Raw genomic sequence first — 57671 nt, 5'->3', positions numbered from 1 at the left:
GGCTGCGCCAGCGGACTGCTCGGCACGCCAAACAGGAGTACCGCCGAGGCGCCCATGGGGGCAATAAACCACAGGTTAACTTCGCCCAGCAGCCAGTGGCTGAACATGCTGGTCACCGCCAGGCCGGTGCCGGCGCCGATGGATCCCAGCACAATATGCCGTCGAGCCACCGGCAGCGCATGCGGCTTCAACCGCCCAAGGAAAATCCGCAGCCGTGAAAACAGGCCCGCGGGAATGACACTCAACATCGCTTTATCGCTCAGATCATAGGAATAACTTATATTTTATTTTCTTTTTTTAACCTTTCATTAACAACCCTGTATTTCGCAGGGGATTGCACGGGCGGCGATTTCCAGGCGGCACAGGGCTGTGAATTCTCGCCCGGACTGATAGAATCCCTTTTCTGTCAGGGGGATACCCCTTTGCGAACTGAAGGTCATAACCCAGTGAATAATAAAATCTCTTTAGCGAAAGAAGTGGCATGGGCCAGCCAGAATATGCCGCGTACCCTGCGCCAGGTCGCCGCCCTGCCCGACCTCAGCGGCGTCCGCCTGGCCTGCTGTATGCACCTCGACATGAAAATGATCCCGCTGGTGCAGGGGATCCTCGACAAGGGCGCTCAGGTCTTTTTAACTACCTGTAACCCCACCACCGTGCAGGACGACGTGGTGGCCTGGCTGGTGGAGCGTGGCGCCGAGGCCTGCGCCTGGCGCAATATGAGCGATGCCGACTGGCAACAGTCATGGGAAAAAGCGATCGCCTGGCAGCCGACTCACCTGTGCGAAATGGGAGCCGATATCACCACCCTCCTCCACCAGCGCGGCGAGTTCGGCAACATCGTGGCGGGTCTGGAAGCCACCGGCTCCGGCGTCAATCGGCTGGGGGATATTCAGCCCGGCTATCCGATCTTTAACTGGGACGATCTGCCGGTCAAAGAGGGGCTGCATAACCGCCATATGGTCGGACTCACCGCCTGGCATACCTTCTTCCAGACCACTCATCTCACCCTGCATGAGAAAAAAGTGCTGGTCATCGGCTACGGCCTGGTTGGCCAGGGCGTGGCGGCGGCGGCAAAAGCTTTTGGCGGCCAGGTGATGGTGGCGGAGATCGATCCTGCCCGTCGACTGCAGGCGGCCTATGACGGCTGGCACGTGGTCGATCTCCAGGAGGCTATCGCCTCGGCGGACGTGGTCGCCACGGCGACAGGCGGTAAAAACGTGGTTAATCGCCAGGCGCTGGACCGGGCGAAAGCGGGAGTGTTTATCCTTAACGTCGGCCACGTGGCGGAAGAGATCGACGGCGAATACCTGCGCCAGTATCCTCAGGAAGAGGTGATGCCGTATATCAACGCCTACCGCATGGCTGACAAAACCGTCTACCTGATGGCCAATGGCTCGATGCTCAACCTGACCGCCGGCTTCGGCGACAGCCTGAACGCCTTTGACGTCACCCTGGCGGTGATGGCCAGCGGTATCGGTCATATTGTCAGCGACGGTATGCGCGCCCCGGCGCAGGTTTACCTGCTACCGCAGGCGGTCTGGCAGCAGGCGCTGTAAACCCGGCGCATCGTCGAAACGATGCGCTTTATCATCAGGACGCTGGCGCGCTATCGGGCAGCACAATGTTGCTCTGCGCCAGGGTCCCCATCTGATGGTACATTGCACTGGCGGCATCCAGCAGGTGCATGGCCAGCGCGGCGCCGCTGCCCTCCCCCAGGCGCATGTCCATATCGAGATACGGGCGCAGACCCAGCGCGTCGAGGGCGATCCGCGCCCCTTTCTCCGCCGACAGGTGCGAAGGGATAAGATACGGGTGCGCCGCCGGGGCCATGCGGCAGGCCGCCAGAGCCGAAGCGTAGGAGAGGAAACCATCCAGCACCACCGGCAGACCGCAGGAAGCCGCCCCGAGGATCACCCCGGTCATGCCCACCAGATCAAAACCGCCCACCTTCGCCAGCACGTCCAGCCCGTCCGCCGGGTTCGGCTGGTTATAAGCGATCGCCTGGCGCACCACCGCCACCTTATGGCCCCGCTGCGCCAGCGGCAGATTGGCCCCGCAGCCCACCACCGCGTCGGGGTCGCTGCCGGTCAGGACGCTGATCGTCGCTGCCGCCGGGGTGGTATTGGCCATCCCCAGCTCTCCCACGCCAAAGACTTTCACTCCGTCGGCGGCGAGCTGGCGGGTGAAATGCATGCTGGCCAGCAGCACCGTCTCCGCCTGCTGACGGCTCATCGCCGCCGTCCGGGCGATATTCCCGCTACCGCGGGCCACCTTGAGGTTGATCAGGCCCGGCAGCGGCTCGGCGTCGATGCCGACATCCACCACCTCCACTCTCACCCCGGCCTGCGCCGCCAGCACGCAGACCCCGGTGTTGCCCCGTACCATATTGCCGGCATGAATGGCCGTCACCGCCTGCGGCGAAGGGGTCACGCCTTCATGCCAGACGCCATGGTCGGCGCACATGACCACGATGGCTTTATCGCTCAGCGCCAGCTGCCCCTGCAGCCCCGGCAGACCGGCCAGCTGCACCGCCAGGCTCTCCAGACGACCAAGGCTGCCGGGCGGCTTTAACAGGCCATCAATATGCTGCTGCGCGCGCGCCATGCCCGCCACATCGGGCTGCGGAATGGCAGCCAGTAACGCCGAAAGTGTTTCCATTCTGTTCCTCACCGTGGATGCCAGGCCTTACAGTAGCGCCAGTAAAAAGAATACTTCGCCCAGCTCGATCGCCGCTCCGAGGGTATCCCCGGTCTGCCCGCCGAGGGTGCGCTTCAGCGCCCACCCCAGGCCCCCGATCAGCACCAGGGCGATCAGCGCGGCGCGCAGCCCCTGCAGCCCCAGCAGGGCGGTGGCCAGCGCGATCGCTATCGCCAACGTCGTTAGCGTCTGCTGCAGGCTAATCTTGCCAATAAACAGATTGCCCAACCCTTTTTCCCGCGCATAGCGATGGCGATACATCAGCAGTACCGCCATCCCGCGACCGACGGCGCAGGCCGCCGCCAGCGCCGCGATGGGGTTGACATCGCGTAGCAGCAGTTCGCCGACCACCAGCACCTTGGCCACCAGCACAAAAATCAGCGCCAGACCGCCGTGGGTCCCCAGCCGGCTGTCGCGCATGATCTCCAGCATCCGATCGCGAGTGCGGGCGGAGAAGATGCCGTCGCAGGTATCGGCCAGCCCGTCAAGATGAAATCCGCCGGTGAGCAGCGCCAGCGCCAGCGCGCCGAACAGCGCCGCCAGCGGGACGCCGCACCATGGCTGCAGGAGGTACACCACCGCGCCGGCGATAGCGCCGAGCAGTAAACCGACCAGCGGGAAGGTGACGATACTGCGCTGGTACTGTTCGATCTCCAGGCCCTGGGATAACCGCGCCGGGACCGGCAGACGGCTGATAAACGAGAGTGCAGCAAAGAATGACTTAATCACGTGGGGTTGACTCCTGTCGGCGAAAGCAGCGGAAGAGTTCTGTCGCGCCCGGTCAGCACCTGAGTTTGTCTTCTGGCGAATCGATCGTCGGAGAGGTGAGAGGTGTTGAGATATCGCCCTGACGCCGCTGCGTCAGATGCCCGGCCAGGATGAGAGAAACCTTTCCGATATCAATACGTTTTCGCGGGGCAGTATAGCAAAGAGTCGGCGAGGAGAGGCAGTTGCCGGGACAAAGTTTTCGCAGAAATATGCGTTGAGGAGCTGGTAGTGCAGAACAGCCCGGCGACGCTGACCGCCGCCGGACAGCAGGGATTAGCCTTCGACTTTGGCTTCGCCCATCACTTTCAGTTTTTTGGAGATGTCGCGACGCTCTTTGGACAGCTCGGCATTCTTGATGATGTAGTCATCAACGCGGTCTTCGTAATCGCTCTTCATGCTGGCGATGATGCCCTGGATAGCTTCCACGCTCATGCCCGGCTTGATGTAGTCGCTGAGATTGTCCAGCAGCAGAACGCGCTTCTGGTTATCACGGATCTTTTTCTCAACGTCCTGAATTTCACGCTGCAGTTTGTTCTTACGACGGTACAGACGAACAAACTCCAGTACGTCCTGGAAAGAAGGCTTAGTTGTTTCCATTTTTACACCCCTAATAATTGAGATTCGGATTCGTAAAGCGACTGCGTTATAGGGCTAACATAACTGCTAGCAGTCGCTGATGACAATGTTTTTTCCTTTGCGTTTATCATAACCCTAAACGCTGCTGAATCGAAACAACCCATGCAGTTACCCGGCGCATCTGGTGCTTATTTGCGCAATGCGCGGCAGATCAGATGCGACAGCAGCTCCAGCTGGCGTGCCAGTTCAATAGAGAGCCAAACATAGCCATGGATCGGGGTTTCCGCCAGGCTGTCGTCCCCCTGCTCTTTCATCAGCTGGCGCAGTTCGAGGACAATCTCATTCAGCTTTTCATTGTTGGCGCGCACAGGCTGAGGGTTTCCTTCGTACAGCGCGTGGGCGATGGCCAACAACGTCTGCTGGGTCATCTGCTGCGTCTCGCGTAGGGTGTGCGCATTGAGCATCACGAAGTGACCCGGACGGGTTGCCCACCAGGCGTTGATCTGCAGCTCCAGCATGCACACGAGGTTGCGGCTGACGGTCTGGATAGCCTCGAAGATCGCCTTCTGAATATGCGTCTCTTTGCTGGCGGGAGTGATCAGCCCGCGCATTTTGACGACGTCGTTGAGCGCCTGCTGAAGATGTTTTTCCAGCCGCGGCCGATCCACCAGATTTGGCGAGAAGCCGGCCTGGTAGAGGCGGTTGAAGTTGGTGACGTAGCTGGCCATCTGGATACGCCAGTGGATAAACGCCCGCTGCGGCCAGATACCGGTAAACAACATTGCCAGCAGCGAGCCGAAGATCACGTCGCCGCTTCGCCACAGCGCGGTATGCATATCGCCGGGCGGCGCCCCGACCACCACCGACAGGGTAATGCCGATCAGCAGCGCCTGATAGGGTTTCTTGCCCAGCGCCAGCCAGCCGCAGAGGAACATTGCCGCTGCGCACCAGAGGACCATCAGCGGCAGGGAGATAAGCTCAAGCTTCAGCGCCACCAGCCCCAGCGCCGAGCCGAGGATCGTGCCGCCGATGCGCTGAAACGCCCGCGGCACGACGTTGCCCCAGAAGGAGATCGGCCCCATCACCACCACCAGGGTAATAAGAGGCCAGGTCCCCTCGGGCACGTTCAGCAGCCGCACCAGCAAAAAGGTGAGCACAAAGGCCAGCGCAATCCGCACACCATGCACCACCCGATAATGGCGATACAAGCGGATCTCAAATGGCTTGAGTGATTTATCAGCGCGCACAACCCTCTCCGGCAAAACGAAAAGGCCAATTGTAACTGCTTTTTCGCCCGGAGCATGCCGGGAATGTAAAAATCCTTGTCCGGAACAGGGGTAAACCGCTACGACGCGACACGCTCAACGGGGACATACATGTCGATATCCCAGTAGCCGTCGTGGTTGCCATCGTTGAGATAGATCTCAAAACAGGGCCTGGGGGCCACGCGATGCGTTGTGCTCTGCAGCAGACTGTCGAAAAACTGCATCCACGGGGTAGCAAAATCGTAATCCACCACTCGCGCGCGGGCGCAGGCGTAATCCCCGCCGGCAATCGCCGCCAGTATCACCCCTTCGCTGTTGGCGGGAATGACGTAATCCTCGTCAACGGCGACCACGGTGGCGCAGCGTAGTTTTTCCGCTGGCACGTCCTCCGGGTTATCGTAGTAGACGGCAAGCCACTCGCGGGCGGGCACCTGATGGTTCTCAACCCACATCATCAGTTGCTCAAACCCCTGCTTGACGGTTTGATCCCAGGGCCCGACCAGATGGAAACCGGCAATGGTTTTCTTGCCGAGGGTGGTGACGCTGTAGTTCATCTTGCCTCCTTTGTGAACAAATTACTGTATAAATGTACAGTCAATCTAGCAGGAGATCCCCCCTCAGTATGTGCGCGAATTCACAGAGTCGCCATTGCGGCTGATGAAAAAAACGGCGATTTTGTCGCCGCGACTGCCGGGCGGCAGGCGAAAAAAAACCGCCTGCAAAGAGGCGGTTATCATGGTTACAGCTCGTGGTGCAGGTAATCGCTCATTCGCGAGAACACCCCGCCTTTATTAATGCTTTCGAGGGTGACCAGCGGATAGTGGCCCACGACCTTGTCGCCGTCATACAGCGAAATCTCGCCGACCCGCTGGTTGGCGGCGATCGGCGCCTCCAGATCCTTTTTATCCAGCACATATTTCGCCTTAATCCGCGATACTTCCGCCTTCGGCAGCGCTAACCAGAAATCTTGATCGGTGCCGAGCTTAATCTGCTCTTTATCGCCGTACCAGATGCGCTCGGTGCCGACCTTCTGCCCCTTCTGTAGCACCTGCACGGTGTCGAAGTTCTGCTGCCCCCAGTGTAACAGTTTCGCGGCCTGCTGCTCGCGGCCTTTCGGGCTGTCGGCCCCCATCACCACGGCGATCAGCCGGCGCTGGCCATCCACCGCCGAGGCGATCAGGTTGAACCCGGCGCCCGATGTGTGGCCGGTTTTCAGACCATCAACGTTCATGGTTTTATCCCACAGCAGACCGTTCCGGTTTTGCTGGGTAATGCCGTTCCACGTCAGGCTTTTCTGGCTGTACATGTGGTAGACGTCAGGCTCGCCATGGATAATCGCCCGCGACAGCACCGCCAGGTCATAGGCCGAACTGTGCTGGCCCGGGGCATCGAGGCCGTGGACGGTTTCGAAATGGGTGTCCTGCAGATGCAGTTTTTCGACATACTGATTCATCAGGGCGACAAACTGCGGCTGACCGCCGGCGACATAGTCGGCCAGCGCGACGCAGGCGTCGTTGCCGGAGTCGACAATCAGCCCACGGCTGAGGTCGCGGACGCTGACGCGGTCCCCTGGCTTTAAGAACATCAGGGATGACCCGTCGAACACCGGGTTGCCCTTCGCCCAGGCGTCTTTACCTACGGTGACGATATCGTCAAAGGTGATACGATGGCTGTCGATGGCGCGATCGACCACGTAGCCGGTCATCAGTTTGGTCAGGCTGGCAGGATTACGCTGCTGATGTTCGTTACCCGCGGTCAGCACCTGACCGGTGGTGTAATCCATCAGCACCCAGGAGCCAGCCTGAATGGAAGGCGGCGCGACCGTAGCAGGTAAGTCGACGGCAAATGCGCAGGAAACGCTCGAAGCGAGCAAAGATACAGCAATAAACAAACGGCCTTTCAACGGCATATCCTCTAGATTTACAGATCCGCCGTCCTTTTTACGGAACTTCGCGTTTCATATCAGGGTTTAATTGCAAGAAAATATGACACAGCAGAGGAAGTTGCTTGCCGTTACCCTTCTGATGACCGGGCAAATCGTTTACCATACCGGTCGCACGCCACCACGGATAATGAACAGACTATGCAAGATAGCGTCAACCAGCCCGGATTTTTATTCCACGATTATGAAACCTTCGGCACCAGCCCTTCCCTCGACCGGCCGGCGCAGTTCGCCGCCATCCGCACCGACGCGGAGTTAAACGTGCTCGGCGAGCCCGAGGTGTTTTACTGCAAGCCCGCTGACGATTATCTGCCGCAGCCGCAGGCGGTGATGATCACCGGGATCACCCCGCAGGAAGCGCTGGCCAAAGGGGATAACGAGGCCGCGTTTGCCCGCCGCATCCACGATCTGTTCACGGTGCCGCAGACCTGCATCGTCGGCTATAACAACGTGCGCTTTGACGACGAAGTGACGCGGAATATCTTCTATCGCAACTTCTATGACCCTTATGCCTGGAGCTGGCAGCACGATAACTCGCGCTGGGATCTGCTCGACGTGATGCGCGCCTGCTATGCCCTGCGTCCGGAAGGGATCGTCTGGCCGGAGAATGACGAGGGTCTGCCGAGCTTCCGGCTTGAACATCTGACCGTCGCCAACGGTATTGAACACCAGAACGCCCATGACGCGATGGCCGACGTTTACGCCACCATCGCCATGGCGAAGCTGGTGAAAAACCGGCAGCCGCGGCTGTTTGACTATCTCTACAGCCACCGCAATAAGCGCAAGCTGGCGACGCTCATCGACGTGCCGCAGATGAAGCCGCTGGTGCATGTCTCCGGCATGTTCGGCGCCGCGCGCGGCAACACCAGCCTGGTGGCGCCCCTGGCCTGGCATCCGGAAAACCGCAATGCGGTGATCATGGTCGATCTGGCGGGCGATATGGCGCCGCTGCTGGAGCTGGATGCCGACGCCCTGCGCGAGCGGCTTTACACCCCGCGCGCCGAGCTTGGCGATCTGCCGGCGGCGCCGATTAAGCTGGTGCATTTGAACAAATGTCCGGTGCTGGCCCAGGCCAATACCCTGCGCCCGCAGGATGCCGACCGGCTGGGGATCTCCATTCAACGCTGTCTGGAGAATGCCCAGCTGCTGCGGGCGAATCCGCAGGTGCGGGAGAAAGTGGTGGCGGTGTATGCCGAGGCCGAGCCGTTCGTGCCGTCCGAAAACGTCGACGCCCAGCTTTACAATGGGTTCTTTAGCGATGCCGACCGCGCGGCGATGAAAATCGTGCTGGAAACCGAACCGCGCAATCTGCCGGCGCTGGATATCACCTTCGCCGACAAGCGCATCGAACGCCTGCTGTTTAACTACCGGGCGCGCAACTTCCCCGGCACGCTCGATGAACATGAGCAGCAGCGCTGGTTAGAGCACCGTCGTCAGGTATTTACGCCTGAGTTTTTGCAGGCCTATGCCGATGAGCTGCAGATGCTGTATCAGCAGTATGCGGATGATAAAGAGAAGCTGGCGCAGCTGAAGGCGTTGTGGCAGTACGCGCAGGATATTGTCTGATTGGCGGACATGCCCGGGTAGCGGCTAACGCCTTACCCGGGCTACAAACGATGACCGGGGAGGACGCCTGACCGCAGGCCCGCGCAAGCGCAGCGCCGCCGGGCATTGCCTCCCCAGTTCGTGCTTACCTTTTTGCCCGGTGGCGGCTTCGCCTTACCGGGCCTGGACGCTGGTACCAGAGTAGCCCGGGTAAGGCGCTAGCCGCTACCCGGGATGACTGGCTTAACTTTTCGCGCGGCTGGCGATGATTTCATCCGCTACGTTGCGCGGCGCTTCCGCGTAGTGGTGGAACTCCATGCTGTAGGTTGCTCGTCCCTGAGACATCGAGCGCAGCGTGGTGGAATAACCAAACATCTCCGCCAGCGGCACATCGGCGCGGATGATCTGGCTGCCGAAGCGCTCTTCCATCCCCTGCACCATCCCGCGACGGGAAGAGAGATCGCCCATGATATTCCCGGCGTACTCTTCCGGCGTCTCCACCTCCACGTGCATCACCGGCTCAAGGATCACCGGGTCCGCTTTGCGCGCCCCTTCCCGGAAGCCGAAGATCGCCGCCATGCGGAACGCCATTTCCGAGGAGTCCACGTCGTGGTACGACCCGAAGGTCAGGGTCGCTTTCACATCAACCACCGGATAGCCCGCCAGCACGCCGGTGCCCATCGCTTCGCGCAGCCCTTTCTCCACGGAAGGGATGTACTCGCGCGGCACTACCCCGCCTTTGGTGGCGTCCTCGAAGACGAAACCGCTGCCCGGCTCCAGCGGCTCCAGGGTCAGCACGACGTGCCCGTACTGTCCTTTACCGCCGGACTGGCGCACAAATTTGCCTTCCACGTCCGTCACTTTCTTGCGCAGGGTTTCGCGGTAGGTGACCTGCGGACGACCAATGTTGGCCTCAACGCCAAACTCGCGCTTCATCCGGTCGACAATGATCTCCAGATGCAGCTCGCCCATGCCGGAGATAATCGTCTGGCCGGACTCTTCATCGGTATGCAGACGGAACGACGGATCTTCCGCCGCCAGCCGCTGCAGCGCGATGCCCATTTTCTCCTGGTCCGCTTTGGTCTTCGGCTCAATCGCCAGCGAAATCACCGGCTCCGGAAACTCCATGCGCTCAAGGGTAATAATCGCATCCGGATCGCATAGCGTATCACCGGTGGTCACATCCTTCAGCCCAACGCAGGCCGCGATATCCCCGGCGTGCAGTTCGTCAACTTCATGGCGATCGTTGGCCTGCATCAGCACGATACGCCCGATGCGCTCTTTCTTGCCCTTCACCGGGTTCCACACCGCATCGCCTTTCTTCAGCGTCCCGGAGTAGACGCGGATAAAGGTCAGCTGGCCGACGTAGGGGTCGGTCATCAGTTTGAACGCCAGCGCCGACAGCGGCTCATCGTCGCTCGGATGGCGTTCCGCCGGCTGGCCTTTCTCATCCACGCCCTGTATCGCCGGAATATCCAGCGGCGACGGCATCAGCTCCACCACCGCATCGAGCATGCGCTGCACGCCTTTGTTTTTAAAGGCGCTCCCGCAGAGCACCGCCTGGATTTCCCCCTTCACCGTGCGCTGGCGCAGACCGGCGACGATCTCCGCCTCGTCCAGCTCGCCGGTTTCGAGGTATTTGTCCATCAGCGCGTCGCTGGCCTCCGCCGCCGCCGAGACCATTTTCTCCCGCCACTCGCGGGCAGTCGCCAGCAGATCGTCAGGGACCGGCCCGTAGCTGAAGGTCATGCCCTGAGTGGCGTCATCCCACAGGATGGCACGCATTTTCACCAGGTCGACGACGCCGGTGAAATGCTCTTCGGCGCCAATGGGGATGACAATCGGCACCGGGTTGGCCTTCAGGCGGTCGATCATCATCTGCACCACGCGGAAGAAATCCGCCCCGGGGCGGTCCATCTTGTTGACGAAGGCCAGCCGCGGGACATGGTATTTATTCGCCTGGCGCCAGACGGTCTCCGACTGGGGCTGCACTCCGCCGACGGAGTCATACACCATCACTGCGCCGTCGAGCACGCGCATGGAACGTTCCACCTCAATGGTGAAATCCACGTGCCCCGGGGTGTCGATGATATTGATCCGGTGCGGCTCGAAGCTGCGGTCCATACCCGGCCAGAAGCAGCTCACCGCCGCCGAGGTAATAGTGATCCCGCGCTCCTGCTCCTGGGCCATCCAGTCGGTGGTTGCCGCGCCATCGTGTACTTCACCCAGCTTATGGCTCATCCCGGTGTAAAACAGGATGCGCTCGGTGGTGGTGGTTTTACCGGCATCGATATGCGCGGAGATACCGATGTTGCGATAACGTTCGAGGGGGATGGGTCGGGGCATGATGCGTCCTTAGTCGTTTTGACTGTCAGTCTGCGGTCGGAATGATCCGCAGTTCATTTCACTGCCGCTTATGATAGTACAATTGTACGAGTATATTCGAACTATTTTGACTATTATTATGATTGGTCAGGTTGCGGCGGCGCGCGTGGCATCAGACCTGGAGTTTGGGTATAGTAGCCGCCAGCCGCCGATACGGGCTGCGACCGCCATGCGCCGCGCCACCGCCGACACAGGATTATTATGATCGCCAATCACCCCGAACGAGAACAAATTCGCCTGGAAAATGTCCTTTCCGCGCTCGGCAACCCGCTGCGACTGGAGATCATCCGCACGCTGGCCGACGGCAGCGAGCAGAGCTGCAACGCGCTGCGTCAGGAAGAGGTGGCCAAGTCCACCATGACCCACCACTGGCGCGTCCTGCGCGACAGCGGTGTGATCTGGCAGCGGCCTCAGGGACGGGAGAATATGATTTCGCTGCGCCGGGAAGATCTGGACGCCCGTTTTCCCGGCCTGCTGGATACGCTGCTGAACGTGATGCAGCAGCCGTGAATCGCTAACCGACAGCCTACTCCTCCCCCGCCAGCCGCTGATACTGTCTGAAACGGGCCCGGGCATCGTCCTCCGTTTGCCGGAACAGGGCGTCCGCCAGATCCGGTGTGGTTTTGTGCAGCGCGGCATAGCGCACCTCGCCGAGCAAAAAGTCGCGGAAGCTCTCTTCCGGCTCTTCGGAGTCCAGTATAAACGGCGTTTTGCCCTCGGCTTCGCGCTGCGGATGATAGCGCCACAGGTGCCAGTATCCCGCCTCCACCGCCCGCTTCGCCTCGCGCTGACTGCAGCGCATCCCGGCTTTCAGACCGTGGTTGATACAGGCGGCGTAGGCGATCACCAGCGACGGCCCCGGCCAGGCTTCGGCCTCGGCGATGGCCCGCAGGGTCTGATCTTTATCGGCGCCCATGGCGATCTGGGCGACGTAAACATTGCCGTAGCTCATCGCCATCATGCCGAGATCTTTTTTCCGCGTGCGTTTCCCCTGCGCGGCAAATTTGGCGATCGCCGCCACCGGGGTCGACTTGGACGACTGGCCGCCGGTGTTGGAGTAGACCTCGGTATCAAACACCAGAATATTGACGTCTTCCCCGCTGGCCAGCACATGATCGAGGCCGCCGAAGCCGATATCGTAGGCCCAGCCATCGCCGCCGAAGATCCACTGCGAACGCCGGACGAAATAGTCACGGTTCTGCCAGAGCTGCTCCAGCAGCGGAACCCCCTCTTTTTCCGCCGCCAGCAACGCACTGAGGCGGTCCGCGCGTTCGCGGGTCCCCTCCCCCTCATCCTGCTGCGCCAGCCACTGCCGCATCGCGGCGTGAAGCGCGTCGCTGACCGGCAGGGCCAGGGCGCGGGTCATCTCCTCGGCGATCTGTTGGCGGATCGCCTGGCCGCCAAGCATCATGCCAAGCCCGAACTCGGCGTTATCCTCGAACAGCGAGTTTGCCCAGGCCGGCCCGTGGCCGCGGTGGTTGGTGGTATAGGGCATTGAAGGCGCGCTGGCGCCCCAAATCGAAGAACAGCCCGTGGCGTTGGCGATCAGCATCCGGTCGCCAAACAGCTGGGTGATCAGCCGGGCATAGGGTGTTTCGCCGCAGCCCGCACAGGCGCCGGAAAACTCCAGCAGCGGCGTTTCGAACTGGCTGCCTTTGACCGTCGTTTTGCGAAACGGGTTGTCTTTTGGCGCCAGCCCCAGGGCGTAATCCCAGACCGGGGCCATCGCGCGCTGGCTGTCGAGGGAGACCATCTGCAGCGCCTTGCCGCGCGACGGGCAGCTCTCCACACAGTTGCCGCAGCCGGAGCAGTCCAGCGGCGAGATAGCCAGATGATAGTGGTAGTCTTTGGCCCCCTGGGCCGGTTTGCTCAGCAGCCCGGCGGGAGCCGTGTCCTGCTCTTCAGCGCTCAGTAACGCCGGGCGGATCGCCGCATGCGGGCAGACAAAGGCGCACTGGTTACACTGGGTACAGCCGTCAGGCTGCCAGACCGGCACCTCCAGGGCGATGCCGCGCTTCTCCCAGGCGGCGGTGCCGGAGGGAAAGGTGCCGTCTTCCATCCCGGCGAAGGCGCTCACCGGCAACAGGTCGCCACGCTGGCGGTTCATGGGCTGCAGGATATCGCGGATGAAGTCCGGCATCAGGGCGCTCGCCTGCGGTGCCGGCGCCTCGAGGGTCGCCCAGTGGGCGGGTACCGTCACCCGGTGCAGCGCCGCCATCCCCAGCTCGATAGCCCGCTGGTTCTTCTCAATGACGCTCGCTCCTTTGCTGCCATAGCTTTTTTCCACCGCCTGCTTGAGATAGTCCGCCGCGGTTTGCGGATCGATAATGGCCGTCAGCTTAAAGAACGCCGCCTGCATCAGCATGTTAAAGCGCCCGCCGAGGCCCAGCTCGCGGGCGATGTCCACCGCGTTGAGGGTATAAAAGTCGATCTTTTCCTGCGCCAGATAGCGCCGGACGCTGACCGGCAGGTGCTGCTCCAGCTCCGCCTCGGACCAGCTGCAGTTGAGCAGAAAAGTGCCCCCCGGCTTCAGCCCCTCCAGCAGGTCGTAGCGGTCGACATAGGATTGCTGAGAGCAGGCGATAAAATCGGCCCGGTGGATCAGGTAGGGCGAGGTGATCGGCCGATCGCCAAAGCGCAGGTGTGAGACGGTGATCCCCCCGGACTTTTTCGAGTCGTAGGAAAAGTAGGCCTGAGCGTAGAGCGGCGTGTTATCGCCGATGATCTTGATGGCGCTTTTGTTCGCCCCGACGGTACCATCCGAGCCCATGCCCCAGAATTTGCAGGCGGTGATCCCGGCATGGGAGACCGCCAGCGGTTCCTGCCGGGCGGGCAGCGAGGTAAAAGTGACATCATCGACAATGCCCAGGGTAAAGCCGTCCTTCGGCAGCGGCTGCCTGAGGTTGTCAAACACTGCGGCGATATCGTTGGGCAGCACGTCCTTACCGCCGAGCGCGTAGCGGCCGCCGACGATCAGCGGCGCATCGTCGCGCTGATAGAAGGCGTTCTTGACGTCGAGGCACAGCGGTTCCGCCTGCGCCCCCGGCTCTTTGGTGCGGTCAAGGACGGCAATACGCTGCACGCTGGCGGGCAGTTGCGCGAAGAAGTGCGCCAGCGAGAACGGCCGATAGAGATGAACGCTGAGCAGCCCCACCTTCTCCCCCGCCGCATTGAGCGTCTCCACCACCTCCTGGACGGTGTCGCACACTGAGCCCATGGCGATAATCACCCGCTCGGCGTCCGGCGCGCCGTGGTAATTAAACAGGTGATATTCCCGCCCGGTCAGCGCGGTGATCTTCGCCATATAGCTTTCCACCAGATCGGGCAGCGCGAGGTAGAAGCGGTTACCGGCCTCCCGCTCCTGGAAGTAGATATCCGGGTTTTGCGCGGTGCCGCGGATCACCGGGTGATCCGGGTGCAGCGCCTGACGACGAAAGCGCTCCAGCGCCGGGCGGTCCAGCAGCGTCGCCAGTTGCTCATACTCCAGCACCTCGATCTTCTGTATTTCGTGCGAAGTACGAAAGCCGTCGAAGAAGTTGATAAACGGTATCCGCCCGGCGATCGCCGCCAGGTGAGCCACCGCCGACAGGTCCATCACCTGCTGAACGTTATTCTCCACCAGCATGGCGCAGCCGGTCTGGCGCACCGCCATCACGTCCTGATGGTCGCCAAAAATATTCAGCGAATTGGTCGCCAGCGCCCGGGCGCTGACGTGAAAGACGCCCGGCAGCAGCTCCCCGGCGATTTTGTATAAATTGGGGATCATCAGCAGCAGCCCCTGCGACGCGGTGTAGGTGGTGGTGAGCGCCCCCGCCTGCAGCGCGCCGTGCACCGCCCCGGCGGCACCGGCTTCAGACTGCATCTCCATCAGGCGCACCGGTCGACCAAAGAGGTTCTTTTTCCCCTTAGCGGCCCATTCATCGACATTTTCCGCCATCGGCGTGGAGGGGGTGATGGGATAGATGGCCGCCACGTCGGTAAAGGCGTAGGAGATCCAGGCCGCCGCCGCGTTGCCATCCATTGTTTTCATGTTTCCGGACATCGTTCAATCCTCGAAGGTGAGCGTTCTCTTTACCGCGACAGCCCGCGGCAAACCCTGTTTCCTCTTCAAGCACAGCCTGTGCCAGCTCGCGAATTGCCGCCTGTCGCTTATTAATTCAACAGGTTAAGGGAAGAAAGGCGCAGATCCGTCCGGCGGAATTGCGGGGAATAAGACACAGGGCGCGACAAGCTGTTGAACAGGCGACAAAGCGCCGCGCCGGGCCGGTGGCGGGAAATTGTTCTGTTTCGCACATTTGGTGGCGTTATTGTGCCGTTTGCGCAGGCCCCCTGCGCGGTCGGTTTACAAAAAACACTTATTTATCAAACATCTAAATAAAAAATCACAGCTGGTATGTTCCCTGCACTTCTCTGCTGGCAAACACTCAACAACAGGAGAAGTCACCATGACCATGCGTCAATGCGCTATCTACGGTAAAGGCGGTATCGGTAAATCCACCACCACCCAGAATCTCGTCGCGGCTCTCGCCGAGATGGGTAAGAAAGTGATGATCGTCGGCTGCGATCCGAAGGCGGACTCCACCCGTCTGATCCTCCATGCGAAAGCCCAGAACACCATCATGGAGATGGCGGCGGAAGTGGGCTCGGTCGAGGATCTGGAGCTCGAAGACGTGCTGCAAATCGGCTATGGCGATGTCCGTTGCGCCGAATCCGGCGGCCCGGAGCCAGGCGTCGGCTGTGCCGGACGCGGGGTGATCACCGCCATCAACTTCCTCGAAGAAGAAGGCGCCTATGAAGAAGATCTGGATTTCGTCTTCTATGACGTCCTCGGCGACGTGGTCTGCGGCGGCTTCGCTATGCCGATCCGCGAAAACAAAGCCCAGGAGATCTACATCGTCTGCTCCGGCGAGATGATGGCGATGTATGCCGCCAACAATATCTCCAAAGGGATCGTGAAGTACGCCAAATCCGGCAAGGTACGCCTCGGCGGCCTGATCTGTAACTCGCGTAAAACCGACCGCGAAGATGAGCTGATCATCGCTCTGGCGGAGAAGCTTGGCACCCAGATGATCCACTTCGTTCCCCGCGACAACATTGTACAGCGCGCGGAGATCCGCCGGATGACGGTGATCGAGTACGACCCGACCTGTCAGCAGGCCAACGAATATCGTCAACTGGCGCAGAAGATCGTCAATAACACCAAAAAAGTAGTGCCGACCCCCTGCACCATGGACGAGCTGGAGTCGCTGCTGATGGAGTTCGGCATCATGGAAGAAGAAGACACCAGCATCATTGGTAAAACCGCCGCTGAAGAAAACGCGGCCTGAGTACAGGATCCTCACCATGACCAACGCAACAGGCGAACGTAACCTTGCGCTCATCCAGGAAGTCCTGGAGGTGTTTCCCGAAACCGCGCGCAAAGAGCGCAGAAAGCACATGATGATCAGCGATCCGCAGATGGAGAGCGTCGGCAAGTGCATTATCTCGAACCGTAAATCGCAGCCCGGGGTGATGACCGTGCGCGGCTGCGCCTATGCGGGCTCGAAAGGGGTGGTGTTTGGGCCAATCAAAGACATGGCCCATATCTCGCACGGCCCCATCGGCTGCGGCCAGTACTCGCGCGCCGGACGGCGCAACTACTATACCGGCGTCAGCGGTGTCGACAGCTTCGGCACCCTGAACTTCACCTCTGATTTTCAGGAGCGCGATATTGTCTTCGGCGGCGATAAAAAGCTGAGCAAACTGATTGAAGAGATGGAGCTGCTGTTCCCGCTGACCAAAGGGATCACCATCCAGTCGGAGTGCCCGGTGGGCCTCATCGGCGATGACATCAGCGCCGTGGCCAACGCCAGCAGCAAGGCGCTGGATAAACCGGTGATCCCGGTGCGCTGCGAAGGCTTTCGCGGCGTATCGCAGTCGCTGGGCCACCATATCGCCAACGACGTGGTGCGCGACTGGGTGCTGAACAATCGCGAAGGGCAGCCGTTTGCCAGCACCCCGTACGATGTCGCCATCATTGGCGATTACAACATCGGCGGCGACGCCTGGGCCTCGCGCATTCTGCTGGAAGAGATGGGGCTGCGCGTAGTGGCGCAGTGGTCCGGCGACGGCACCCTGGTGGAGATGGAGAACACCCCGTTCGTTAAGCTCAACCTCGTCCACTGCTACCGCTCGATGAACTATATCGCCCGCCATATGGAGGAGAAACATCAGATCCCGTGGATGGAATATAACTTCTTCGGCCCGACCAAAATCGCCGAATCACTGCGCAAAATCGCCGATCAATTTGATGACACCATTCGCGCCAATGCAGAAGCGGTGATCGCCAAATATGAGGGGCAGATGGCGGCCATCATCGCCAAATATCGCCCGCGGCTGGAGGGGCGCAAAGTGCTGCTGTACATGGGGGGGCTGCGGCCGCGCCACGTCATCGGCGCCTATGAGGATCTCGGGATGGAGATCATCGCCGCCGGCTACGAGTTTGCCCATAACGATGATTACGACCGCACCCTGCCGGACCTGAAAGAGGGCACTCTGCTGTTTGACGATGCCAGCAGCTATGAGCTGGAGACCTTCGTCAAAGCGCTGAAGCCCGACCTCATCGGCTCCGGGATCAAAGAGAAATATATCTTCCAGAAAATGGGGGTGCCGTTCCGCCAGATGCACTCCTGGGACTATTCCGGCCCCTATCACGGCTATGACGGCTTCGCCATCTTTGCCCGCGATATGGATATGACCCTGAACAATCCGGCGTGGAACGAACTGACTGCCCCGTGGCTGAAGTCTGCGTGATTGCCCCTTCACTATCCCGTCAGTCCACCGATTTGTGGCGCGGGAGGAGAACACCATGAGCCAAACGATCGATAAAATTCACAGCTGTTATCCGCTGTTTGAACAGGATGAATACCAGACCCTGTTCCAGAACAAAAAGAGCCTTGAAGAGGCGCACGACGCACAGCGCGTCCAGGAGGTGTTTGCCTGGACCACCACCGCCGAGTATGAAGCGCTGAACTTCCAGCGCGAGGCGCTGACCGTCGACCCGGCCAAAGCCTGCCAGCCGCTCGGCGCCGTACTCTGCGCGCTGGGGTTCGCCGGTACCCTGCCCTACGTGCACGGCTCCCAGGGCTGCGTCGCCTATTTTCGCACCTACTTTAACCGCCATTTTAAAGAGCCGGTGGCCTGCGTCTCCGACTCCATGACCGAGGACGCGGCGGTGTTCGGCGGCAACAACAACATGAATCTGGGCCTGCAGAATGCCAGCGCGTTGTATAAACCCGAGATTATCGCCGTCTCCACCACCTGCATGGCCGAGGTGATCGGCGACGATCTGCAGGCGTTTATCGCCAACGCCAAAAAAGAGGGATTTGTTGACGACAGCATCGCCATTCCTTACGCCCATACCCCCAGCTTTATCGGCAGCCATGTCACCGGCTGGGACAATATGTTCGAAGGGTTCGCGAAGACCTTTACCGCTGACTACGCCGGGCAGCCGGGCAAACAGCAAAAGCTCAATCTGGTGACCGGATTTGAGACCTATCTCGGCAACTTCCGCGTGCTGAAGCGGATGATGGCGCAGATGGATGTCCCGTGCAGCCTGCTCTCCGACCCATCCGAGGTGCTCGACACCCCCGCCGACGGCCATTACCGGATGTACGCCGGCGGCACCAGCCAGCAGGAGATCAAAACCGCGCCGGACGCCATTGACACCCTGCTGCTGCAGCCGTGGCAGCTGGTGAAAAGCAAAAAGGTGGTTCAGGAGATGTGGAATCAGCCCGCGACGGAGGTGGCCGTTCCGTTGGGTCTGGCCGCTACCGACGCGCTGCTCATGACCGTTAGTCAGCTAACCGGCAAACCGATCGCCGACGCCCTGACCCTGGAGCGCGGCCGGCTGGTGGACATGATGCTGGACTCCCACACCTGGCTGCACGGCAAAAAATTCGGCCTCTATGGCGATCCGGATTTCGTGATGGGCCTGACGCGCTTCCTGCTGGAGCTGGGCTGCGAGCCGACGGTGATCCTCAGCCATAACGCCAATAAACGCTGGCAAAAAGCGATGAAGAAAATGCTCGATGCCTCGCCGTACGGCCAGGACAGCGAAGTGTTCATCAACTGCGACCTGTGGCACTTCCGGTCGCTGATGTTCACCCGCCAGCCGGACTTTATGATCGGTAACTCCTACGGCAAGTTTATCCAGCGCGATACCCTGGCGAAGGGCAAAGCCTTCGAAGTGCCGCTGATCCGTCTCGGCTTTCCGCTGTTCGACCGCCATCATCTGCACCGCCAGACCACCTGGGGCTATGAAGGCGCGATGAACATCGTCACGACGCTGGTGAACGCCGTGCTGGAAAAACTGGACCACGACACCAGCCAGCTGGGCAAAACCGATTACAGCTTCGACCTCGTTCGTTAACCATCAGGCGCCCCGCCGCAGGCGGGGCCAGGAGGGAGTATGCCCATCGTGATTTTCCGTGAGCGCGGCGAGGCGCTGTATGCCTATATCGCCAAACAGGATCTGGAGGCTCGGGTGCTCCAGGTCGAACATGACGAGACCGACCGCTGGGGCGGCGCGATTGCCCTTGAAGGGGGGCGTCGCTACTACGTCAATCCGCAGCCGGGGCGGCCGGTCTTCCCGATAAGCCTGCGCGCCACCCGCAGCACGCTGCTATAAGGAGCTGGAAATGTCCGATAACGATACCCTTTTCTGGCGTCTGCTGGCGCTGTTCCAGACGCTGCCGGAGCTGCAGCCGGTGCAAGTCGTCGACTGGCTGGCGCAGGAGTGCGGCGAGACCTTGACCCCGGCACGCTTAACCACCCTGACGCAGCCTCAGCTGGCCGCCAGCTTTCCTTCGGCGACGGCGGTGATGTCCCCGGCCCGCTGGGCGCGGGTCATCGCCTGCCTTCAGGGGGCGCTGCCCGGCCATTTACGCATCGCCCGCCACCCTCAGCGAACGCCGCAGCTGCGGGTCGCTTTTTGCTCGCAGGATGGCCTGACCATCAATGGTCATTTTGGCCAGAACCGGCTGTTTTTTATCTATGCCTTCGATGACCAGGGCGGCTGGCTGGCAGATCTGCGCCGCTATGCCTCCCCTTCGGCGGCGTCTGACGCCAGCGAGATGCGCGCCAGGCTACTGGAGGATTGCCATCTGCTGTTTTGTCAGGAGATTGGCGGGCCTGCCGCCGCGAGGTTGATCCGCCATCAGATCCATCCGATGAAAGCGCCACCGGGCACGACGATTCAGGCGCAGTGCGCCGCGGTGAGCGCGATGCTGGCCGGTCGGCTGCCGCCGTGGCTGGCGAAGCGCCTCAACCGGGATAACCCTCTGGAGGAACGTGTTTTTTAATCGTTGTGTTGTGCTTGTTGCCCGCCGACCCCGCGGGCCTTTTTTTACCCCTGCAGGGACATCCTTTCTTTCAGCAAGGCAAGCGCCGCAGGACAGGGACAAAAGTGACAGCGGGGGGTTGGGCGCATCAGGAAAATTGGCGAGAACGCAGGCGCGCATCCAGGACTGGCCGCCAGGACGGCGGCCAGAGGGCGGTCGAGACAGGGATGTCGAGTCCGCCCGTTCCGCCAGATGAAGCCGGAGTGGAGCGGACCGCGCAGCGGCAATTTTCAGCGCCATGCGGGGGGTCATGGGGGGCGGGCGAAACGCCCCCCATGCCGTTCACCCGCAGAGGGCGCGATGAAATAGAGAGGAAGGTCGGTGAACGGAATAGTCCACCTTATCGACCTTTCCCGCCATTCACCAGTCTGCAGCAATACTGTCGCGGTAAATCCAGTTATCAGCGCGATAAATCATGCCCCCCTTGTCCGATTGTTGCCTTTGTCGCAAAACCCACAACCCTTTTTCCTTAAAAATCAATCCCCCTCTCCCTGGAGCGCGAATTGCATCACCTCTCCGGTCTCCCACCGTCAACGAGGTCACTATGAAGGGAAAGGAAATTCTGGCGCTGCTGGACGAACCCGCCTGCGAGCACAACCAGAAGCAAAAATCCGGCTGCAGCGCCCCTAAGCCCGGCGCCACCGCCGGCGGCTGCGCCTTCGACGGCGCGCAGATAACGCTCCTGCCCATCGCCGACGTCGCGCACCTGGTGCACGGCCCCATCGGCTGCGCGGGCAGCTCGTGGGATAACCGTGGCAGCGTCAGCGCCGGCCCGGCCCTCAGCCGGCTCGGCTTTACCACCGATCTCAACGAACAGGATGTGATTATGGGCCGCGGCGAACGCCGTCTGTTCCACGCCGTGCGTCACATCGTCGACCGCTATCGCCCGGCGGCGGTCTTTATCTACAACACCTGCGTACCGGCGATGGAGGGCGATGACATCGAAGCGGTATGCCAGGCCGCGCAGACCGCCACCGGCGTCCCGGTCATCGCCATTGACGCCGCCGGCTTCTACGGCAGCAAAAATCTTGGCAACCGGATGGCGGGCGACGTGATGCTCAGGCAGGTGATTGGCCAGCGCGAACCCGCCCCGTGGCCGGACAACACGCCCTTTGCCCCGGCCCAGCGCCACGATATCGGCCTGATTGGCGAATTCAATATCGCCGGCGAGTTCTGGCAGGTCCAGCCGCTGCTCGACGAGCTGGGGATCCGCGTCCTCGGCAGCCTCTCCGGCGACGGCCGCTTTGCCGAGATCCAGACCCTGCACCGGGCGCAGGCCAATATGCTGGTCTGCTCGCGGGCGCTGATCAACGTCGCCCGGGGGCTGGAGCTGCGCTACGGCACGCCGTGGTTTGAAGGCAGCTTCTACGGGATCCGCGCCACCTCCGACGCCCTGCGCCAGCTGGCGGCGCTGCTGGGGGATGACGACCTGTGCCGCCGCACCGAGGCGCTGATCGCCCGCGAGGAGCGAGCGGCGGAGCAGGCGCTGGCGCCGTGGCGCGAGCAGCTCCGCGGGCGCAAGGTGCTGCTCTACACCGGCGGCGTGAAATCCTGGTCGGTGGTCTCGGCCCTGCAGGATCTCGGCATGACCGTGGTGGCCACCGGCACGCGGAAATCCACCGAGGAGGATAAACAGCGGATCCGGGAGCTGATGGGCGACGAGGCGGTGATGCTTGAGGAGGGCAACGCCCGCACCCTGCTCGACGTGGTGTACCGCTATCAGGCGGATCTGATGATCGCCGGCGGACGCAATATGTACACCGCCTGGAAAGCCCGGCTGCCGTTTCTCGATATCAATCAGGAGCGGGAGCACGCCTACGCTGGCTACCAGGGCATCATCACCCTCGCCCGCCAGCTTTGTCTGACCCTCGCCAGCCCCGTCTGGCCGCAAACGCATGCCCGCGCCCCGTGGCGCTAGGAGAACACCATGGCAGACCTTATCCGTAGCGAAAAACCGCTGGCGGTGAGCCCGATTAAAACCGGGCAACCGCTCGGGGCGATCCTCGCCAGCCTCGGGCTGGCCCAGGCCATCCCGCTGGTCCACGGCGCCCAGGGCTGCAGCGCCTTCGCCAAAGTTTTCTTTATTCAGCATTTCCATGACCCGGTGCCGCTGCAGTCGACGGCCATGGATCCGACCGCCACGATCATGGGGGCCGACGGCAATATCTTCACCGCGCTCGACACCCTCTGCCAGCGCCACAGTCCGCAGGCCATCGTGCTGCTCAGCACCGGTCTGGCGGAAGCGCAGGGCAGCGATATCGCCCGGGTGGTGCGCCAGTTTCGCGAGGCGCATCCCCGCCATAACGGGGTGGCGATCCTCACCGTCAACACCCCGGATTTTTTTGGCTCTATGGAAAACGGCTACAGCGCGGTGATCGAGAGCATCATCGAGCAGTGGGTGGCGCCGACGCCGCGGCCGGGGCAGCGCCCCCGGCGGGTCAACCTGCTGGTCAGCCACCTCTGTTCGCCAGGGGATATCGAATGGCTGAGCCGCTGCGTGGAGGCCTTTGGCCTGCAGCCGGTGGTCCTGCCGGACCTCTCGCTGTCGATGGATGGCCACCTCGGTCAGGGGGATTTTACGCCCCTGACCCAGGGCGGCGCCTCGCTGCGCCAGATTGCGCAGATGGGCCAGAGTCTGGGCAGCTTCGCCATCGGCGTGTCAATGCAGCGGGCGGCATCCCTCCTGAGCCAGCGCAGCCGGGGGGACGTGATCGCCCTGCCGCACCTGATGACTCTCGACCACTGCGATACCTTTATCCATCAGCTGGCGAAGCTGTCCGGACGCCGCGTACCGGCCTGGATTGAGCGCCAGCGCGGCCAGCTGCAGGATGCGATGATCGACTGCCATATGTGGCTGCAGGGCCAGCGCATGGCGATGGCCGCGGAGGGCGACCTGCTGGCGGCATGGTGTGATTTCGCCCGCAGCCAGGGGATCCAGCCCGGCCCGCTGGTCGCCCCCACCAGCCACCCCAGCCTGCGCCAGCTGCCGGTCGAGCAGGTGGTGCCGGGGGATCTTGAGGATCTCCAGCAGTTGCTGAGCCACCAACCCGCCGATCTGCTGGTGGCTAACTCGCACGCCCGCGATCTGGCGGAGCAGTTTGCCCTGCCGCTGATCCGCGTCGGCTTTCCCATCTTCGACCGGCTCGGCGAGTTTCGCCGGGTCCGCCAGGGGTACCCCGGCATGCGCGACACGCTGTTTGAGCTGGCCAATCTGCTGCGCGACCGCCATCACCACACCGCCCTCTACCGCTCGCCGCTTCGCCAGGGCGCCGACCCCCAGCCGGCTTCAGGAGACGCTTATGCCGCCCATTAACCGACAGTTTGAGATGGTCCACGCCGACGAGTGGTCGATGAAAGTCGCCTTCGCCAGCTCCGATTACCGCCACGTCGATCAGCATTTTGGCGCCACGCCGCGGCTGGTGGTCTACGGCGTCAAGGCGGATCGAGTCACCCTGCTGCGGGTGGTGGAGTTCCCGGTCGTCAGCGGCCATCAGACCGAGAAGATAGCCGAGCGTGTCCACGCCCTGGAGGATTGCGTCACCCTGTTCTGCGTGGCGATTGGCGAGGCGGTTTTTCGCCAGCTGCTGCAGGTGGGCGTCCGCGCCGAACGGGTTCCCGACCAGACCACCATCCTCGGCTTACTGCAGGAGATCCAGCTCTCCTGGTATGAAAAAGCGCAGCGCCGCAGCACGCGGCAACGCGACCCGCAGCGCTTTAACCGCCTGCTGGAGGAGCAGACATGGCGGGAGGAGCCCGACCCGCAGCCCTGAGCCTGTCGTTTATGTGACAAAGCCCACAAAACGCCACAACAGTGTCGGCTCTGTCGGGGGAGCTGATTCAGCCAGATAATTAATAAATAAGGTTTTTATGCGTTGGTACTGCAATTGCTTGGGGAACAGTACCACCGCCAGTCTGCGGTGCACCGCGCCCCGGCGTTTTCGTCATCATCCCTGGAGCTGACAGCATGTGGAACTACTCCGAGAAAGTGAAAGACCATTTTTTTCATCCCCGCAACGCGCGCGTGGTCGACAACGCCAACGCGGTGGGCGATGTGGGTTCATTAAGCTGCGGCGATGCGCTGCGCCTGATGCTGCGGGTTGATCCGCACACCGAGATCATCGAGGAGGCCGGCTTCCAGACCTTCGGCTGCGGCAGCGCCATCGCCTCCTCTTCCGCGCTGACGGAGCTGATTATCGGCCACACCCTGACCGAAGCCGGGCAGATCACCAACCAGCAGATCGCCGACTACCTCGACGGTCTGCCGCCGGAGAAAATGCACTGCTCGGTGATGGGCCAGGAGGCGCTGCGTGCGGCCATCGCCCATTTTCGCGGCGAAAGCCTTGAGGAGGAGCATGAGGAGGGCAAGCTGATCTGTAAATGCTTCGGCGTCGACGAAGGGCATATTCGCCGGGCCGTGGTGAACAACGGCCTGACCACCCTCGAGGAAGTGATCAACTACACCAAGGCCGGCGGGGGCTGTACCGCCTGCCATGAAAAAATTGAGCTGGCGCTGGCGGCGATCCTCGCCCAACAGCCGCCCGCCCCCCTGCCGGCGGAGACGACCCAGGATGCGCACTGGCAAAGCGTGGTCGATACCATCAACGAGCTGCGCCCGCACATTCAGGCCGACGGCGGCGACATGACGCTGGTGAGCGTCACCCCGCGCCAGGTGACCGTCAGCCTCTCCGGCAGCTGCAGCGGCTGCATGATGACCGACATGACCCTCGCCTGGCTGCAGCAGAAGCTGATGGAGCGTACCGGAAGTTACATGGACGTGGTGGCGGCCCCGGCCGCGGTTAACTAACCCAAGGGGGATACGATGAAACCTGTTTATCTCGATAACAACGCCACCACCCGTCTCGACCCGATGGTTCTCGACGCGATGATGCCCTTTTTGACCGACATTTACGGCAACCCTTCGTCGATACACGATTTTGGTCTGCCGGCGCAGGCCGCCCTTGAACGGGCGCACCAACAGGTGGCCGCCCTGCTCGGAGCCGACTACCCCAGCGAGATCATCTTTACCTCCTGCGCCACCGAGGCCACCACCACCGCCATCGCCTCGGCGGTGGCCCTGATGCCGGAGCGGCGCGAGATCATCACCAGCGTGGTCGAACATCCCGCCACCCTGGCGGTGTGCGAACAGCTGGAGCGCCAGGGATACCTGATCCACCGTATCGCCGTGGATCGGCAGGGGGCCCTCGATATGGCGCAGTTTCGGGCGGCGCTTAGCCCGCGCGTGGCGCTGGTCAGCATTATGTGGGCCAATAACGAAACCGGCGTCATGTTCCCGGTGCCCGAGCTGGCGGAGCTGGCCCATGAGCAGGGCGCGCTGTTTCACTGCGACGCCGTGCAGGTGGTGGGCAAAATCCCGATGGCGCTCAGCCAGACGCGGATCGATATGCTCTCCTGCTCGGCGCATAAATTCCACGGCCCCAAAGGGGTGGGCTGCCTCTGGCTGCGGCGGGGAACGCGGTTTCGCCCGCTGCTGCGCGGCGGCCACCAGGCGCATGGCCGGCGGGCCGGTACGGAAAATATCAGCGGCATTGTCGGGATGGGTGCCGCCAGCGAGCTGGCGCAGGTCCATCTCCCGGGCATGGCGCAGATTAGCCAGCTGCGCGATCGCCTTGCACACCATCTCCAGGCCACTATCCCGGCGGTAACGGTGATGGGCGGCAGCCAGCCGCGGGTGCCCGGCACGCTTAATCTGGCCTTCGAGTGCATTGAAGGCGAGGCGATCCTGCTGCTGATGAATCAGGCCGGGATCGCCGCCTCCAGCGGCAGCGCCTGCACCTCCGGCTCGCTGGAGCCGTCGCACGTCATGCGGGCGATGAATATCCCCTACACCGCGGCCCACGGCACCGTTCGCTTCTCCCTCTCGCGCTACACCCGGGAAAAAGAGATCGACTACGTCATCGCCGCCCTGCCGCCCATTATCGACCGGCTGCGCGCCCTGTCGCCCTACTGGCGGAACGGCCAGCCGCACCTGCAGGATGGCGCCTTCACGCCGGTCTACGGTTAAGACGGAGAGACGAAAATGGGACGCGTACTGATCAATGACACCACCCTGCGCGATGGCGAACAGAGTCCCGGCGTGGCCTTCCAGGCCAGCGAAAAAATCGCCATCGCCGAGGCGCTGTACGCGGCGGGGATCGAGGCGCTGGAGGTCGGCACCCCGGCGATGGGCGAGGAGGAGTGCGCCCGTATCCGGCTGGTGCGCCGTCAGCTCCCGGGCGCCACGCTGATGACCTGGTGCCGAATGCAGGCCGGCGAAATTCGCCAGAGCGCCGAGCTGGGCATGGACTGGGTGGATATCTCCATTCCCGCCTCCGACAAGCTGCGGCAGTACAAACTGCGCGAGAGCTTACCGCTGCTGCTGGAGCGGCTGGCGGCCCTGATCCACCTCGCCCACACCCTTGGCCTGAAGGTCTGCATTGGCTGTGAGGACGCCTCGCGAGCCAGCGACGCGACGCTGCAGGACATTGCCCGGCAGGCCGGCGAGGCGGGAGCCACCCGTCTGCGCTATGCCGATACCCTCGGCATCCTCGACCCGTTCACTACCGCGGCGCAGATCGCCGCCCTGCGCCGCGTCTGGCCCGGCGAACTCGAGATGCACGCCCATAACGATCTGGGCCTGGCTACCGCCAACACCCTGGCGGCGGTCCGCGCCGGGGCCACCAGCGTGAACACCACCGTGCTGGGCCTGGGCGAACGCGCGGGCAACGCGGCGCTGGAGACCGTGGCGCTCGGGCTGGAGCGCTGCCTGGGCGTCGAGACCGGGGTGCGTTTCACCGCCCTGCCGGCACTGTGCGAACACGTGGCCCTCGCCACCCGCCGCCCGGTGGATCCCCAGCAGCCGCTGGTGGGTGAGCTGGTCTTTACCCACGAATCCGGCGTGCACGTCGCGGCGCTGCTGCGCGACAGCGAGAGCTATCAGGCGATCGACCCCGCCCTGCTGGGCCGCGGCTATCGGCTGGTGCTGGGCAAACACTCTGGTCGCCAGGCGGTTAACGGCGTCTTCGACCGGATGGGCTATCACCTGACGTCAGCGCAAATTGACCAGCTGCTGCCCGCGCTCCGCCACTTTGCGGAAACCGGTAAACGCAGCCCGCGGGATGATGAGCTGGCGGCAATCTTTCACGCGCTCTGCGGCGCCGAAACGCTGCAGGCCAGGGGGTAAGCATGGAGTGGTTTTATCAGATCCCCGGCGTAGACGACCTGCGCTCCGCCGACGCCTTCTTTCAGTTTTTCGCCGTTCCCTACCAGCCCGAGCGTCTGGCCCACTGCAGCCTGCCGGTGCTGGCCGCCTTTCACCGTAAGCTGAAGGCGGAAGTGCCTCTGCTCAACCAGCTGGAGGAGAACCCGCGCGCGCACTGGCTGCTGGCGCGCCGGCTGCTGGCGGAGAGTTATCAGCAACAGTTCGAGGAGAACAGGCCATGAGACCCACATTCACCTTTAGCGAAGCGGTCCGCGTCGTGCGCGCCATCCGCAACGATGGCACCTATGCGGGCCTGCCATCCGGCGCCCTGCTGGTGCGCCGGGGCAGCATCGGCTATGTCCGCGACTGGGGGGTGTTCTTGCAGGACCAGATCATCTACCAGATCCACTTCCCGGACTGTGACCGGGTTGTCGGCTGCCGCGAACAGGAGCTGATTGCCGGCGATCGGCCCTGGCTGGCGGGGAATCTGCAGTATGGCGATAACGTCACCTGCCAGACGGCGCTGACGTTGCAGGGCGAAGTGGTGGTCAACGTCGGTCAGCAGGGGCGCATTGAAGCCACCGATCGGGGCGAGCGCGGCGACGGCTATATCGTCGACTTCGGCGGCCGCTGGTTCCAGGTGCCGGTGACCGCGCTGGCCCTGGCAGAGGAGGAAGAATAATGCAGCCATGGCAACGATTTGGCCGGCGGCGGCTGGCGCAGAGCCGCTGGAACTGCGAACCGGCGGCCATCGCCGCGGCGGACCGGGAGGCCTTCGAGGCGGCCTGGCAGCGTCAGGCCAGCGTGGAGCAGGCGCTGGTCGCCCAGGTCGCGGCGGAGGCGATCCCCGCCGCGCTACGGGAAGGCCTCGCCGCTTCGCTGGGCGCCTGGCTGGATGAGGGCGGGTTTACCCCGCCGGAGCGGGCGGCGATCGTCCTGCACCATGCCCGGCTGGAAACCGCCTTCGCCGGGATTGCCAGCCAGGCGCCGCAGCCGGATCCCGCCACGGTGCAGGCCTGGTATCTGCGGCATCAGGCGCAGTTTATCCGCCCGGAACAGCGGTTGACCCGCCATCTGCTGCTCACCGTCGATGGCGATGAGCAGGCGGTTTACTCGCGCATCCAGGCGCTTCATGGGCAAATCGCGGCCTCCCGCGAGGCGTTTGCGCCGCTGGCCCAGCGACACTCCCACTGTCCGAGCGCGCTGGACGGCGGACTGCTGGGGTGGATCGGCCGGGGATTGCTTTATCCGCAGCTGGAGGAGGCCCTGTTTGCGCTGACGGAAAACGCGCTGAGCGCGCCGGTGGCCAGCGAGCTGGGCTGGCACCTGGTATGGTGCGAAGCCATCCGCCCCGCCGCGCCGATGACGCCTGAGCAGGCGCTGGAAAGCGCCCGCGATTACCTCAGTCAACAGAGCCAGCGCCGCCACCAGCGCCAGTGGCTGGCTGAGATGTTAGCGCGCCAGCCGGGGCTTTGCGGGTAGCCGACAGGCCACCCGCCAGCGTTTACAGCAGGTGCGGTTTAATCTCCTCAAGCCAGGTCGCCAGGCGCGTTTCGGTTTCGTCGAACTGGTTATCCTGGTCCAGCACCAGCCCGACAAACCGCTCCCCCTCCAGCGCCGATGAGGCGCTGAACTCATACCCCTCGTTCGGCCAGCTGCCGATCATCGTCGCCCCGCGGGCGCGCAGGGCGTCGTACAGCGGCCGCAGCCCGCTGGCGAAGTTATCGGGATAGCCGCGCTGATCGCCGAGGCCAAACAGCGCCACCGTTTTCCCCTGCAGGCTGACGTCGCCGAGGGTCTGAAGAAATTCCGCCCACGACTCGCTCTCGCCCCCGGCCTCAAGGCCCGGCAGCTGGCCGTCGCCAAGCGTCGGCGTGCCCAGCAGCAGCGCCGGGTAGGCCAGCAGGTCCGCCAGCGTGGCGCGGTTAATATTGACCGGGGCGGCGGCGGCCTCCCCCAGCTGCTTGTGGATCATTTTCGCGATTTTGCGGGTTTTACCGGTATCGGTGCCAAAGAAAATGCCAATGTTCGCCATAGTACGCTCCTGTCGGAATGGTGTCGGAAATAGGGATAACCGCAGGGGTATTGCGAAGGCTGTGCCAGGTTGCCCTGCACCGTGACGGCCCATCCCTGCCCCATCAGGATCGCTTCCCGCCGCAGCAGCGCCCGCGAAAGGCGCCCCCGGCGGGCCTAAAGGTAAAAATCAGCGGATTTTCCCCCTGTCGGATCAATGTTTCGTTCGGTCGTTTCGATAAGGGCGCACAGTTTGCATGGTTATCCGGGTTCGGCTCAGCCCGCCGCGATCCGCGCAGGGTGTCGGACAATTTGTCATAACTGCGACACAGGAGTTTACGATGACCCTGAATATGATGCTCGATAACGCCGCGCCGGAAGCCATCGCCGGCGCGCTGACTCAACAACATCCGGGGCTGTTTTTTACCATGGTGGAACAGGCCTCGGTGGCGATCTCACTCACCGACGCCAGCGCCAGGATCATCTACGCCAACCCGGCGTTTTGCCGCCAGACCGGCTATTCGCTGGCGCAATTGTTAAATCAGAACCCGCGCCTGCTGGCCAGCAGCCAGACGCCGCGCGAGATCTATCAGGAGATGTGGCACACCCTGCTCCAGCGTCAGCCGTGGCGCGGCCAGTTGATTAACCAGCGGCGTGACGGCGGCCTGTACCTGGTGGAGATTGACATCACTCCGGTGCTCAGTCCGCAGGGGGAACTGGAGCACTATCTGGCGATGCAGCGGGATATCAGCGTCAGCTATACCCTGGAGCAGCGGCTGCGCAACCATATGACCCTGATGGAGGCGGTGCTGAATAATATTCCCGCCGCCGTGGTGGTGGTGGACGAGCAGGATCGGGTGGTGATGGACAACCTCGCCTATAAAACCTTCTGCGCCGACTGCGGCGGCCGGGAGCTGCTCACCGAGCTGCAGGTCTCCCCTGGCCGAATGACGCCCGGCGTGGAACAGATCCTGCCGGTGGCGATCCGCGGGGCCGCGCGCTGGCTGTCGGTGACCTGCTGGCCGCTGCCCGGCGTCAGCGAAGAGGCCAGCCGCTACTTTATCGACAGCGCCCTGGCGCGAAGCCTGGTGGTGATCGCCGACTGTACCCAGCAGCGCCAGCAGCAGGAGCAGGGCCGCCTCGACCGGCTGAAGCAGCAAATGACCGCCGGCAAGCTGCTGGCGGCGATCCGCGAATCGCTGGACGCCGCGCTGATCCAGCTGAACTGCCCGATTAACATGCTGGCGGCGGCCCGTCGGCTGAACGGCGAGAGCAGCGGCAACGTGGCGCTGGAGGCCGCCTGGCGAGAAGGGGAAGAGGCGATGGCCCGGCTCCAGCGCTGTCGCCCGTCGCTGGAACTCGAAAGCCCCGCCGTCTGGCCGCTGCAGCCCTTTTTCGACGACCTGTGCGCCCTCTACCGCACCCGCTTCGATCCCGAGGGGCTACAGCTGGAAATGGCCTCACCGCATCTGATCGGTTTTGGCCAGCGCACTCAGCTGCTGGCGTGCTTAAGCCTGTGGCTCGACCGCACCCTGGCCCTCGCCGCCGAGCTGCCTTCCGTCCCGCTGGCGATGCAGCTCTATGCCGAGGAAAACGACGGCTGGCTGGCGCTGTACCTGACCGACAACGTGCCGCTGCTGCAGGTGCGCTACGCCCACTCCCCCGACGCGCTGAATTCGCCGGGCAAAGGCATGGAGCTGCGGCTGATCCAGACCCTGGTGGCGCACCATCGCGGGGCCATCGAGCTGGCTTCCCGGCCGCAGGGCGGCACCTGCCTGACCCTGCGTTTCCCGTTGTTTAACACCCTGAACGGAGGTGAAGCATGATCCCCGAATCCGACCCGGACACCACCGTCAGACGCTTCGACCTCTCTCAGCAGTTCACCGCCATGCAGCGGATAAGCGTGGTGCTGAGCCGCGCCACCGAGGCCAGCAAAACGCTGCAGGAGGTGCTCAGCGTATTGCACAACGATGCCTTTATGCAGCACGGGATGATCTGTCTTTACGACAGCGAGCAGGAGATCCTCAGTATCGAAGCGCTGCAGCAAACCGAGCAGCAGACCCTCCCCGGCAGCGCGCAGATCCGCTATCGTCCCGGCGAGGGGCTGGTGGGGACGGTGCTGGCCCAGGGGCAGTCGCTGGTGCTGCCGCGGGTCGCCGACGATCAGCGTTTTCTCGACCGTCTGAGCCTCTACGATTATGACCTGCCGTTTATCGCCGTGCCGCTAATGGGGCCTAACGCCCGGCCCATGGGAGTGCTGGCGGCCCAGCCGATGGCGCGCCAGGAAGAGCGGCTGCCGGCCTGCACCCGCTTTCTCGAAACCGTCGCCAACCTCATGGCCCAGACCATCCGGTTGATGATCCTCCCGGCCTCCGCCACCCTGCCGGGCCGCCAGCCGCCGAAGGTGGAACGGCCGCCGGCCTGCTCGTCGTCGCGCGGGGTGGGCCTTGACAATATGGTCGGCAAGAGCCCGGCGATGCGCCAGATCGTGGAGGTGATCCGCCAGGTTTCGCGCTGGGACACCACCGTGCTGGTGCGCGGCGAAAGCGGCACCGGGAAGGAGCTGATCGCCAATGCCATCCACCACCATTCGCCGCGGGCTGGCGCCGCCTTCGTCAAATTTAACTGCGCGGCGCTGCCGGACAACCTGCTGGAAAGCGAACTGTTCGGCCATGAAAAAGGCGCCTTTACCGGGGCGATGCGCCAGCGTAAGGGGCGTTTTGAGCTGGCGGATGGCGGCACCCTGTTTCTCGACGAGATTGGCGAAAGCAGCGCCTCGTTCCAGGCTAAGCTGCTGCGCATCCTCCAGGAGGGGGAGATGGAGCGGGTCGGCGGCGATGAGACCCTGCGGGTGAATGTCCGCATCATCGCCGCCACCAACCGCCACCTGGAGGAGGAGGTCCGGCTGGGCCACTTCCGCGAGGATCTTTACTATCGCCTGAACGTGATGCCCATCGCCCTGCCCCCGCTGCGCGAGCGTCAGGAGGACATCGCCGAGCTGGCGCACTTTCTGGTGCGCAAAATTGGCCAGCATCAGGGGCGCACGCTGCGGATCAGCGAGGGGGCGATCCGCCTGCTGATGGAGTACAGCTGGCCGGGCAACGTTCGCGAACTGGAGAACTGCCTCGAACGATCGGCGGTGATGTCCGAGAGCGGCCTGATCGATCGCGACGTGATCCTCTTCACCCACCAGGAACGTCCGGCCAAAGCCCTGCCCACCAGCGGGCCAGCGGAAGACAGCTGGCTGGACAACAGCCTGGATGAACGCCAGCGGCTGATCGCCGCGCTGGAAAAAGCCGGCTGGGTGCAGGCCAAGGCGGCGCGGCTGCTGGGGATGACGCCGCGCCAGGTCGCCTACCGGATCCAGATCATGGATATCACCCTGCCGCGTCTGTAGGCCGCGGTGTCAGGTTCAGGACATTGTCGCCCGTGCGGCGGGAACACGACAATATTTTGCCGCAGGGATGCGGAATAACACCTTTCTTTTCAGAAAGATAAAAAAAACCTCTCTGGTATGCCCTTTGCAGCAGGAAGGTATCGCCCAACCAAGAAGGTACGACCATGACTTCCTGCTCTTCTTTTTCCGGCGGCAACGCCTGTCAGTCGGCGGACGCCAGCGCGTTAGCGCCGCGGGTGGCCGATAAGGTCGCCGCGCACCCCTGCTACTCCCGCAGCGGGCACCACCGTTTCGCCCGGATGCATCTCCCGGTCGCCCCGGCCTGCAATCTGCAGTGCAACTACTGCAACCGTAAATTCGACTGCAGCAATGAATCCCGCCCCGGGGTGTCATCGACGCTGCTGACCCCCGAGCAGGCGGTGCTGAAAGTGCGCCAGGTGGCCCAGGCCATCCCGCAGCTGTCGGTGGTTGGCATTGCCGGGCCCGGCGATCCGCTGGCCAATATGACCCGCACCTTCCGCACCCTGGAGCTGGTCCGCGACCAGCTTCCGGACCTGAAATTATGCCTGTCGACCAACGGGCTGATGCTGCCCGACGCGGTGGATCGCCTGCTGGAGGTCGGCGTGGATCACGTTACGGTGACCATCAACACTCTGGATGCCGAGATCGCCGGGCAAATCTACGCCTGGCTGTGGCTCGACGGCGAACGCTACAGCGGCCGGGAAGCCGGGGAGATCCTGATAGCCCGCCAGCTGGAGGGGGTCCGCAGGCTAACCAACGCCGGGGTGCTGGTCAAGATAAACTCGGTGCTGATGCCGGGGATCAACGACAGCGGCATGGCCGAGGTCAGCCGTTGTTTGCGGGAAAGCGGCGCGTTTATTCACAATATTATGCCGCTGATTGCCAGACCGGAGCACGGCACGGTCTTTGGCCTCAACGGCCAGCCGGAACCGGACGCCGGGATGCTCGCCGCGATCCGCAGCCAGTGCGGGGCAGCGATGCCGCAGATGACCCACTGCCACCAGTGCCGCGCCGACGCCATCGGCATGCTGGGCGAAGATCGCAGCCAGCAGTTTACCCAGCTTCCGGACCCGGACAGCCTCCCCGACTGGCTGCCCATCCTCCACCAACGCGCCGAACTTCATGCCAGCCTCGCCACCCGGGGAGAGTCGGAGGCGGATGACGCCTGTCTGGTGGCGGTAGCCTCCAGCCGCGGCGAGGTGATTGATTGTCATTTTGGCCATGCCGACCGCTTCTCGATCTACAGCCTGTCGGCCGCCGGCATGGTGCTGGTAGGCGAGCGCTTTACGCCGAAATATTGCCGCGGCGCGGAGGAGTGCGAACCGCAGGAGAACGAGGCCAGACTGGCGGCGCTCCTCGCGCTGCTCGCCGACGTGAAAGCGGTGTTCTGCGTGCGTATCGGCCATACGCCATGGCAACAGCTCGAGCGACAGGGCATTGAGCCGCAGGTGGATGGCGCGTGGCGGTCGGTCGCCGAGGTGCTGCCCGCCTGGTGGCAGCGGCGGCGACAGAGCCTGGCGGCATCGCGTCTGCGTCAGGGGGTCGCCTGATGGCGCCGGTTGACTGGTTGACCCGCCTGTGGCGACTGTATCACGCCGGAAAAGGCTGCTTTCCGCTGCGGATGGGTCTGAGCGTCGAGGCGTGGCTGGCCCTGCAGCAGCGGTTGGGCGAAATGGCGACGCCGCTGGACAGCGAGGCGCTGAGCCGCCGCCGGCTGATGACGGAGCTGAATGCCACCCGCGACGAAGAGCGCCGCCAGCTGGCGCGGTGGCTGGCGGAGTGGATGGCGCCGGGAGCCGAACCGATGGCGCCGATCGTCGCCGGGGCGGCGCTGGCGTTTAATCATCTGTGGGAGGATCTGGGTCTGGATTCGCGGGCGGAACTGGGCCGGCTGATGCGCGACTGCTTTCCGCAGCTGGTGGCGCAGAACGTCCACCATATGCGCTGGAAAAAGTTCTTTTATCGCCAGCGCTGCCTGCAGTCGCAGGGGGAGATCGTCTGCCGCTCGCCGAGCTGCGACGAGTGCCTGGAGCGCAGCCTCTGCTTCGAACCGCCGCCGCAATAAACAACCCGCAGGTGTCCTGACCGCTAACCCAATACTGCTTCTGTTTTACCGCTTTACGCGAATATCTGCCGGGTGGCGCTTCGCTTACCCGGCCTACTAAGCCATTTATATATCAGAAGGTTATTCAATACCGTAGGCCCGGCAAGCGCAGCGCCGCCGGGCAAGGACAGCGGGCGCGGAGCCGCTTTTGTGCCGGGTGGCGGCTGGCGCCTTACCCGGCCTACAGGGTTCGTGCGACCTGTCCTTGATTTACCCACTTGCGTGACTGAAACTGCCGGTGCTGGCGGCCTCAAAATCGCTGAGACGTTCCCGGAAGGCCGGGGCAGCCCGCATGGATGCGGGCTGAGGGCCGTGTTTTGCATGGACGCTGCCTCGGCCCGACCCGAAGCCTGCAGGGATAAGTCGAAGGGACCGCGCAGCGGCGATTTTGCTGGCCGGAGCCCGGGGGTACAGGGGGCGGCGGCGACTGGCCGCCCCCTGTGCGCTCCCTGCGCCATGAGAGACATAACGCAGAAGACTTACCGGGAGCGCAATGCCCGCTGAAGCCACAGATAACATAAAAGACTTCCCAGCAGTGCTTTCCCTCACCCTAACCTCTCCCGGGGGGAGAGGGAACCGTCCGGCAGTCGTTTCCGTGGCCAACATATTGCCGGGCAAGGGCAGCGGGCGCGGAGCCGCTTTTGTGCCGGGTGGCGGCTGCGCCTGACCCGGCCTACGGAGGCCTCCCGTCAGCTTATATACCCCAGGCCCGGCAAGCGCAGCGCCGCCGGGCAAAAGATATAGCACCGGGCCAAACGAAAAAAAGCCGGAGGTTTCCCTCCGGCTTTTCTCAATCACATCACGCTACGCCTTACGCCACGTCTTCGTACTGCGGCACCGGGTTGCGGAAGCTTTTGGTCACGCAGGCCAGATAGACCAGACCGATACCGGCCCAGATCAGGCCCAGAATCATCGAGCTCTCTTCCAGGTTGACCCACAGCGCGCCGACGGTCAGGGCGCCGCACATCGGCAGGAACAGATACTGGAAGTGGTCTTTCAGCGTCTTGTTGCGTTTCTCACGGATCCAGAACTGCGAAATCACCGACAGGTTAACGAAGGTAAACGCCACCAGCGCACCAAAGTTAATCAGCGCCGTCGCCATCACCAGGTCAAAGTTAATCGCCAGCAGGGCAATAGCACCGACCAGGATGATGTTCATCGCCGGAGTGCGCCAGGTCGGGTGGACGTAGCCGAAGAAGCTTTTCGGGAACACGCCGTCACGCCCCATCACGTACATCAGACGCGCCACGCCAGCGTGCGCCGCCATACCGGAAGCCAGTACGGTGATGGTGGAGAAGATCAGCGCGCCAACCTGGAAGGCTTTACCTGCCACGTAGAGCATAATTTCCGGCTGTGACGCATCCGGATCTTTAAAGCGCGAGATATCCGGGAAGTACAGCTGCAGGAAGTAGGTGGCAAAGATGAAGATCAGGCCGCCGATCAGCGCGGTCAGGAAGATCGCGCGCGGAATGACGCGCTCTGCATCTTTGGTCTCTTCAGACAGGTTGCTGATGCCGTCGAAGCCGGTAAACGAGAAGCACAGGATCGTCGCCCCGGTAATCATCGGGATCACGTGCGCGTCACCGGACCAGAACGGACGGCTGCTGGCCAGCGTACCGGCGCCTTCGCCGCCAAACACGCCATAAATCACCATGCCGAGGATCACGGCAATCAGCACCACCTGCAGCACCACGATCACGGTGTTGAAGTTGGCCACGGATTTAATGCTGCGCAAGTTAAAGGCGGTCATAAAGGCGACCAGCGCGATAACAAACACCCACGACGGAATCGAAGGCACCAGCGCTTCAAAATAGATTTTCGCCAGCAGAATGTTGATCATCGGCGCGAACAGGTAGTCGAGCAGCGAGGACCAACCCACCATAAAGCCAACGGTCGGGCTGATGGATTTCTGCGCATAGGTATACGCCGAGCCGGCGGACGGGTAACGACGTACCAGCTTGCCGTAGCTCAGCGCAGTAAACAGGATAGCGATTAACGCAAAGGCGTAGGCCGTCGGCACGTGACCGTCGGTCATACCAGAGACGATACCAAACGTATCGAACAGCGTCATCGGCTGCATATAGGCCAGGCCCATCATTACAACCGGAACTAGCGTAAGTGTTTTACGTAATTCCACGCGAGAGGTATTTGGAGTAGCGTTATGCGACATAGTTATCCCCTTTTACGGTGAACGCCAGCGCGTAAGCAAAAAATTGCCCCATTTCTTTCTATTCCTCAGCGACAACGACTGTCGGTTTTTAGTAAATATCTATCCGGTACGAAGCCCGGCCTCTTGGTATTGAATGATGTGTCTTTCGACCAAAAAAATAACCGACACTTTAAAAAAAAGCGTCGGCTAGTCTCTGGTTTTCAGGCCGCATATTTTGCAACAAATTCAACGGCGTTGACAAGATGTTATGAAGTTCATTGCGTAAGCATATTTTTTAACGTGCTAATATCTATACGGTTTCCATATGATAAATTGTAAAAATAGCACTATTTGCTAATAGCGTTTCCCGCCACCATTTGCCAGCCAAACCGCAGGTAGCGTCATTCCAGCCGATCCACGCGTGCTGACGAGGCGACTGCCCGCGCACGGCCAGGCTGACCAGTTCGCCGCTCTCCAGCAGCCCCTGCACCTGGTAACGCGGCAGGCAGCCCCACCCCAGCCCCATGCGCAGCAGCGTCAGCTGCCCCGTAACGTCACATACCGTCAGGGTCTCCTGATCGCCGAGCAGCGCCCCGCCCTCGCCGGTGGCGACCGCGCGGTAACGGCGCAGAGTTCGCCAGCTCAACGGGGCGCGACGCTCCGCCAGAGGATGCTGCGGGGAGACCACCAGCTCCAGATCCAGCTCGCCAAGGGGAAGATAATCATAGCCGCTCAGCGGCGGCGGCTCGCCGAGCGCCCCCAGCAGGAGATCGGCCTGCCCTTCAGTCAGCGGCCGCCAGTCCAGCAGCGAGGGGTTCAGCGTGAAGTGCAGCCGGGTCAGCGGCTGCTGTTGATAAAATGCGGCGATCAGCGGCGAGAGTTGCGCCACGGGAAAAGTGCTGTCTACCGCCAGGCGGAGGGTATGCTCCCACCCCTGCTGCAGCTTAACCGCCCGGATCTCCAGTTCGCGGGCGATATGCAGCACTTCCCGTCCTTTCTCCAGCAGCATCTGTCCGGTGGGGGTAAAGCGCGCGCGGTGACCGCTGCGGTCGAGCAGCTGAATATTGAGATCGCTTTCCAGCCGGTGAATGGTGTAGCTCAGCGCCGAGGGCGTTTTAAAGAGCCTTGCCGACGCCGCGGCAAAGCTCCCCTCTTTTTCCAGTGCGTCGAGGATCACGAGGACATCCAGCAGTGGTTTCATCGCTACCCCCTTACGGTATGCGAATCACCGCTGGCGAATCACTCCATCGGCATCACCAGCGGATCGGGGTACTGGTACTCAAACCCCAGCTCATTGCAGATTCGATTGCCATCCACAATCTTGCCCTGGCCGCCGTCCGGGCTGTCACTGAACACCGGCGGCGGCAGCCCCAGCTCGCGGGCCATCTGCGGATAAAAGAGGCCGCGTGCCGGATGGCGGGGCGCACATAGATTATAGATGTGCCCGCCCTTCGGAGCCTGCAGCAGCAGTTCGATGGCGGCCACCACATCCTGCAAATGCACCAGATTGACCACATGCTGGCCATCCGGCGCCGACTTGCCGGCGAAAAAACGTCCCGGATGACGGGACGGCCCCACCAGCCCGGCCAGGCGCAGAATATCCACCGACGTCCCCGGCAGGTTGTGCAGCCAGTCCTCCAGCTCCTTGAGCACCTGCCCGCTGGCGGTCTCCGGCAGGCGCGGGGAGTTCTCTTTCACCGTGCCGTTGACGTTGCCATACACCGAGGTGGAGCTGGTGAAGACGATCCGCGGAATATGGTACGCCAGCGCGGTATCGACGATCTCCTGCACCGCCTGCAGATAAAACCCTTCCCCCGCTCCGGTCCGCCGGGCCGGCAGCGTGATCACCAGCGCATCGACGTTCATCAGCGCGTCGAGGTCCTCGGTATCACAGACCAGCTGCGGCTCCAGGCGCAGCGGATAGCTGTCGATCCCGCACATCCGCGCCGCCTCCACGCCATCCTGCGTGGTTTTACTGCCGGTGACCTGCCAGCCTCGCGCCGTCAACGACAGCGCCAGCGGCATCCCCAGCCATCCCAAACCGACTATCGCGACCTTTTTCATCCCAGGCTCCTGACTCTTTCGCTGTGCTGATTACAGGCTACGCCAGCCAGCGGCAACTGACAATTTCTTCGCTCAATGTGAAATGAATTAATGATAGAAAAAAGCCCTTGCTTTCTGCGGCGGAAGTGGTTTAGGTTAAAGGACATCAAATGCATAGTCATTCACAGAGAATTTTATGAACCGCGTTCAATTTAAACACCACCATCATCACCATCATCCTGACTAGTCTTTCAGGCGATGTGTGCTGGAAGACATTTGGATCTTCCAGTGGTGCATGAACGCGCAGAGAGCCCCCGGAAGATTCACTTCCGGGGGCTTTTTTTTGGACCAAATTCGGACAGATTCAGACAGGTATTCAGAGGAAAAGAACAATGTTAGACAACACCCGTTTACGCATAGCTATTCAGAAATCAGGCCGTTTAAGCGAAGATTCACGCGAATTACTCAGCCGCTGCGGCATTAAAGTCAATTTGCACACCCAGCGTCTGATTGCGCTGGCGGAAAATATGCCAATCGACATTCTGCGCGTGCGTGATGACGATATCCCGGGCCTGGTGATGGACGGTGTTGTCGACCTCGGCATTATCGGCGAAAACGTGCTGGAAGAAGAGCTGCTCAGCCGCCGCGCCCAGGGCGAAGACCCGCGCTACTTCACCCTGCGTCGTCTCGACTTCGGCGGCTGCCGCCTGTCGCTGGCGACCCCGGTGGATGAAGCCTGGAACGGCCCGGCGGCGCTGGACGGCAAACGTATCGCCACCTCTTACCCGCACCTGCTGAAGCGCTACCTCGATCAAAAAGGTATCTCCTTTAAATCCTGTCTGCTGAACGGCTCCGTGGAAGTGGCGCCGCGCGCCGGCCTCGCCGACGCCATTTGCGACCTCGTCTCCACCGGCGCCACCCTGGAAGCCAACGGCCTGCGCGAAGTGGAAGTGATCTACCGCTCCAAAGCCTGCCTGATCCAGCGCGACGGCGAAATGGCCGACGCCAAACAGCAGCTGATTGACCGCCTGCTGACCCGTATTCAGGGGGTGATCCAGGCCCGCGAGTCGAAATACATCATGATGCACGCCCCGACCGAACGCCTTGAGGAAGTGGTTGCCCTGCTGCCGGGCGCCGAGCGTCCGACCATTCTGCCGCTGGCAGGCGACAAGCAGCGCGTGGCGATGCACATGGTCAGCAGCGAAACCCTGTTCTGGGAGACCATGGAAAAACTGAAGGCGCTGGGCGCCAGCTCCATTCTGGTGCTGCCGATTGAGAAGATGATGGAGTAATCGGCCAGCCGGTCACGGGACACACAGGGGAAAACAATCATGAGCTTCAACACAATCATCGACTGGAACGGCTGTAGCGCAGACCAACAGCAACAACTCTTAACGCGCCCGGCGATTTCCGCCTCCGACAGCATCAGTAAAACGGTGGCGGCGATCCTCGATAACGTCAAAGCCAACGGCGACGCGGCGCTGCGCGAATACAGCGCGAAGTTTGATAAAACCACCGTCGCCGCGCTGCAGGTGAGCGAGGCGGAGATCGCCGCCGCCGGCGAGCGCCTCAGCGACGAGCTGAAGCAGGCGATGGCGGTGGCGGTGCAAAACATCGAGACCTTCCACAACGCGCAACAGCTGCAGGCGGTGGATGTCGAAACGCTGCCGGGGGTGCGCTGCCAGCAGGTCACCCGCCCTATCGCCTCCGTCGGGCTGTATATTCCGGGCGGCTCGGCGCCGCTGTTCTCCACGGTGCTGATGCTGGCGACGCCGGCGCGCATCGCCGGCTGTCAGCAGGTTGTGCTCTGCTCGCCGCCGCCGATCGCCGATGAGATCCTCTACGCCGCGCAGCTGTGCGGCGTGAAAACCATCTTTAACGTCGGCGGCGCGCAGGCCATCGCCGCCCTCGCCCTCGGTACCGAGTCGGTGCCGAAGGTGGATAAAATCTTTGGCCCGGGTAACGCTTACGTCACGGAAGCCAAACGCCAGGTCAGCCAGCGTCTGGACGGCGCGGCCATCGACATGCCGGCCGGCCCGTCGGAAGTGCTGGTGATCGCCGACAGCGGCGCCAACCCGGACTTTGTCGCCTCTGACCTGCTGTCCCAGGCGGAACACGGCCCGGACTCGCAGGTGATCCTCCTGACCCCGGACGCCGGGATGGGCAGCCGCGTCGCCGGGGCCGTGGAGCGCCAGCTGGCCGCCCTGCCGCGCGCCGAAACCGCTCGCGTGGCGCTCTCCGCCAGCCGGATCATCGTGGCCCGCGACCTGGCGCAGTGCGTGGCCATCTCCAACCAGTACGGCCCGGAGCACCTGATCATTCAGACCCGCCAGGCCCGCGAGCTGGTGGACAGCATCACCAGCGCCGGCTCGGTTTTCCTTGGCGACTGGTCGCCGGAATCCGCGGGCGACTATGCCTCGGGCACCAACCACGTCCTGCCGACCTATGGCTATACCGCCACCTGCTCGAGCCTCGGCCTGGCCGACTTCCAGAAACGGATGACCGTGCAGGAGCTGTCGCGCGACGGCTTTGCCGCCCTCGCCTCGACGATTGAGATTCTGGCCGCCGCCGAGCGCCTTGACGCCCACAAAAACGCCGTAACGCTGCGCGTTGCCGCCCTGAAGGAGCAAGCATGAGCATTGAAGATTTAGCCCGCGCCAACGTCCGCGCGCTGACCCCGTATCAATCCGCTCGCCGCCTGGGCGGGAAAGGCGACGTCTGGCTGAACGCTAACGAATTCCCCACCGCCGTGGCCTTCCAGCTGACCGAGCAGACGCTGAACCGCTACCCGGAGCCGCAGCCGAAGGCGGTGATTGAGAACTACGCCCGCTACGCCGGGGTTAAACCGGAGCAGGTGCTGGTCAGCCGCGGCGCCGACGAAGGCATTGAGCTGCTGATCCGCGCCTTCTGCGAGCCAGGCGAAGACGCGGTGCTCTACTGCCCGCCCACCTACGGCATGTACAGCGTCAGCGCCGAGACCATCGGCGTCGAATGCCGCACCGTGCCGACGCTGGCCGACTGGCAGCTCGACCTGCCGGGCATCGAGGCAAAGCTGGACGGGGTGAAAGTGGTCTTCGTCTGCAGCCCGAACAACCCGACCGGGCAGATTATCGACCCGCAGTCGATGCGCGACCTGCTGGAGATGACCCGCGGCAAAGCCATCGTGGTGGCCGACGAAGCCTATATTGAATTCTGCCCGCAGGCGACCCTCGCCGGCTGGCTCAGCGACTACCCGCACCTGGTGGTGCTACGCACGCTGTCCAAAGCCTTTGCCCTCGCCGGCCTGCGCTGCGGCTTCACCCTCGCCAACGCCGAGGTGATTAACGTGCTGCTGAAAGTGATCGCCCCGTACCCGCTCTCCACGCCGGTGGCCGATATCGCCGCCCAGGCGCTGAGCGCGGAAGGGATCGCCGCGATGCGTCAGCGCGTGGCGCAGATCCTCGACGAGCGCCGCTACCTGGTGGAACAGCTGCGCGGCATCGCCTGCGTGGAGCAGGTCTTCGATTCCGAGACCAACTACGTCCTGGCGCGGATAACCGCCTCCAGCGCAGTGTTTAAATCTTTGTGGGATCAGGGCATTATCTTACGTGACCAGAATAAACAACCTTCATTGAGCGGCTGTTTGCGTATCACTATCGGTACCCGTGCCGAGAGCCAGCGCGTGATTGACGCCTTGACTGCGGAGAATGTATGACCCAGAAGTATCTCTTTATTGACCGTGACGGCACCCTGATTTCCGAACCGCCGGTAGATTTCCAGGTGGACCGTTTCGACAAGCTGGCGTTCGAGCCGCAGGTGATCCCGGCGCTGCTGAAGCTGCAGCAGGAAGGCTATAAGCTGGTGATGATCACCAACCAGGATGGTCTGGGCACCGACAGCCTGCCGCAGGAGGCGTTTGATGGCCCGCACAACCTGATGATGCAGATCTTCGCCTCGCAGGGCGTTAACTTTGAGGAAGTGCTGATTTGTCCGCACTTCCCGGGCGACAACTGCGCCTGCCGCAAGCCGAAAACCCAGCTGGTGCTGCCGTGGCTGGAAGAGGGCGTACTGGATAAAGCCCACAGCTATGTGATTGGCGACCGGGCCACCGACCTTGAGCTGGCGGATAACATGGGGATTATCGGTCTGCGCTATGACCGCGAGACGCTGAACTGGCCGACCATCTGCGAGCAACTGACCCGCCGTGACCGCTATGCCCACGTCGAGCGCATCACCAAAGAGACCCAGGTGGATGTGAAAGTGTGGCTGGACCGCGAAGGCGGCAGCAAGATCCACACCGGCGTCGGCTTTTTTGACCATATGCTCGACCAAATCGCCACCCATGGCGGCTTCCGCATGGAGGTCAACGTCGGCGGCGATCTGTATATCGACGATCACCACACGGTGGAAGATACCGGCCTGGCCCTCGGCGAAGCCCTGAAGCTGGCGCTTGGCGACAAGCGCGGCATCAACCGTTTCGGCTTCGTGCTGCCGATGGACGAGTGTCTCGCCCGCTGCGCGCTGGATATCTCCGGCCGTCCACACCTGGAGTATAAGGCAGACTTCACCTATCAGCGCGTCGGCGATCTGAGCACCGAGATGGTGGAACACTTCTTCCGCTCGCTCTCTTACACCATGGCGGTGACGCTGCACCTGAAAACCAAGGGCAAGAACGATCACCACCGCGTGGAGAGCCTGTTCAAAGCCTTTGGCCGTACGCTGCGCCAGGCGATCCGCGTCCAGGGCGATGCCCTGCCGTCTTCCAAAGGGGTGCTGTAATGAATGTGGTGATCCTTGATACCGGGTGCGCCAACCTCAATTCGGTGAAATCGGCGATTGGCCGCCACGGCTATGAGCCGGTGGTCAGCCGTGACCCGGAGGTGGTATTGCGTGCCGATAAACTGTTTCTTCCCGGCGTCGGCACCGCCCAGGCGGCGATGGACCAGCTGCGCGACCGCGAACTGATCGACCTGATCAAAGCCTGTACCCAGCCGGTGCTGGGGATTTGCCTGGGCATGCAGCTGCTCGGCAAGCGCAGTGAAGAGAACAACGGCGTCGATCTGCTGGGCATTATCGAGGAAGAGGTGCCGAAGATGACCGACCACGGCCTGCCGCTGCCGCACATGGGCTGGAACCGGGTGTATGCCAAAGCAGGCGATCGTCTGTTCCGCGGCATCGAAGAAGGGGCTTACTTCTACTTCGTGCACAGCTACGCCATGCCGGTCAACCCGTACACCATCGCCCAGTGCAATTACGGCGAGGCGTTCACCGCCGCGGTGCAGAAAGATAACTTCTTTGGCGTGCAGTTCCACCCGGAGCGCTCCGGGAGCGCCGGGGCGCAGCTGCTGAAAAACTTCCTGGAGATGTGATGATTATTCCTGCTTTAGATTTAATCGACGGCACCGTCGTTCGTCTCCACCAGGGCGATTATGGCCAGCAGCGCGACTATGGCAGCGATCCGCTGCCGCGCCTGCAGTCCTATGCCGCTCAGGGAGCGGAAGTCCTGCACCTGGTCGACCTGACCGGGGCGAAGGATCCGGCGAAGCGCCAGATCCCGCTGCTGAAATCGCTGGTCGCCGGCGTTGACGTCCCGGTGCAGGTCGGCGGCGGCGTGCGGACCGAGGCGGATGTCGCAGCCCTGCTTGAAGCCGGCGTCGCCCGCGTGGTGGTCGGCTCCACTGCGGTGAAATCCCCGGAGGAAGTGAAAGGCTGGTTTAAACGCTTTGGCCCTGAACGGCTGGTGCTGGCCCTCGACGTGCGTATCGACGCCGACGGCAATAAGCAGGTGGCGGTCAGCGGCTGGCAGGAAAACTCCGGCGTGACCCTGGAGGAGCTGGTGGAGAGCTATCTGCCGGTCGGCCTGCAGCATGTACTGTGCACCGATATCTCCCGCGACGGCACGCTGGCGGGCTCCAACGTCTCGCTGTACGAGGAAGTCTGCGCCCGCTATCCGCAGGTGGCGTTTCAGTCGTCCGGCGGCATCGGCGATCTCAATGATATTGCCGCCCTGCGCGGCACAGGGGTGCGCGGCGTGATTGTCGGTCGCGCGCTGCTGGAAGGCAAATTCAACGTAACGGAGGCCATTCAATGCTGGCAAAACGGATAATCCCCTGCCTCGACGTCCGCGACGGTCAGGTAGTGAAAGGCGTGCAGTTCCGTAATCACGAGATCATCGGCGATATCGTCCCGCTGGCTAAGCGCTATGCCGACGAAGGCGCCGACGAGCTGGTGTTCTATGATATCACCGCCTCCAGCGACGGTCGGGTGGTCGACAAGAGCTGGGTGTCGCGGGTGGCGGAAGTAATCGATATTCCTTTCTGCGTGGCGGGCGGGATCAAGTCGCTGGAAGACGCGGCGCAGATCCTCTCCTTCGGCGCCGATAAGATCTCGATTAACTCCCCTGCTCTCGCCGACCCGACGCTGATTACCCGCCTTGCCGACCGCTTTGGCGTGCAGTGCATTGTGGTGGGGATTGATACCTGGTTTGATGCAGAGACCGGCAAATATCACGTCAATCAGTACACCGGCGACGAGAGCCGCACCCGGGTGACGCAGTGGGAAACCCTCGACTGGGTGGAGGAAGTGCAGAAGCGCGGCGCGGGCGAGATCGTCCTCAATATGATGAACCAGGACGGAGTGCGCAACGGCTACGATCTGCAGCAGCTGGCGAAGGTTCGCGCGGTGTGCCATGTGCCGCTGATCGCCTCCGGCGGCGCGGGCACCATGGAACACTTCCTCGAAGCCTTCCGCGACGCCGACGTTGACGGCGCGCTGGCGGCCTCGGTATTCCACAAACAGATTATTAATATTGGCGAACTGAAAGCGTACCTGGCGGCACAGGGCGTGGAGATAAGGGTATGTTGACTGAACAGCTGGACTGGGAAAAAACGGACGGCATGATGCCGGCCATCGTGCAGCACGCCGTATCCGGCGAAGTGCTGATGCTGGGCTACATGAACAAGGAGGCGCTGGAGAAAACCGAAGCCACCGGCAAGGCCACCTTTTACTCACGCACCAAACAGCGGCTGTGGACCAAGGGTGAAACCTCGGGCCATGTCCTCAACGTAGTGAGCATCACGCCGGACTGCGACAACGATACGCTGCTGGTGCTGGTGAATCCGATCGGGCCGACCTGCCACAAAGGCACCACCAGCTGCTTCGGCGATGCCGGCCACCAATGGCTGTTCCTCTATCAGCTGGAGCAGCTGCTGGCCGAGCGTAAGCACGCCGACCCGGAGAGCTCCTACACGGCGAAGCTGTATGCCAGCGGCACCAAGCGCATTGCGCAGAAAGTGGGGGAAGAAGGCGTGGAGACCGCGCTGGCCGCCACGGTGAACGACCGCTTCGAGCTGAAGAATGAGGCGTCGGACCTGATGTATCACCTGCTGGTGCTGCTGCAGGACCAGGGGCTGGATCTCGGGGAAGTGATTGATAATCTGAAAAGTCGGCACTAACGCGTTGACCCCCGCCGCAACGGCGGGGGTAGCTGGCCTCAGGATTTGCTTTCCAGCAGCGTAGTGTAGAGATTGACGTAAGCGTCAATCATATGGTCGGCAGTAAACATCTCTTCAAAACGACGACGCGAGTTTTCGCCATAGCGGCTGGCGGTTTCATCGTTATGCCAGAGCTCATTCATCGCCTCCACCAGCGCCTGGCTGTCATTCGGCGGGATCACGCAGCCATTCACTTTGTCCTGGTTAATGAACGAGGTCCCGGTGCCGATCTCGCAGGAGATCAGCGGCCTGGCGAAGCGCGCGCCTTCCAGTAACGTAATGCCAAACGCCTCGGAGCGCAGATGCGAGGGGAAGACCACGCCACGGCAGAGCTGGAAGAGAATATATTTATCTTCGTCGTTGAGCATGCCGGTAAACACCACATTGCTCAGCCCGCGCTGCTGCGCTTCACGACGCACTTCCGCCTCCAGCGGCCCTCCCCCGACGATCACCACCGGCAGCCGGCTACGCTCGGCGGCATCCAGCAGAATGTGCAGCCCTTTGTAGTAGCGGAAAGCGCCGACGAAGAGGAAGAAGTTATCGCCGACGGTTTCCCGCCAGTGCGCCACCCGCTGCGGATCGTGCTGCACGTCATGCTGCTCCAGACCAAACGGGATCACCACCGTTTTATCCTGATATTTTTTCAGGGTCTGGCTGGAGGCCACGTAGTTGGGCGACGAGGCGACGATGCAGTCGACGCTGGCGAGAAATCGCTCCTGCAGCGGCTGGTACAGCTTCATTAACCGTTTTTGTTTCACAATATCCGAGTGATAGGTCACCACTGTTCTGGCGTCAGGCCGCGCCGAGAGATGCAACATATCCATGAATGGAAACGGAAAATGGTAGTTGATGATGTCGTAGTCATCTTTAATCTGCTTAAAACGCGTTAACGCTTTCAGCGAAAACGGCGTGGAGGCAATTTCAAAAAGCTGCTTATTATAAATGACCCGATGGTCTTCGTAGGCGACAGGTCCTGTCTCTTTGTCCGGGCTAAAAGTAAAAACATCGGCTGCGATTCCCCGGCGGGCGCAGCCCTGACTGAGCTGATAAATGACCTGCTCAATACCGCCGTAGGTATCGGGATAGTAGGTCTTATAGACGTGTAGAACTCTCAACTGACACCCTTAGAGTAATTTATAGGCGTTAATGGTCTGGGTCGTACAGTTCTCCCACGAAAACTGTTTCGCCTGGGCAAGACCGCGCGCGGTGGCGATTTCCCGCCAGCTATCATCCTGCAGGCTCTGCAAAATATGCGCGCTAATCGCGTCTACATCATTAGGATCGGCAACGAGGCCGGCATCGCCAACCACCTCAGGCAAAGAAGTGACATTGGAACATACTACCGGCACACCGCAAGACATCGCTTCAAGAATAGGTAAACCGAATCCCTCGTAGAAGGAGGGATAAACAAAGGTTCTGGCCGCCGCGTACAGATAAGGCAGGTCTTCATCCGGGACATAGCCCAGGTAACGGATCCACCCTTCCCGCGTACCGCGCTCGACTAACTGCCACAGCACATCGTCTTCCCATCCGCGATAACCGCTGAGGATCAGCGGGTAGCGCATGCGGGTCTCCATCGGCAGCAGCTGATAGGCCTGCAGCAGACCGCGGATATTTTTACGCGGCTCCATGGTGCCGATATACAACGCATAGCCCTGCCACGCCAGCTGATATTTCTGCAGGACCGGCAGGCACTCCGCCGGGCTGCGCGGAATATAGTCGCTGCTGCAGGCCAGCTTGGTGGTGACGATCCGCTCCGCCGGATAGTTGAACAGGCGGATGATTTCACTGCGCGAGAAGTCGGAGACGGTCAGGATCAGCTTTGCCGAATCCAGGCTCTCGTGCAGGGACTTCTCCATATAGCGAACCCGATCTTTTGGATGATATTCCGGGCAGGTAAATATAGAGATGTCATGAAACGTGGTTACGGCGCGTTCCAGGCGATGCGGCAGATAGAAGTTAGGGCCATGGTAAATGTAGTCTTTGTAATCGCGCAATGCCCACGCCTGGCGCCGCGGATGCAGCAGGCGATACGCCTCAATCAGCAGCGGCTGGCGGCGCAGAAACGCCGACAGACGACCATGATTGCTGGCTTTGGTATCGCTTTTATTCTCAACCTGGGGGATCTGGTCGATAAACGACGCGCCGTGAAACAGCTTCAGCTCTTCGATTTCACGAGCAACCGCCAGCCGCTTAACCAGTTCCAGGGAATACCGACCGATGCCCGTTAACGGATATTTAATTGGCTCAGTAGCAAAAATAATTTTCATTATAAATGACACATCATCATCTATCCCCCTTGTATTCAAAGGCAAAAATACAAGAGGGATATTTTTATTTAAAGTATTTAGCTTTAGCTAAGCCTTGACACATATTAACCAGACGGCGTGAAACAGCATGATAATCATGTTGTTCCCGCCATGCATCGGCACGTTGTTGAGTCCTGGTCGCCCAAGCGTCCTGTTCACGGATGGAATGCAGGATCCGGTCAATCCCCTGACTGATATCATCGACGCTGCATCCATCAAATTTAAAGACTGCATCGTCCAGGTCATCAAATATCGCCAGAGGCGTTACCGCGACAGGTTTTTGCGTCGCCATACCATAACGTACCGCCCCGCTAGCAGACTCCCCGGTATTCTGATAAGCAAAAATCAGAAGGTCAGCTTCCGAGAGCAGCCGCAGACTATCTGCGTCCGGCAGGAAATCATTATGCATCTCAATGAGATCGGTAACACCTAGCCGCTGAGCTGCTGCTTTGAGCTCAGCCACCAGATCGCGTGACTCTCCAACAGGATACTCCGCGTTCACCAGGCGTAAACGAACCGGCTTACCGGCTTGCTTGAGACGATGGACGGATTCGACCAGCTCCATCAGGCCCTTATGCGGTAAGCAGAAGCCATAGCTCGCAATCAACGGTAAAGCCTGCTGTTGACGCGCGACGCTCGCTGCGGAGTAGTTGATTACACCGTGCGGGAATAAAGCAACATTCTCAGTTAAGCCTAAATCTTTAAGGCGGTTCATATCGGCAATAGAATGCACCAACAACCGGTCGCAAAGCGCCAGCGCCTCCGCCATTTCGGCAAGACGGAAATTCCAGGTCGGCTCTTTTTCCAACGGATCCACAGTTGAATGCATCGTCATGACAACTGAACGACCAGCATCATGCTGGCGACGAATAAAGGCCGACAGTTCGCGATGATTGAAGAATCCATAATTGAACTGGATCACGATGACATTGAGTCGCAGAGCATCAATTTGTGGCTGGAGGTTTTCCAGATAGTTGCTCTCTTTACCTACAATCCAGTTCCGCAGTACAAACTCTTCGTCTGCACATACAAGATCTTCAGCACTGACCTGAGGAGCAAAAACAACATCCGCGCCATGCGGTGCACTCTCCACCAGATGTTGGGAATAGGTTGCGATCCCACATTTCGTGTTCCAGGTCGTCAACCAGCCAATACGCGCCCGATGCTGAGCAATATCAATATGCGCACGCAGGGTCTTGACCGCCTGCCAAGAACGATCGGCCACTGCTTTCCATGTAAACTGCTGCAGAATAAGCTCGCGTCCAGAATCGGCCATGCCACGCAGCACCGATTTATCGGTCGAGGCTGCGGCTTTTAACGCATCCGTTAAGTTGTCAATGTCCACACTGGCCCAGGTTGAGGAAAACAGACCAAAGTGTGTTTTTACCCGGGTAAACTGATAATCAACCAGCCATGAATTTTGTGAATTAACAAAATCAAGTTGCCCGCTCCAGTTGGTGACGATGGCCGGTAGCCCACTCAGCATTGCTTCAGCGATAGGTAAGCCAAAGCCTTCGGCGCAACCTGGAGCAACCAGAACATCGCAGCTTTCATAAAGCCCCTTAAGCTGGCTGGCAGACATATCCTCTTTGATCACTTCAACTTTGGGATATTCCGCGAATTGAGCCTGGGCGTGAGCCAGCCACGCGTCAATTTCATTGTGCGGATTGTTAAACGTCTTAATGATCAAGATGACATTGTCACGACGAGTGAATGCCCTCCCCCAAGCCTCGAGCATTGCCTGTACCCCTTTGCGTGGGAAACAAGAAGAGACATGCAGGAAACGGAAGGTTCCGTCATCCACATTTTTTGTCGTTTCGGCTGGGGTATTGAGCCAATGGTCGCAGCCATTGCCAACAACGAATGCGGGCACATTAAGTCCGTTATCAATCAATACCTTACGAACGTGCTCCGAAGTACACAGTACTCCGTCAAGTTCCCGGTTAAATTCATTGATCCATGGTTGTGGAAAGCCCGTTTCTTCCCAGGCATAACAGTGAAGGAGTTTTACTTTGGCATCCATTTCGGAAACCCGCGGTGGATAGATGTTTCTGCTAAGAATATCTATCTTTTCGTCACTCTTGCGGGTACGGCATTGATTATAAAATGCCAAGAGATCGCTATTTTCCGGCTGTGCCATAAACGAGGCATCCGGCGCAAAATCACCCGGCCCTTCAGTGGAGTGCAATAACACCTCTACGCCATCAGCTGAGAGTGCCCGGGCAAATTCCCGGTTGACCAGCGCCAGACTATATGAGCTATCGAATGGACCTTCCACTCGCCAGGTCAGCGCCTTATCGTCAATTTGATAAAGTTCTGCCGTCTTCAGATTGTAATCAATGGCCGTTGCGCACAAGCGTAGATCGCGCTCATCTGGTTGCCCATGAGAGATAGCAAGGATCTTCTGAATCAATGCCTCAGGCAAAGCCTGCGCGATGCCGGAGTCTTCTGACGCAATCTTCTCGAAAGCTTCCAGAGCAGTCACTGCTGCTTTATCCCAAGAGAAATTACGCGCTTGCTGCTGCGCCATTTCTTTCAGATGCGCCAGGAATACATTATCAGTCAAACATTGCGCGATCTTATCCCGAATGGAAGAAACAGAATACGGGTCGAATAATGCTTCAGGATTACCGATGACTTCAGGAATACTGGTGACATTTGAGCCAATGGCCGGCGCACCGCACGACATTGCTTCCAGAACAGGTAGCCCAAAACCTTCATGTAGCGAAGCAAAGATGAACAGTTTACACAGGCGATAGAGCTGGATCAGCTCATGTTCCGGTACATAACCAGTCAGTACCAGTTCGCCCTGCTGTAAACCATTGCCTGACGCCAGGGATTCCAGATACTGACGATCACCAATGGAAAGCTTACTGACGATAACCAGTTGGTGAGTGCGACGTAAGGCATCACTGAGCCCGGCATAAGCCTCGATTAACCGTTTAAAGTTTTTCCTTGAGTCAAATCCGCCAGGCGCATACAACACGAACTCACGCTGAATACCGTAATGGCCAAGGACCGTCTCTTTTTCGCTCGTAGTCACCTCCGCCATACAAAACTGAGGATCGGCTGCGGCTGCAATATTCTGTACATGATCGCCCTGCAAATGCAGATGCTCGATCGCTTCCTGGGCAGTATACGCAGAGTTGGTCAATAAAAGGTCAGCGTTTTTTAACCATTCAACTTTCTGTAAATAGTAGGGTTTGAATACATCGTCCAGGAGATAGGTCTCCGCCTGCACCAGGGGGATAAGATCGTGGTGCAGTACGGCTACTTTATACTGCCGACTAAATTTGTGTACCGATGTGGCCGCATCGTCGACATGACCTTCAAATAAGCTCGTAATGAAAACGACATCTGGACGCAATGATTCAAGAAAAGCTTCTCGAATCAGTTCCGCACTCTCCCGACGCCATTCATTACCTTGGTCCATCGCACGCACCGGGCCTGCGGCATGCCAGACGACTATATTTTCAGCCGGCAGGAGATCGGCAAAATGCGCCTTAACATCCGCAATCGACTCATACAGCATGGCCGATAGCGCGATGAAAATATCATGCTGGCTGTTATTTCTGATTATGGCTCTGGCGATTGCGATACTATAACGACCGATGCCACGAAAGCGGCTTTCGGTCTGCGCGCCTTGTAAATCAATGACAATACGCATCGTTATTTCTCCGTATTTTTATTTTTTAATTCGTTATAAATACTCAACGCGCGACTTGTCATTTCTTCAGTACCCACATCATATCTTCTGGACTGCATCATCATCGTGTCAGAGTGCACCAGCATGACACGCTGGAACAAGCGTTGTAGCAGTGTGTAGCAGCCAGTTTTTCTCAGAAACTTAAACAGATAAACCTTAGACTTAGGATAGCGGTGGAAAAAGACCAGCGAGAGCGCCATCCCTTTGCGCAGTATTTTTTTCGCCGCCCTACGGGCTCTCACCTTTGCCCCTTCCTGACGTAATAATTGACGTTGCAAAGACAGCCAGCGTAGTGGTTGAGTGATACGCCATGAACGACTGTTATGTAAGTCCGCCATTTGCTGATGAAGCTGATGATTCTGACCGATGACATGATTCAGTTCGTCAACCTGACCTTGCAACGTCTGAATAGTCTCCGACATTTTGCTTATCTGACGCGTATAGGTACGGTTTAACGTCTCCAGCTGTGAGGCAAAGGACGAAAACTGTTGGCGCAAAATCGCATCGTAACGGTTGCTCAGGGCATCTAGCGTCAAGCCGTACTGTTGGGTAAACAGGCGTTCAAAGCGTTCAAGAATATCTTCAGGCGCGGCTTTCTGAGCAATGATGCTGTAGTCTGGGCTAACCCCTTTTAGTACATCGATCAAATTGACGGCAGCATCCGGAGATTTAAGAGCCTCTTTTTCCTGAAGACGAACGGTAATTGCCCGCTTAAAACCATAATGAATAGGTAAAAACTCAAGCAGTGGCGGCGGCAGAGGGTGATTATGCGTGGGATCCATATAAAATGAACAGGTGCCGACGCTTACATTCTCAGGGTTCGGCGTTTCGAGGATCAGTAAACCGCCAGGTTTCAGCACCCGCAAGGTATGCATGACGAGCTGCTGCAGTACCTCAAAAGGTAAATGCTCAGCAATATGAAAACCAGTCAACGCTATCAGGCTCTGATCCGCCTGATTTTGCAGAAACTGCAGACAATCCATTTTCTGCACGTTCAGTCCGGCTTCCTTGGCGCGCGCCAGCATGCCATCATCGAGATCGACGCCGATGTTCGCAATGCCATTTTCCGTCAGGATCTCCAGCCATTCGCCACGCCCGCAACCAATGTCCGCAATCACGCCATCAGGATAAATTTCCTTCAGACGTGACAGAAAAGGTAAATAAAAACTCAGGCGGCTCTTGATATCTTCAACCGAACCTCTGTGTCGTTCTTCAAATGAACGATAAAACGACGAACCCATTAAGAAATCTCCAGTTCAGGTGGCAACCAGGACACGCCGACAAACTCTTGTTGTTCCGTGTTAACGACGTTGAATACCACGGCCAGATCGCGCCATTCATAGTTTTTGCCGAGGTGCGTACTGGAAGTATGCAACGCGACAGCGACAGAATAGGAGCCAACCCCCAATCTCGCATCGAAAGAGAATAAGAACGAGCGCTTTTCTCCTTTTTTCAGGGAGGTGAGTGTCTGTTTAAGATGATGCGTATTGGTCCCAAAAATCGGCTGCCCTAGTCGATCCTTAATCATATATCCGACGACAAGCTCAGGAATATCGTCCTTGACCTCAACGTTGACCTGCAAGCTAACACGATGCCCTACTGAGGTAAATTCAGTCACATTGCCCTGTTCATCGAGAAGATGAACCTCAGAGATAGTCACTTCACCAGTGCCTGAAACAGTTTGCGTTTTACCATTGTGCTCAACTTGTTTAATGGACTGATTTTGCTTATCGGCCAGAAGCGCATTGTAATAATCCATTACTGCTTCAGGTTCGCCTTCCATCTCAATGTGGCCTTTATTCAACAAAATGGCCCGATCGCAAATGCTTTGGATCGCCTGTTTATCATGGGATACCAGCAACAGCGTGGTCCCTTCCTGACGAAATTTTCGGATACGCTCAAAGCTTTTATGCTGAAAATAAGCATCCCCAACAGATAATGCTTCATCAATAATTAGCACATCGGGACGGATAGCCGTCGCTACGCTAAAAGCTAATCGAACCTGCATACCACTGGAATAGACACGCACAGGTTGATCAATATAGTCCCCAATCTCCGCAAATTCTTCAATTTGCGGCATCAGTTCAGTTATTTTCTCTGAGGATAATCCCAGCAGTTGCCCAGACATATAAACATTCTGCCGACCCGTGAAATCAGAGTGAAACCCCATCCCCAGTTCGAGTAATGCAGCGACACGACCGGAGATTTCAATTTCTCCGGTCGTAGGCCTGGACGTCCCGGTAATGAGTTTAAGTAGGGTACTCTTACCCGCACCGTTGATACCAATAATACCTACAGCCTCTCCCGGAGCGACTTCGAAATTAATATCGCTGAGGATCCATTTCAAATTATGGCGTTTGGTATTCAGTGGAGATAACCATTCGATCAGTCTCCCTGTCTTTGAGTGATACTGGCGATACGCCTTACCGACATTCTTTACTCTGATGTAACTCATTATAATTCATCCACCATATCCGCCGCATGTTTGCGGAACATCCTGAAACCGATGACGCAGAAAATAATGGCGAGAGCCAATACTGGCCATAACGAATACCAGTTAGGAGCCTGATGATAGGCAAAGATGGACTGATAAGATTGCATCACCCGCGTCATTGGGTTATACAGCAGCAGATTTTTTGCCCATGCTGGCAATGAATTTAGTACATAAACAATAGGGGTGAACCAAAACCAGAATTGCAGCGCAACCCCAACCAGTTGTCCCACGTCCCTGAAAAAGACGTTCATCACACCAAGGATCATACCCAGCCCACCGGCAAACAGGATCTGCAAAAGCAGTACTGGTATTACCGAGAGAAAGAGCCAGCCAGGGAAGTTACCTGTGACAATGATAAAAATAAGAAACAGACTAAAGATAATCGCGAAATTAAGTACCGCCGATAACGTCACGATGATCGGCAGACAGATTTTCGGAAAACTGAGTTTCTTAATCAGATTAGCATTGTTAATGAATACGCTCTGACCTTTATCCAGCATCTCTGTAAATAATCCCCAGGTCAGCACCCCGGAGCAGAGATAAATACTGTAGGCAAACGGCCCCGTATTATCGGGCATTCTGGCTTTCATTACCTCGGAAAAAACCAAAGTATAGACCAGAATCATAGAGAGCGGTTGTAAAACGAGCCATAATGCGCCAAGCATACTGGTTTGATAGCGTGCCTGAAAGTCACGCTTAACACTGCTCCAGATAAATCCCCGATAACGATAAATCGTCGTTAGTAAATCTCTCACCTTATTCCCCGCTTAACAGGTGTAACAGCTCGGTCGTTTTTTCATTCATAAGCGCTACATCCGCTCTGGACTCCACGTTCAGACGCACCACCGGCTCGGTATTGGACGTGCGCAGGTTAAAGCGCCACTCAGGGTATTCAATACTGATACCGTCCGTTGTGTCGATGTGGGCGGCCGCCGGCTCATACTGCGCCCGGATGCGGGCAATCGCCTCCGCCGCATTACCCAGCTTGCGGTTGATCTCCCCCGACGCCGGGAACGCCGCCTGGCGGTCCGCCACCAGCGATTTCAGCGAACTGTTCTTCAGGCACAGCAGCTCCGCCACCAGCAGCCACGGGATCATCCCGCTGTCGCAGTAGGCGAAGTCGCGGAAGTAATGGTGCGCGCTCATCTCCCCGCCGTAGATGGCGTCTTCCTGGCGCATCCGCTCCTTGATGAACGCATGCCCGGTCTTCGACATCACCGGCTGGCCGCCGCTGCGGGTCACGATGTCCACCGTGTTCCATGTCAGACGCGGGTCGTGAATGATTTTCGCCCCCGGCTGCTTCTGCAGGAACGCTTCCGCCAGCAGGCCGACAATGTAGTACCCCTCGATAAACGACGCCTCGTCATCGAACAGGAAACAGCGGTCGAAGTCGCCGTCAAAGGCGATACCCATGTCCGCCTGATGCGCACGCACCGCGTCGGCGGTGTCCTGGCGGCACTCCGGCAGCAGCGGGTTCGGGATACCGTTCGGGAAATGGCCGTCCGGCTGGTGATGCACCTTGATAAAGGTCACCGGCGCCCCGGCCGCCGCGAAGCGTTTCTCCACCTCATCAATCACGTGCCCCGCCGCCCCGTTGCCGGAGTTCACCACCAGCTTCAGCGGACGGGTGAAGTTCGCCAGGTCCACGTAGCCCATCAGGTGGTCGACGTACTCCTTCAGCACCGAAATCTGACGCAGGGTCCCGCGACGTGCCGGGTCCACCGGCGGGAACTGGTTTTCCTCCGCCAGGCGCTGGATATCCCGCAGGCCGGTGTCGCCGCTGATGGGCTTCGCGTTCTCGCGCACCAGCTTCATGCCGTTGTAGTTCATCGGGTTGTGGCTCGCCGTCACCTCGATGCCGCCGTCCACCCCGAGGTGGAAGGTGGCGAAGTAAATCTCTTCCGTGCCGCTCAGGCCGATATCCAGCACGTCAGTGCCGGCGTCCATCAGCCCGCGGGCCAGCGCCAGCTTCAGCGACTCGCTGGTGAGGCGCACATCGCCCCCCACCACTATCTTCCCGGGTTTCAGAAATTCGCCGTAGGCGCGGCCGATACGGTAGGCGATGTCCTCGTTCAGCTCCTCGCCCAGTTCACCACGGATGTCATAAGCCTTAAAGCATGTTAACTGTGTCATTCTGCGTTTTGTCCCGAAAAAAATTAGCAACGACCATACTGGTCTTTAATACGAATAATGTCGTCCTCGCCGAG

At 60.5% G+C, this 57671-nt stretch carries 50 protein-coding genes and 1 other annotated feature (1 of these 51 running past the window's edge); of the genes, 30 read left to right on the top strand and 20 right to left on the bottom strand.

Annotated elements, in window-relative coordinates:
- Nucleotides 1-248: the 5' portion of an HPP family protein gene (locus ABLV64_RS24800; protein WP_017899693.1), read on the bottom strand. Its footprint begins 484 nt before the window's first position; 248 of the gene's 732 nt are visible here — the first part of the coding sequence; it begins with the start codon at nucleotides 246-248; the stop codon falls past the left edge of the window.
- A 198-nt stretch (nucleotides 249-446) separates the two neighbouring features.
- Here ABLV64_RS24800 and ABLV64_RS24795 point away from each other — a divergent pair, with 198 nt between their 5' ends.
- On the top strand, nucleotides 447-1556 hold the full coding sequence (locus tag ABLV64_RS24795) for an adenosylhomocysteinase (protein ID WP_004203536.1): 1110 nt from the start codon (nucleotides 447-449) through the stop codon (nucleotides 1554-1556).
- A gap of 34 nt (nucleotides 1557-1590) precedes the next feature.
- Here ABLV64_RS24795 and cobT read toward each other — a convergent pair whose 3' ends face one another.
- The 6 genes from cobT to dacD all read right to left on the bottom strand — a co-directional run bounded on the left by cobT (nucleotide 1591) and on the right by dacD (nucleotide 7209).
- On the bottom strand, nucleotides 1591-2658 hold the full coding sequence (gene cobT / locus ABLV64_RS24790; protein ID WP_048325042.1) for a nicotinate-nucleotide--dimethylbenzimidazole phosphoribosyltransferase: 1068 nt from the start codon (nucleotides 2656-2658) through the stop codon (nucleotides 1591-1593).
- Nucleotides 2659-2685: 27 nt separating this feature from the next.
- Nucleotides 2686-3426: an adenosylcobinamide-GDP ribazoletransferase gene (cobS, locus tag ABLV64_RS24785; RefSeq protein ID WP_004203543.1), complete on the bottom strand. Its 741-nt coding sequence runs from the start codon at nucleotides 3424-3426 to the stop codon at nucleotides 2686-2688.
- Between the two features lie 312 nt (nucleotides 3427-3738).
- Nucleotides 3739-4062, bottom strand: coding sequence for a DUF496 family protein (locus ABLV64_RS24780; RefSeq protein WP_002911883.1), 324 nt, complete (start codon nucleotides 4060-4062; stop codon nucleotides 3739-3741).
- A gap of 167 nt (nucleotides 4063-4229) precedes the next feature.
- A complete protein-coding gene (locus ABLV64_RS24775; RefSeq protein WP_004203544.1) occupies nucleotides 4230-5288 on the bottom strand; it encodes an FUSC family protein in 1059 nt (352 codons plus the stop codon).
- Nucleotides 5289-5386: 98 nt separating this feature from the next.
- Nucleotides 5387-5860, bottom strand: coding sequence for a DNA gyrase inhibitor SbmC (gene sbmC, locus ABLV64_RS24770; RefSeq protein WP_017899697.1), 474 nt, complete (start codon nucleotides 5858-5860; stop codon nucleotides 5387-5389).
- A gap of 185 nt (nucleotides 5861-6045) precedes the next feature.
- The gene (gene dacD, locus ABLV64_RS24765; protein ID WP_004203546.1) at nucleotides 6046-7209 is read right to left on the bottom strand and encodes a serine-type D-Ala-D-Ala carboxypeptidase DacD; all 1164 of its coding nucleotides are present in this window, start codon (nucleotides 7207-7209) and stop codon (nucleotides 6046-6048) included.
- A gap of 180 nt (nucleotides 7210-7389) precedes the next feature.
- Here dacD and sbcB point away from each other — a divergent pair, with 180 nt between their 5' ends.
- On the top strand, nucleotides 7390-8814 hold the full coding sequence (gene sbcB, locus ABLV64_RS24760; protein ID WP_017899700.1) for an exodeoxyribonuclease I: 1425 nt from the start codon (nucleotides 7390-7392) through the stop codon (nucleotides 8812-8814).
- Between the two features lie 222 nt (nucleotides 8815-9036).
- Here the strand turns inward: sbcB and fusA are convergent, their stop codons facing one another.
- Nucleotides 9037-11139, bottom strand: coding sequence for an elongation factor G (fusA, locus tag ABLV64_RS24755; RefSeq protein ID WP_004203548.1), 2103 nt, complete (start codon nucleotides 11137-11139; stop codon nucleotides 9037-9039).
- Between the two features lie 240 nt (nucleotides 11140-11379).
- Here fusA and ABLV64_RS24750 point away from each other — a divergent pair, with 240 nt between their 5' ends.
- Nucleotides 11380-11688 (top strand): helix-turn-helix domain-containing protein, encoded by a 309-nt coding sequence (locus tag ABLV64_RS24750; RefSeq protein WP_004203550.1) that lies wholly within the window; start codon nucleotides 11380-11382, stop codon nucleotides 11686-11688.
- A gap of 16 nt (nucleotides 11689-11704) precedes the next feature.
- On the opposite strand, the gene nifJ is transcribed toward ABLV64_RS24750, so the two are convergent.
- Complete coding sequence (gene nifJ, locus ABLV64_RS24745) at nucleotides 11705-15220, bottom strand: pyruvate:ferredoxin (flavodoxin) oxidoreductase (RefSeq protein ID WP_348843114.1); 3516 nt, start codon at nucleotides 15218-15220, stop codon at nucleotides 11705-11707.
- Between the two features lie 403 nt (nucleotides 15221-15623).
- On the opposite strand from nifJ, the gene nifH reads away from it, so the two are divergent.
- The 14 genes from nifH to nifM all read left to right on the top strand — a co-directional run bounded on the left by nifH (nucleotide 15624) and on the right by nifM (nucleotide 29238).
- Nucleotides 15624-16505 (top strand): nitrogenase iron protein, encoded by an 882-nt coding sequence (nifH, locus tag ABLV64_RS24740; RefSeq protein WP_004203553.1) that lies wholly within the window; start codon nucleotides 15624-15626, stop codon nucleotides 16503-16505.
- A gap of 16 nt (nucleotides 16506-16521) precedes the next feature.
- Nucleotides 16522-17970: a nitrogenase molybdenum-iron protein alpha chain gene (gene nifD, locus ABLV64_RS24735; protein WP_049003984.1), complete on the top strand. Its 1449-nt coding sequence runs from the start codon at nucleotides 16522-16524 to the stop codon at nucleotides 17968-17970.
- A gap of 55 nt (nucleotides 17971-18025) precedes the next feature.
- A complete protein-coding gene (gene nifK / locus ABLV64_RS24730; RefSeq protein WP_062914132.1) occupies nucleotides 18026-19588 on the top strand; it encodes a nitrogenase molybdenum-iron protein subunit beta in 1563 nt (520 codons plus the stop codon).
- A 39-nt stretch (nucleotides 19589-19627) separates the two neighbouring features.
- Nucleotides 19628-19846, top strand: coding sequence for a putative nitrogen fixation protein NifT (gene nifT / locus ABLV64_RS24725; RefSeq protein ID WP_004203557.1), 219 nt, complete (start codon nucleotides 19628-19630; stop codon nucleotides 19844-19846).
- 10 nt (nucleotides 19847-19856) lie between these two features.
- Nucleotides 19857-20519, top strand: a complete 663-nt coding sequence (locus ABLV64_RS24720; RefSeq protein WP_004203559.1) for a NifB/NifX family molybdenum-iron cluster-binding protein — start codon at nucleotides 19857-19859, stop codon at nucleotides 20517-20519.
- Nucleotides 20520-21102: 583 nt separating this feature from the next.
- Entirely contained in the window at nucleotides 21103-22476 is a 1374-nt protein-coding gene (gene nifE, locus ABLV64_RS24715) for a nitrogenase iron-molybdenum cofactor biosynthesis protein NifE (RefSeq protein WP_099441895.1), read from the top strand.
- Nucleotides 22477-22485: 9 nt separating this feature from the next.
- Nucleotides 22486-23871, top strand: coding sequence for a nitrogenase iron-molybdenum cofactor biosynthesis protein NifN (gene nifN / locus ABLV64_RS24710; RefSeq protein WP_085845961.1), 1386 nt, complete (start codon nucleotides 22486-22488; stop codon nucleotides 23869-23871).
- Nucleotides 23858-24328 carry a NifB/NifX family molybdenum-iron cluster-binding protein gene (locus ABLV64_RS24705; protein ID WP_004203562.1) on the top strand — a complete coding sequence of 157 codons (471 nt, stop codon included), beginning with the start codon at nucleotides 23858-23860 and terminating at the stop codon, nucleotides 24326-24328. The genes nifN and ABLV64_RS24705 overlap by 14 nt, the downstream gene beginning before the upstream one ends.
- A 194-nt stretch (nucleotides 24329-24522) precedes the next feature.
- Nucleotides 24523-25362 carry a Fe-S cluster assembly protein NifU gene (gene nifU, locus ABLV64_RS24700; protein WP_004203564.1) on the top strand — a complete coding sequence of 280 codons (840 nt, stop codon included), beginning with the start codon at nucleotides 24523-24525 and terminating at the stop codon, nucleotides 25360-25362.
- 15 nt (nucleotides 25363-25377) lie between these two features.
- A complete protein-coding gene (gene nifS, locus ABLV64_RS24695; RefSeq protein WP_348843115.1) occupies nucleotides 25378-26580 on the top strand; it encodes a cysteine desulfurase NifS in 1203 nt (400 codons plus the stop codon).
- A 15-nt stretch (nucleotides 26581-26595) separates the two neighbouring features.
- Entirely contained in the window at nucleotides 26596-27738 is a 1143-nt protein-coding gene (nifV, locus tag ABLV64_RS24690; RefSeq protein ID WP_099441896.1) for a homocitrate synthase, read from the top strand.
- A 2-nt stretch (nucleotides 27739-27740) separates the two neighbouring features.
- On the top strand, nucleotides 27741-27998 hold the full coding sequence (locus tag ABLV64_RS24685) for a nitrogenase-stabilizing/protective protein NifW (RefSeq protein ID WP_004203568.1): 258 nt from the start codon (nucleotides 27741-27743) through the stop codon (nucleotides 27996-27998).
- Nucleotides 27995-28438 carry a nitrogen fixation protein NifZ gene (locus ABLV64_RS24680; RefSeq protein WP_004203569.1) on the top strand — a complete coding sequence of 148 codons (444 nt, stop codon included), beginning with the start codon at nucleotides 27995-27997 and terminating at the stop codon, nucleotides 28436-28438. The genes ABLV64_RS24685 and ABLV64_RS24680 overlap by 4 nt, the downstream gene beginning before the upstream one ends.
- Complete coding sequence (gene nifM / locus ABLV64_RS24675; protein WP_004203570.1) at nucleotides 28438-29238, top strand: nitrogen fixation protein NifM; 801 nt, start codon at nucleotides 28438-28440, stop codon at nucleotides 29236-29238. The genes ABLV64_RS24680 and nifM overlap by 1 nt, the downstream gene beginning before the upstream one ends.
- Before the next feature lie 22 nt (nucleotides 29239-29260).
- On the opposite strand, the gene ABLV64_RS24670 is transcribed toward nifM, so the two are convergent.
- Entirely contained in the window at nucleotides 29261-29791 is a 531-nt protein-coding gene (locus tag ABLV64_RS24670) for a flavodoxin (RefSeq protein WP_032456835.1), read from the bottom strand.
- A gap of 319 nt (nucleotides 29792-30110) precedes the next feature.
- Between ABLV64_RS24670 and nifL the strand changes: the two genes are divergently transcribed.
- From nifL to ABLV64_RS24650, 4 genes are all read left to right on the top strand, one after another.
- Nucleotides 30111-31595 (top strand): nitrogen fixation negative regulator NifL, encoded by a 1485-nt coding sequence (nifL, locus tag ABLV64_RS24665; RefSeq protein ID WP_004203573.1) that lies wholly within the window; start codon nucleotides 30111-30113, stop codon nucleotides 31593-31595.
- A complete protein-coding gene (gene nifA, locus ABLV64_RS24660) occupies nucleotides 31592-33166 on the top strand; it encodes a nif-specific transcriptional activator NifA (protein ID WP_099441897.1) in 1575 nt (524 codons plus the stop codon). The genes nifL and nifA overlap by 4 nt, the downstream gene beginning before the upstream one ends.
- A gap of 164 nt (nucleotides 33167-33330) precedes the next feature.
- Complete coding sequence (nifB, locus tag ABLV64_RS24655) at nucleotides 33331-34737, top strand: nitrogenase cofactor biosynthesis protein NifB (RefSeq protein ID WP_348843116.1); 1407 nt, start codon at nucleotides 33331-33333, stop codon at nucleotides 34735-34737.
- Nucleotides 34737-35252, top strand: a complete 516-nt coding sequence (locus ABLV64_RS24650) for a nitrogen fixation protein NifQ (protein WP_004203576.1) — start codon at nucleotides 34737-34739, stop codon at nucleotides 35250-35252. The genes nifB and ABLV64_RS24650 overlap by 1 nt, the downstream gene beginning before the upstream one ends.
- An 850-nt stretch (nucleotides 35253-36102) precedes the next feature.
- Here the strand turns inward: ABLV64_RS24650 and plaP are convergent.
- The 3 genes from plaP to ABLV64_RS24635 all read right to left on the bottom strand — a co-directional run bounded on the left by plaP (nucleotide 36103) and on the right by ABLV64_RS24635 (nucleotide 39504).
- Nucleotides 36103-37461, bottom strand: a complete 1359-nt coding sequence (plaP, locus tag ABLV64_RS24645) for a putrescine/proton symporter PlaP (RefSeq protein ID WP_004203583.1) — start codon at nucleotides 37459-37461, stop codon at nucleotides 36103-36105.
- Nucleotides 37462-37750: 289 nt separating this feature from the next.
- Entirely contained in the window at nucleotides 37751-38641 is an 891-nt protein-coding gene (locus ABLV64_RS24640) for a LysR substrate-binding domain-containing protein (protein WP_099441899.1), read from the bottom strand.
- A 38-nt stretch (nucleotides 38642-38679) separates the two neighbouring features.
- Nucleotides 38680-39504, bottom strand: coding sequence for an SDR family oxidoreductase (locus tag ABLV64_RS24635; RefSeq protein ID WP_004203585.1), 825 nt, complete (start codon nucleotides 39502-39504; stop codon nucleotides 38680-38682).
- A gap of 175 nt (nucleotides 39505-39679) precedes the next feature.
- Between ABLV64_RS24635 and hisL the strand changes: the two genes are divergently transcribed.
- From hisL to hisIE, 9 genes are all read left to right on the top strand, one after another.
- Complete coding sequence (gene hisL, locus ABLV64_RS24630; protein ID WP_004899375.1) at nucleotides 39680-39730, top strand: his operon leader peptide; 51 nt, start codon at nucleotides 39680-39682, stop codon at nucleotides 39728-39730.
- Nucleotides 39706-39828 (top strand) — a sequence feature (His leader region). (Overlaps the previous gene by 25 nt.)
- Nucleotides 39829-39875: 47 nt before the next feature.
- Complete coding sequence (hisG, locus tag ABLV64_RS24625) at nucleotides 39876-40775, top strand: ATP phosphoribosyltransferase (RefSeq protein ID WP_002912152.1); 900 nt, start codon at nucleotides 39876-39878, stop codon at nucleotides 40773-40775.
- 39 nt (nucleotides 40776-40814) lie between these two features.
- Nucleotides 40815-42119: a histidinol dehydrogenase gene (gene hisD, locus ABLV64_RS24620; protein ID WP_099441900.1), complete on the top strand. Its 1305-nt coding sequence runs from the start codon at nucleotides 40815-40817 to the stop codon at nucleotides 42117-42119.
- Entirely contained in the window at nucleotides 42116-43177 is a 1062-nt protein-coding gene (gene hisC, locus ABLV64_RS24615; RefSeq protein ID WP_032453441.1) for a histidinol-phosphate transaminase, read from the top strand. The genes hisD and hisC overlap by 4 nt, the downstream gene beginning before the upstream one ends.
- A complete protein-coding gene (gene hisB, locus ABLV64_RS24610) occupies nucleotides 43174-44241 on the top strand; it encodes a bifunctional histidinol-phosphatase/imidazoleglycerol-phosphate dehydratase HisB (protein WP_017899706.1) in 1068 nt (355 codons plus the stop codon). The genes hisC and hisB overlap by 4 nt, the downstream gene beginning before the upstream one ends.
- Entirely contained in the window at nucleotides 44241-44831 is a 591-nt protein-coding gene (gene hisH, locus ABLV64_RS24605) for an imidazole glycerol phosphate synthase subunit HisH (RefSeq protein WP_002912227.1), read from the top strand. The genes hisB and hisH overlap by 1 nt, the downstream gene beginning before the upstream one ends.
- Entirely contained in the window at nucleotides 44831-45568 is a 738-nt protein-coding gene (gene hisA / locus ABLV64_RS24600) for a 1-(5-phosphoribosyl)-5-[(5-phosphoribosylamino)methylideneamino]imidazole-4-carboxamide isomerase (protein ID WP_004200373.1), read from the top strand. The genes hisH and hisA overlap by 1 nt, the downstream gene beginning before the upstream one ends.
- Complete coding sequence (hisF, locus tag ABLV64_RS24595) at nucleotides 45550-46326, top strand: imidazole glycerol phosphate synthase subunit HisF (RefSeq protein WP_004180497.1); 777 nt, start codon at nucleotides 45550-45552, stop codon at nucleotides 46324-46326. The genes hisA and hisF overlap by 19 nt, the downstream gene beginning before the upstream one ends.
- A complete protein-coding gene (gene hisIE / locus ABLV64_RS24590) occupies nucleotides 46320-46916 on the top strand; it encodes a bifunctional phosphoribosyl-AMP cyclohydrolase/phosphoribosyl-ATP diphosphatase HisIE (protein WP_080828091.1) in 597 nt (198 codons plus the stop codon). Before hisF ends, hisIE begins: the two co-directional genes overlap by 7 nt.
- A gap of 38 nt (nucleotides 46917-46954) precedes the next feature.
- Here the strand turns inward: hisIE and wbdC are convergent, their stop codons facing one another.
- From wbdC to rfbK, 7 genes are all read right to left on the bottom strand, one after another.
- A complete protein-coding gene (gene wbdC, locus ABLV64_RS24585) occupies nucleotides 46955-48070 on the bottom strand; it encodes an N-acetyl-alpha-D-glucosaminyl-diphospho-ditrans,octacis-undecaprenol 3-alpha-mannosyltransferase WbdC (RefSeq protein ID WP_049092725.1) in 1116 nt (371 codons plus the stop codon).
- Nucleotides 48071-48079: 9 nt separating this feature from the next.
- Nucleotides 48080-49225 carry a glycosyltransferase family 1 protein gene (locus tag ABLV64_RS24580; RefSeq protein WP_004203596.1) on the bottom strand — a complete coding sequence of 382 codons (1146 nt, stop codon included), beginning with the start codon at nucleotides 49223-49225 and terminating at the stop codon, nucleotides 48080-48082.
- Nucleotides 49226-49289: 64 nt separating this feature from the next.
- Nucleotides 49290-52931: a glycosyltransferase gene (locus ABLV64_RS24575; protein WP_099441902.1), complete on the bottom strand. Its 3642-nt coding sequence runs from the start codon at nucleotides 52929-52931 to the stop codon at nucleotides 49290-49292.
- A 2-nt stretch (nucleotides 52932-52933) separates the two neighbouring features.
- A complete protein-coding gene (locus ABLV64_RS24570) occupies nucleotides 52934-54211 on the bottom strand; it encodes a class I SAM-dependent methyltransferase (RefSeq protein WP_080828088.1) in 1278 nt (425 codons plus the stop codon).
- Nucleotides 54211-55425, bottom strand: coding sequence for an O8 family O-antigen export ABC transporter ATP-binding subunit (gene wzt / locus ABLV64_RS24565; RefSeq protein ID WP_080828086.1), 1215 nt, complete (start codon nucleotides 55423-55425; stop codon nucleotides 54211-54213). Before wzt ends, ABLV64_RS24570 begins: the two co-directional genes overlap by 1 nt.
- Complete coding sequence (gene wzm, locus ABLV64_RS24560) at nucleotides 55425-56219, bottom strand: O8 family O-antigen export ABC transporter permease subunit (RefSeq protein ID WP_019704354.1); 795 nt, start codon at nucleotides 56217-56219, stop codon at nucleotides 55425-55427. The genes wzt and wzm overlap by 1 nt, the downstream gene beginning before the upstream one ends.
- Nucleotide 56220: 1 nt before the next feature.
- Nucleotides 56221-57597 carry an O9 family phosphomannomutase RfbK gene (gene rfbK, locus ABLV64_RS24555; RefSeq protein ID WP_024622796.1) on the bottom strand — a complete coding sequence of 459 codons (1377 nt, stop codon included), beginning with the start codon at nucleotides 57595-57597 and terminating at the stop codon, nucleotides 56221-56223.
- Between the last annotated feature and the right edge of the window lie 74 nt (nucleotides 57598-57671).

Source organism: Klebsiella sp. JB_Kp031 (assembly GCF_040064295.1).
GTDB lineage: Bacteria > Pseudomonadota > Gammaproteobacteria > Enterobacterales > Enterobacteriaceae > Klebsiella > Klebsiella quasipneumoniae.
This window is presented reverse-complemented; position numbering and strand designations above follow the sequence as displayed.

What these genes read in the sequence shown, in the direction of transcription:
- ABLV64_RS24650 (WP_004203576.1), top strand. Translation starts at nt 34,737, where the DNA reads ATGGCGCCGGTTGACTGGTTGACCCGCCTGTGGCGACTGTATCACGCC.
- ABLV64_RS24705 (WP_004203562.1), top strand. Translation starts at nt 23,858, where the DNA reads ATGCCGCCCATTAACCGACAGTTTGAGATGGTCCACGCCGACGAGTGG.
- hisC (WP_032453441.1), top strand. Translation starts at nt 42,116, where the DNA reads ATGAGCATTGAAGATTTAGCCCGCGCCAACGTCCGCGCGCTGACCCCG.
- rfbK (WP_024622796.1), bottom strand. Translation starts at nt 57,597, where the DNA reads ATGACACAGTTAACATGCTTTAAGGCTTATGACATCCGTGGTGAACTG.
- ABLV64_RS24720 (WP_004203559.1), top strand. Translation starts at nt 19,857, where the DNA reads ATGTCCGATAACGATACCCTTTTCTGGCGTCTGCTGGCGCTGTTCCAG.
- ABLV64_RS24685 (WP_004203568.1), top strand. Translation starts at nt 27,741, where the DNA reads ATGGAGTGGTTTTATCAGATCCCCGGCGTAGACGACCTGCGCTCCGCC.
- nifD (WP_049003984.1), top strand. Translation starts at nt 16,522, where the DNA reads ATGACCAACGCAACAGGCGAACGTAACCTTGCGCTCATCCAGGAAGTC.
- hisIE (WP_080828091.1), top strand. Translation starts at nt 46,320, where the DNA reads ATGTTGACTGAACAGCTGGACTGGGAAAAAACGGACGGCATGATGCCG.
- hisB (WP_017899706.1), top strand. Translation starts at nt 43,174, where the DNA reads ATGACCCAGAAGTATCTCTTTATTGACCGTGACGGCACCCTGATTTCC.
- ABLV64_RS24580 (WP_004203596.1), bottom strand. Translation starts at nt 49,225, where the DNA reads ATGAAAATTATTTTTGCTACTGAGCCAATTAAATATCCGTTAACGGGC.
- nifV (WP_099441896.1), top strand. Translation starts at nt 26,596, where the DNA reads ATGGGACGCGTACTGATCAATGACACCACCCTGCGCGATGGCGAACAG.
- ABLV64_RS24575 (WP_099441902.1), bottom strand. Translation starts at nt 52,931, where the DNA reads ATGCGTATTGTCATTGATTTACAAGGCGCGCAGACCGAAAGCCGCTTT.
- nifK (WP_062914132.1), top strand. Translation starts at nt 18,026, where the DNA reads ATGAGCCAAACGATCGATAAAATTCACAGCTGTTATCCGCTGTTTGAA.
- nifL (WP_004203573.1), top strand. Translation starts at nt 30,111, where the DNA reads ATGACCCTGAATATGATGCTCGATAACGCCGCGCCGGAAGCCATCGCC.
- nifU (WP_004203564.1), top strand. Translation starts at nt 24,523, where the DNA reads ATGTGGAACTACTCCGAGAAAGTGAAAGACCATTTTTTTCATCCCCGC.
- fusA (WP_004203548.1), bottom strand. Translation starts at nt 11,139, where the DNA reads ATGCCCCGACCCATCCCCCTCGAACGTTATCGCAACATCGGTATCTCC.
- nifA (WP_099441897.1), top strand. Translation starts at nt 31,592, where the DNA reads ATGATCCCCGAATCCGACCCGGACACCACCGTCAGACGCTTCGACCTC.
- ABLV64_RS24570 (WP_080828088.1), bottom strand. Translation starts at nt 54,211, where the DNA reads ATGGGTTCGTCGTTTTATCGTTCATTTGAAGAACGACACAGAGGTTCG.
- ABLV64_RS24670 (WP_032456835.1), bottom strand. Translation starts at nt 29,791, where the DNA reads ATGGCGAACATTGGCATTTTCTTTGGCACCGATACCGGTAAAACCCGC.
- nifB (WP_348843116.1), top strand. Translation starts at nt 33,331, where the DNA reads ATGACTTCCTGCTCTTCTTTTTCCGGCGGCAACGCCTGTCAGTCGGCG.
- hisD (WP_099441900.1), top strand. Translation starts at nt 40,815, where the DNA reads ATGAGCTTCAACACAATCATCGACTGGAACGGCTGTAGCGCAGACCAA.
- sbmC (WP_017899697.1), bottom strand. Translation starts at nt 5,860, where the DNA reads ATGAACTACAGCGTCACCACCCTCGGCAAGAAAACCATTGCCGGTTTC.
- hisG (WP_002912152.1), top strand. Translation starts at nt 39,876, where the DNA reads ATGTTAGACAACACCCGTTTACGCATAGCTATTCAGAAATCAGGCCGT.
- hisF (WP_004180497.1), top strand. Translation starts at nt 45,550, where the DNA reads ATGCTGGCAAAACGGATAATCCCCTGCCTCGACGTCCGCGACGGTCAG.
- nifE (WP_099441895.1), top strand. Translation starts at nt 21,103, where the DNA reads ATGAAGGGAAAGGAAATTCTGGCGCTGCTGGACGAACCCGCCTGCGAG.
- nifJ (WP_348843114.1), bottom strand. Translation starts at nt 15,220, where the DNA reads ATGTCCGGAAACATGAAAACAATGGATGGCAACGCGGCGGCGGCCTGG.
- sbcB (WP_017899700.1), top strand. Translation starts at nt 7,390, where the DNA reads ATGCAAGATAGCGTCAACCAGCCCGGATTTTTATTCCACGATTATGAA.
- wzt (WP_080828086.1), bottom strand. Translation starts at nt 55,425, where the DNA reads ATGAGTTACATCAGAGTAAAGAATGTCGGTAAGGCGTATCGCCAGTAT.
- plaP (WP_004203583.1), bottom strand. Translation starts at nt 37,461, where the DNA reads ATGTCGCATAACGCTACTCCAAATACCTCTCGCGTGGAATTACGTAAA.
- hisA (WP_004200373.1), top strand. Translation starts at nt 44,831, where the DNA reads ATGATTATTCCTGCTTTAGATTTAATCGACGGCACCGTCGTTCGTCTC.
- nifH (WP_004203553.1), top strand. Translation starts at nt 15,624, where the DNA reads ATGACCATGCGTCAATGCGCTATCTACGGTAAAGGCGGTATCGGTAAA.
- cobT (WP_048325042.1), bottom strand. Translation starts at nt 2,658, where the DNA reads ATGGAAACACTTTCGGCGTTACTGGCTGCCATTCCGCAGCCCGATGTG.
- ABLV64_RS24640 (WP_099441899.1), bottom strand. Translation starts at nt 38,641, where the DNA reads ATGAAACCACTGCTGGATGTCCTCGTGATCCTCGACGCACTGGAAAAA.
- hisH (WP_002912227.1), top strand. Translation starts at nt 44,241, where the DNA reads ATGAATGTGGTGATCCTTGATACCGGGTGCGCCAACCTCAATTCGGTG.
- nifS (WP_348843115.1), top strand. Translation starts at nt 25,378, where the DNA reads ATGAAACCTGTTTATCTCGATAACAACGCCACCACCCGTCTCGACCCG.
- ABLV64_RS24635 (WP_004203585.1), bottom strand. Translation starts at nt 39,504, where the DNA reads ATGAAAAAGGTCGCGATAGTCGGTTTGGGATGGCTGGGGATGCCGCTG.
- ABLV64_RS24780 (WP_002911883.1), bottom strand. Translation starts at nt 4,062, where the DNA reads ATGGAAACAACTAAGCCTTCTTTCCAGGACGTACTGGAGTTTGTTCGT.
- ABLV64_RS24680 (WP_004203569.1), top strand. Translation starts at nt 27,995, where the DNA reads ATGAGACCCACATTCACCTTTAGCGAAGCGGTCCGCGTCGTGCGCGCC.
- nifN (WP_085845961.1), top strand. Translation starts at nt 22,486, where the DNA reads ATGGCAGACCTTATCCGTAGCGAAAAACCGCTGGCGGTGAGCCCGATT.
- nifT (WP_004203557.1), top strand. Translation starts at nt 19,628, where the DNA reads ATGCCCATCGTGATTTTCCGTGAGCGCGGCGAGGCGCTGTATGCCTAT.
- nifM (WP_004203570.1), top strand. Translation starts at nt 28,438, where the DNA reads ATGCAGCCATGGCAACGATTTGGCCGGCGGCGGCTGGCGCAGAGCCGC.
- ABLV64_RS24750 (WP_004203550.1), top strand. Translation starts at nt 11,380, where the DNA reads ATGATCGCCAATCACCCCGAACGAGAACAAATTCGCCTGGAAAATGTC.